The sequence below is a fragment of the Amycolatopsis sp. cmx-4-83 genome (assembly GCF_046548815.1).
Classification (GTDB): Bacteria; Actinomycetota; Actinomycetes; order Mycobacteriales; family Pseudonocardiaceae; genus Amycolatopsis; species Amycolatopsis pretoriensis_A.
In genome coordinates this window covers 1-54763 of the sequence record NZ_JAEBEF010000007.1, presented here as the reverse complement: position 1 = coordinate 54763, position 54763 = coordinate 1, and the positions used below count along the sequence as shown (strand labels likewise).

The window sequence follows — 54763 nt, the reverse complement described above, 5'->3', positions numbered from 1 at the left end:
GCGTGCTCCGCCAGGCCCAGCAGCTGTTCCGGGGGCATGCCGCGGCTCAGGACCCGCAGCAGCAGGTCCGCCAGGACGTGGCCAGGGTCCGCTTCCAGCGCGTTCTCCAGTGCCATGCCCGCGAAGGTGCCGTCGCCGCGCAGGTAGGCCGTGTAGCCCAGGAGCGCCGCCGGTTGCGCGCGTTCCGGGGCCGGGAGCTCGCGGACCAGCGTGAGCCACAGGCGCTCCGCTTCCCGCGCCGTCGAGCTCTCGGGCGGCACGGCCATGCCGAGGCACTCGTCGCGGATCTCCGGGATCGTCAGTGCGTTCGCCAGCAGGACGGCTTCCTCGTCGCTCGGCGGACCTTCGCCCCGGCGCAGGCGGTCGAACGCGGCCCGGATCTCCGACGCCGCGTCGAAGCCGCCGGGCTCGGGCAGCCGGGCCAGCAGGTCGGCGCGGCGGGCGATCGTCTCCGGGCACCGCGGGTCGAGCAGCGCCGCCATCTCGGCGCGGCTGTCGAACACCACCTGGCCACGCTCGGTGGCCGCGGCCGCGACCACCGTCGCGCGGGGGTCCGGGAGCCGGCCGCCGCAGAGCTCGTCCTCCTCGTAACAGGCCCACCGTGCGTTCGTGGTGATGCCCGTCGTCCACATCGCGTGCAGGATCGGGAGGCCGTACTCGCCCAGCGCTTTCGCCAGGTGTTCGACGAGACCCGCGTGCGGCGGCGGGCTGCCGGATCTTCGCCGGCCGCCGACGATCGCCACGGTCACGCCCGTGTGGCAGCCCGCCGCGAGCAGCGGTGCGAGCGCCTGGGCCTGGCGGGCGCGGTCTTCCCGGCGCGGGATGCCGGCGCGCAGGATCAGGCCGGCGCGGTCGCCCTCGGGGGCGCGGTGGCCGAGCAGGACGACGGACCTCGCGGGGCGGAAGCCGATCAGGTACGGGAGCGCGGCCAGCAGCAGCGCGGGGTCTCGGAGGTCGACCGGCAACCGGCCGGCCGTGGTGGCGGTCATGCCTCCACCGTGGGGCAGGACGGGGCCGCTTGGGGCGCCGGCGGCAAATCTGTGGATGGCCGGGGCCGATGTGGACGGATCGGGCCCGGGGACGGACGGATGGAGCGTTCCTGTCGGTGGGGCGGGCTATGCTGCCCGGCCCCACCGACCGGCACGGGTCACCCGCAGTGCTCGAAGCCGCTTTCGTAGGTGTTGCTGCCGACCGAACCGCCCCACTTCACGCAGGTGGAGCCGGCCGTCTTCTTCACCGGCCCCGCGTAGTAGGTGAAGCTGCCGGAGTCGGTCGTCCGGGCTGAGCCCTGGACCTCGAGGAACGCCGAGACCGGGCTGGCCGTGCCGAGCGACGTCGCCTTCAGCGTCGTCACGCAGTTCGCCTTGGTGGAGGCGTTGTACAGCAGGTACGCCGTGCCCGAGGAGTTCGCCAGACCCTGCTTGTCGATGACCGAAAAGCCCGAGCCGCAGACCTCTTCGGCGGAGTACGGGTTGCCGCCGCAGCCGTTCTTGCTCGTGAAGTCGGTGTGCCCGTAGTACGGCACGGCGACGCCGTTCAGCTTCGCCTTCTGCACCACGCCGTCGAGCCGCTCCTCGAAGTGCAGGTGCGGCCCGGTGACCCCGCCGGTCGCGCCCGCCTTGCCGATCTCCTTGCCGCCGGCGACCGACTGCCCGACCGAGACCTCCTGGGCCGACAGGTGCGCGTACCGGGTCCGCCAGCCGCCGCCGTGGTCCAGCTCGATCCACTTGCCGTAGCTGGTGCTGCCCTCGTCCGCCACGCGCGTCACCGTGCCGCCGACCGACGCGAGCACCGGCATGCCGGTGATGCCCGACTTCTGGAAGTCGACGGAGTACGCCGGGCTGTGGCCGCTGAACGTCGCGGCGGTCACGGTGACCCCGCACTTGAACGGCACCTGGAAGTTCGGCGCGGCCGAGGCGGTCACCTGGCCGGCGAGGGTGAGGCCGAGCGCGGGCAGCGCCGCGGCGGCGGCGAGCACGGCGAGCCGTCGCAACCTGGACATGGGGGAACCTCCTGACGAACGGGACGTTTGACCGCACCAAGGGAAGCCCGCGTCGGTACATTTTCCGTACAAGCACCCGCGGAGGACACCCGGCATGACGCCCCGACGAGTCACGTTCCCTTCGGCGCAGGGCTGGCTGCGCTGGGCACTCATCGCGGTGCCGATGGTCACCGCGATGCCCCGCGCGGACGCACTCGCCTGGGTGCTGATCGGGATCACCCTCGCCTTGTCGATCCCGATGCCGTGGGTCCAGGACCTCGGCGCCCGGACGCCGTCAGCGGTCCTCGCGCTCGCCGTGATCGCGTCCGCGGGCGCGCTCTGGGTGGTCCTGCCGGGCAGCTGGGCGTCGGTCGCGCTGTTCGGCACGACGTTCTTCGTGGTGCTGCGGCAGGCCCCGGTGCCGATCGTGCTGGCGGTCGCGCTGAACGCCGGGCTGATCACCACGGTCTGGGTGCTCCGCCAGGACCAATGGGAAAGCGCCTTGTCGACGTACGCGGTCCTCGCCGTGATCGTGCTGATGGGGCTGAACCGGCGCACCCGGCTGGCCCGCATCGAGCAGACCGAGCTGGCACTGGCCCGCGCGCAGACGGCCAACGAGGAGCACGCCCGCGCGGCCGCGCTGGCCGAACGCGCCCGCATCGCCCGCGAGCTGCACGACGTCCTCGCGCACTCGCTGGCCGGGCTCTCGCTCAACCTGCAGGGTGCGCGGCTGATGCTGCTGCGCGACGGGGCGAGCCCGGACGCCGTCGTGCAGCTCGAACGGGCCCAGCAGCTGGCGGCGGACGGGCTCGCCGAAGCGCGGCAGGCCGTGGCCGCGCTGCGCGAGGACGCCGTGCCGGTGGAACGCGCGATCGCGGACCTGCTGGCCGCGTACCGGCTGGACAGCGGGGCGCGCGCGGACCTCGAGGTCGGCGGTGAGCCGCGCGAGCTCGACCCGGCGGTCGGCACCGCGCTGGTGCGCGCGGTGCAGGAGGCGCTGGCCAACACCCGCAAGCACGCGGCGCACGCCGACGTCGAGGTCACGCTGGACTACGCGACCGGTTCGGTGCGGCTGACGGTGGCCGACCGGCAGGGCAGGCGGCCGCCGGCCGCGCCCGCGGCAGGCTACGGTTTGCGCGGGATGAGCGAACGGGTCGCGCTGCTCGACGGGCACGTCGAGAGCGGGCCGAGGGAGGACGGATGGCGGATTCACCTGACGGTGCCGGCGTGACGCTGCGCGTCGTGCTGGCCGACGACCAGGCCGTGGTCCGGGAAGGCCTGGTCACGCTGCTCGGGCTGCTGCCCGGCGTCGAGGTGGTCGGCGCCGCCGCCGACGGGCTCGCCGCGCTCGACCTGGTCGCCGAGCACCACCCCGACGTTGTACTGGTCGACCTGCGGATGCCGCGCTGCGACGGGGTGGAGACGACCGAACGGATCCGCGCCGAGCACCCCGGGACCGAGGTCGTCGTGCTGACCACGTACGCCGACGACGAGTCACTGCTGGCCGCGTTGCGCGCCGGCGCCCGCGGGTTCCTCACCAAGGACGCCGACGCCGAGGCCATCGCCAGGGCCCTGCGTTCGGCGGCCGCCGGGCAGTCCACAGTGGACGGCGAGCTGCAGCGACGGCTCGTCGAAGCCGCCACTCGCGGCGCACCCCAGCGCGTCAAGGCGGTCGAAGGCCTGACCGCGCGCGAGATCGAGGTGCTGCGGCTGATCGCGGCCGGGCTGTCGAACACCGAGATCGCGCGCACCCTGGTGGTGAGCGAAGCGACCGTGAAGACCCACGTGAACCACTTGTTCGCCAAGGCGGGCCTGCGCGACCGCGCGCAGGCCGTCGCCTTCGCCTACCGGGCCGGGATCGCCGGCTGACTCACTTCGCGGGCGGGATGTTCGCGTTGTGGTGGAACACGTTGCGCGGGTCGTACCGCGCCTTGATCCGGGCGAGCCGCGCGTACTTCGCCGGCCCGTACGACGTCCGGACGCGGTCCTCTTCGTACTCGGCCATGAAGTTGACGTAGCCGGCCGGGTTGGACGAGTGCGGTACCAGTGCCGTCCAGAACTCGCGCACCCACGCGCGGTCCACGGCGAACGGCCCCGGTTCGGCCGCGAGCGAGTCGATGTTGATCAGGATGCTTTCCCGGCGCGGGCCGCCGAAGGCCGTCGCGTCGGCCGCGACCTCGGTGAAGGCCCCGCGCATCGAGAAGATCGGCATGATGGACATCGGCGACGCCTTGCGCGGCAGGAAGTCCGCGATCACCTCGATGACCTCGTCGGTGAACCCGTCGGCGTAGGTGGCCTTTTCGTAGCCGAGGATGCCCCACGGCGCGGCGTCGTCGAGCATCCGCTGCAGCTCGACGTACGGGATCGGCGAGACGAACTCGAACAGCGGCGCCGGCCCCGACCGCGCGGCCCTGACCGCCTCGGCGTGCTGCGCCTCCCCCGCGAACCCGGCGATCAGCAGGGCGTAGCCGGGCCGGAAGTGGTGGGCCTCGGGCACGAACGGCGCGGGCGGCGCGTTGAGCCCGGCGACGAGCGCGCCCATTTCCCCGGGCAGCGTCTCGAGCACCGCCCGGGCCTGCCGCAGTGCGGCCGTGCCGTCCTCGAGCCCCCAGAAGAACAGCCCCAGGTGGACGATCGGGCCGACCGGGTGCAGCCGGAACTCGAACTCGGTGACGACGCCGAAGTTGCCGCCACCCCCGCGCAGTGCCCAGAACAGGTCCGGGTGCTCGTCGGCGGACGCGCGCAGGACCTCGCCGTCGGCGGTGACGACCTCCGCCGAGAGCAAGTTGTCGCAGGAGAGCCCGTGCTTGCCGGTGAGCCAGCCGAAACCGCCGCCGAGGGTGAGGCCGCCGACACCGGTGTGGCTGATCGTGCCACCGGGCACCGCGAGCGCGTGCTCCTGCGTCGCGGCGTCGAGCTGCGCCCACGTCGCCCCGCCGCCGACGCGGGCGGTCCGGGCGGCCGGGTCGACGGTGATCGCGTCGAGCGAGCTCAGGTCGAGGCAGAGGCCGCCGTCCACGACCGCGGCTCCCCCGTAGTTGTGCCCGCCGCCGCGCACCGAGACGTCGAGCGCCGCTTCGCCCGCGTACGCGAGCGCCGCCGCCACGTCCGCGGCCCCGGCGGGGCGCACCACGACCGCGGGCCGGCGGTCGATCTCGCCGTTCCAGACCGAACGGGCGACGTCGTAGCCGGGTTCACCGTCGGTGAGCACCGTGCCGGACAGGCGGGCGCGCAAGCTCTCCAGGGTGGGGTCGGCGGTCGAGGTCATGGCGGCTCCTCTCGCAGGTGCCCTTGAGTCGCCTGACCTGCGATGATCGTTACATTGAGTGATCACCGGGGCGGCGGAGGAGGCGCTGGGTGAACCCGGCTTCGGCCAGCCGGCCGGACGCCCGCTCGACGCCGGCCGGGACGTGCTGCGGAATCGCGAAGCCCCGCACGGCGTACTCGGTGACCCGCTGGGTCTCGCCGACGAGCATGCTGATCACGCGCTCGACGTCCTCTTCCCCGCTCACGTGGTCCTCGAACGAAGCCGCCTTCGACGCACACACGAAGTCGACGCCCGGCCAGAGCCGCTTCGCCGTCGCGTAGGCCCGGCGCTGCTGGTACGGCCGCGTCACCAGCGTCACCGACCGGATCTCCCGCCCGGCCAGCAGCCGGCGGGTGAACGCGATGTTGTCGCCGGTGTTGCGGGCCTCGGGCTCCACCAGGATCACGTCGTCCGGGACGCCGAGTTCCCGCGCGATGTCGCGGTAGTGCACCGCTTCACCGCGCGGGAAGCGCTCGATCGTCGTCGGCGCGTTCGCCCCGGTGAACACGACCAGCGGGAACCGGCCGGCGTGGAACAGTTCCGCCGTGTGCACGGCGACGCCGGGGTCCCGGCTGCCGAGCCCGACGCCGACGTCGGAGCGGCGCGGCTCGTGCCGCAGGTCGTGGTACTCCCACAGCGTCGCGACGTCGGCGCGGAGGTGCTCCGGCAGCATCAGCCGAACGCGGCTCGCAGCGCCGGCTTGCCGCCCGTCACCGGGAGCGTCACCGACGTCCTCGTCAGGTCGAGCGCCAGCCCCGCGCCCGGCTTCGGCCGCAGCGTGTAGTCGTGGTCGCTGGAGGCGAGCAGGAACTCGAGCCGGTGGCCGGCGGCGAGGACGTAGTCCTTCGGCATCAGCTCGACGCCGATCCGGTAGGTCTGCCCGGGCGTGATCGGCTCGGTGCGGGACGGCGACGTGCGGTTCTGCGGGTCGGTCCAGCCGCGGCTGATCACGTGCGACGTGCCGTCGGGGGCGCGGTCGAGCAGGATCGCGGAGACGTTCGCCGCGGGCCGGTCGAAGGCCAGCGCGAGGTCGGCGCGGGCGGTGCCGGAGAGGCGTACGGACTGCTTCGCCGCCGAAGTCGCGTACAGCAGGCGGTTCCCGGACGAAGCCGCGCCGGCCAGCTGCTCGATCGTCTTCGAGGAGTCGTCGGCGAGGGTTTCGACGGCCGCTTTGCCCGGCACCGGGTTGCGCGTGTCGATGGCGCCCTTCGACCGGCCGCCCGGCCAGGGGTAGACGCGGACGTCGGCGGTGCCCGGCGCCGGCCAGTCGGCTTCGTCGGTCCACGAGAGGTCTTCGCGCTGGATGGTCGCCTTCGGCTCGTCCTGGATGCCGTTGCCGACGCCGTAGAGGTAGTGCGACATCCACTTGTTGAGCGTGGCGAGCCAGACGTCGCGCCGCAGCGAGTACGGGTCGGCGTGGCCGGACTGGTGCAGCCAGATCTTGTGCTCGACGCCGTGCGCCTTGAGCGCTTCGTACCACTCGGCGACCTGGTCGGTCTTGACGTTCCAGTCGTTGAGGCCGTGCACCGCGAGCACCGACGCGTGCACTCGTCCGACGTCGTCGCGGTAGTTGCGGACGTCCCAGAACGGCGTGTAGTCGCCGGTCACGCGGTCCTGGTCGCGGGTCAGCGCGTCGATCACCGGGCGGCAGACCTGCCGGTCGGCGCGGGTGTGGACGTACTCGGCGAGCACGTCGGCGTCCTCGCCCTGGTAGCCGCCGGCCGCCACGACGGCGCCGTCGTTGCGGTAGTACTGGTACCAGCTGGAGATCGCGGCGATCGGGACGATCGTCTCCAGGCCCTCGACGCCGGTGCTCGCGACGGCGTTGGGCAGCGTCCCGTTGTAGGACACGCCCATCATGCCGGTCTTGCCGGTGCTCCAGCCCGCGTTCGCCGCGGCGCCGTTCGCGTCCTTCGCTTCCGCGCGGCCGTTGAGCCAGTCGACGACCGAGCGCGCGCCGATCGTCTCGTTGACGTCGCCGGTGGTCGGGCAGCCGGTCGAGAGGCCGCTGCCGAGCGATTCGCCGTAGACGACGGCGAAGCCGCGCGCGGTGAAGTAGTCCTGGTAGCGCCAGGTGATCGGGGTGGCGGGGCCGACCCCGTGCGCGGCGACGCGCGGGCCTTCCGGACCGCGGGCGTACCCCGGCGCGTACAGCTCGACGTCGACGTTGTGGTTCGCGACGTCATTGCCGCCGGCGTAGTACGGGCTGGCCTGGTAGACGACGGGGACCTTCATCCCCTGCTGCGTGGCGCGCGGCCGGACGACCTGGGCGTGCACGAGGTCGTCGGCGCCGTCGTGGTCGCTGTCGACCGGCGCGGTCACCCAGACGTCTTCACGCACGACGTCGGCCGGGTTGAACACCGGTTGCGCCTGGCCGCCGGAGAACACCGGCGCGGGTGGATCGGCGGCTTCCGCGGCGACCGCGGTCAGCGGCAGTGCGAGGACGGCGGCGAGCACGACTGCGGCTTTCACACAAACCCCCAAGCCGGGCGAAGCGGACGAGGTCCGACACTTCCGTCCCGGCCTCCGGGGTGTCAAGAGACTAACGTCGGAGGCATGCCGACCGTGGAAGCTCCGATCGCCGCCGTGACCGTCTACCCGCAGCAGGCCCGCATCACCCGCCGGGGGAAAGCGGCGCTGGACGGCGGGCCGCGCCTGACGTTCGCGGGCCTGCCCCTGGCCCTCGACCCGGCTTCGGTGCGCGTCACCGGTACGGGCCCGGCGCTGATCACCGGGGTGGACGTGCGGACCGAGCGGCACGCTTCGCCGGCCGACGCGGCGTTGCGCGCGCTCGTCGAGCAGCGGCGCGCGGACCAGGCGACGCTCGACGGCGTCGTGGACGACGAAGCGGCCGAAGCGATGAAGGTGGATCTGCTGACTTCGCTGGCGAAGCGGAGCGGAGGCAGCTTCGCGAAGGCGCTGGCGGCCGGGACGGCGGAGCCCGCGCGGGTGGGTGAGGTGACGGACGCGCTGAGCTCGCGGCTGGCCGCGGCGCTGAAGTCCCGCCGGGTGCTGTCGGATCGGATCACCCGCCTGCGCGAGGACCTCGAGGCGCTGGACCGGCGGATCGGCGAGCACAGCGCACAGTCCGAAGAGGACAGTACTTCGGTGGTGGTGGAGCTGGAGATCTCGGATCCGGCCGGGTCGGCGGAGCTGGAACTGTCCTATGTGGTCCCCGGGGCGAGCTGGGAGCCGGGGTACGACATCCGGGTGCGCGGGACCGACGTGACCGTGGTGTCGTACGGGCTGGTCAGCCAGTACACGGGCGAGGACTGGCCGGAGTGCGAACTCGCTTTGTCGACCGCGCGGCCCGCGGTTTCGGTGGTGGTGCCGGAGCTTTCGCCGTGGTACCTGGACCGGGTGCACCCGGTGCCGGCGGCTCCGGCCGCGGCGTACGGGGGTTCGGGCGGCGGGATTCCGGAGGGCGCGCGGATGGCCCGGTTCGCGATGGCTGCTCCCGCGATGGCACCGAAGCTGGCTTCGGTCGAGCAGGGGACGACGGCGGTGACGTACCGGCCTTCACGTCCGGTGGCGGTGCCTTCGGGGGCCCAGGGGCATCGGACGACGTTGGCTCAGCTTTCGCTCACGGCGGTGCTGGGTTACGTGACCGCGCCGGTGCTCGCCGAGGAGGCTTACCTGCGGGCTGTCGTGGTCAATTCGTCTTCGCTTGCCCTGCGGCCCGGACGTGCTTCGGTGTTCCACGAGGCGGAGTTCGTGGGGACGACTGTGCTGGAGGCTTGGGCTCCTGGGGAGGAGCTGGAGCTGGCGTTGGGGGTCGACGACCGGATCCGGGTGGAGCGGGAGCTGGTGCGGCGTTCCGCCTCGAAGGCGGTCATCGGCGGGCAGAAGCGGCGTGAGGTGGAGTACCGGATTTCGGTGGCGAACCACGGGCCCCGGGAGGCCGTGGTGACGGTGCTGGACCAGGCACCGGTTTCCCGGGACGACGCGGTGACGGTGAAGGACGTGAAGACTTCGCCGGAGCCGGTGGAGACTTCGGCGCTGGGCGAGTTCACGTGGAAGCTGACGCTGGCGGCTGGGGAGACTGGTGAGGTGAAGCTGGCTTACCGGGTGGATGTGGCGAAGGGGGTGGAGTTGTCGGGGTGGCGGGAGTGACTTCCGACTGAAAGGCTCAACGCCCGGAACCGGAGCTGCGTCGAACCGTCGATGCGGTGCGGTTGTGGGCGAGCCGCTCGATTCGTTCTGCGGCGCCGAAGGGGTCCTCGTGTTCCCAGACCCGGACCACGAGCCAGCCCAAGTCGGCCAGCTCGGCGTCGGTGTCACGATCGCGGCGCGCGATCCCGCGCAGCTTCAGACGCCACCAGTTCCTGTTCGCCCTCGGCAAGTGCCCGTGGTCCGGGCACGAGTGCCAGAAGCACCCGTCCAAGAAGATCGCAATGCGAGCACCGCGAAGCAGGACGTCTATGCGCCTTCGACGATTCCCACCCGGAGCCGATCTGCCCACCAGGAAGCGCAAGCCCCGTTTGTGCAGAGCACTGCGCAACGCAAGCTCCGGCCGGGTACCCGAACGTCGAGTTCGGCGCATCACACGCGCGGTCGCCCATGAGGAGGCCGGTGGTGCGGGCCCGGGATCCAGGTGTTGGTACACCGCGTGAGCCTCGCACCGACCACCGACAAAACCGCACGACCGCGTCAGCCGGGGCCGGAAGGGAAACCGGGTGAAACCCGGCTGAGCGCAGCCGGTCACCCGGTCTCCCCCCTCTCAGCGGCGTTCACCTCACCCGAAACGTCAGCCCTGGGCGATGTAGTTCTGTAGCTGTTCCTGGCTCTGCTCCAGCTGCTCCATCCGGTTCTTCACCACGTCCCCGATGGACACGATCCCCGCCAGGCGGCCGTCCGCCAGGACCGGTACGTGGCGGATGCGGCGTTCCGTCATCAGGACCGACAGCTGGTCCACCGAGTCGTCCGGGGAGCAGCTCGCCACCAGCTTCGTCATGATCTCCGACACCTGGCCCTCCAGCAGGGCCGGGCCTCGCTCGTTCAGGCGGCGGACCACGTCGCGCTCCGAGACGATGCCCGCGATCGAGCCGTCGGGGGCGACGACCACCATCGCGCCGACGTTGTGTTCGGCCAGGGCGGTCAGCAGTGTGGTCACCGTGGTTTCCGGGGTGACCGTCGCGACCGCGGTCCCCTTCGTGCGCAGCAGATCCGCAATCCGCATGGCGATCCTTCCCGTCGGTGAGCTGGATCACCACAGGGTAGGTGCCACCGGCACCGGGCGAAAGTCCGGCAAACGGGGCGTGTTCGTGGTATTCGAACCGATTCAGCCGAGGCGTTCGGCCAGGCCGTCCAGTGCCGAGCGGATTCCGGCCGCGTAATCGTCGTCGCAGAGGGCGTCGAGGCGGGCCCGGGCCAGGGCCAGCTGCTCGCGGGCGGCCGCGAGGTCACCCAGTTTGCGGTAGTCCTCGCCCAGGTTGAGGTGCAGTGACGGGTAGAACCCGCGCACCGCCAGGGACGCGTGGTACTCCTGGGCCCGCGAGTCGGTCAGGGAATCCGCCGCCGCCAGCGCGCGCAGGTCCCACTCGAGCTCCTCGGCCGGGTCGTCGCAGACGTCGGCCATGTGGTGGGCCAGTGCGACGCGGTGCAGCGGGTCGCCGTCCGGGCCGATCGAGTCCCACAACCCCGTGAACGTCGCGTACGCGCCGGCGCGGTCGCCGCCGATGTGCTGCCGCAGACCGGCGTCGATCGCCACCATCACGTCGTCGGTCATGCCGCTCCCCCGTCCGCCAGTGCCCGCAGCCGGGCCAGTCCCGGCTCGATCCGCTCGGCCGCGACCGCACCGTAACCGAACACCAGCCCGTGCCGCCGCTCCCCCACCCCGAAGTCCCCCAACGAGTACAGCCGTACGCCGTGCCGTCGGGCCGCGCGGACCAGCGGACCGCAATCCGACGGCGCCACCGCGCTCAGGTGCAGGCCCGCCGACGACGGCAACGGCGTCAGGAAGTCCGCGAACGATGCCAGTGACCGGGACAGCAGCTCGTGCCGCTCGCGGTACACCTTCCGCATCCGCCGGACGTGCCGGGCGAAGCCGCCCTCGGCCATGAACGCCGCCAGCGCCGCCTGTTCGACGTTCGGCGCGTGCCAGTCGGTCAGGTACCGGGCCTTGACCAACGCGGGCACGAGCGACGGCGGCGCGATGAGGAAACCCAGCCGCAGCGCGGGCGAAAGCACCTTCGAGAACGACCCGACGTAGACGACCCGGCCACGGGAATCGAGGCTGTGCAACGGTTCCAGCGGCCGCCCGGTGTAGCGGAACTCGGTGTCGTAGTCGTCCTCGACGAGCACCGCGTCGTTCCGCTCGGCCCAGTCGAGCAGCTCGAGCCGCCGGTCCAGCGACATCGACAGCCCCAGCGGGTACTGGTGCGACGGCGTCACGTACACCAGCCGCGTCCCGGCCGGGATCGCGCCGACGACGATGCCGGACGCGTCCACCGGGACCGGCGCGACCCGGATCCCGCGCGCGGCGAGCACCAGCCGCGGCGGCGGGTAACCGGGGTCCTCGACGGCGGCGAGGTCACCGGTGCGCAGCAGCACGCGCGCGACCAGGTCGGTCGTCTGCTGCGCGCCCGCGGTGACGACGACCTGCGCCGCGTTCGCCCGCACGTCCCGCGACACCGCCACGTGCCGTGCGATCTCGGTGCGCAGCGACGCCAGCCCCTGCGGGTCGCCGTAGGTCATCAGGTCGGCCTGGCCGGCGCGCAGCCGCTGCGTGACCAGGCGGCGCCAGGTGTCGAACGGGAACCGGGTCAGGTCGGGGACGCCGGGCCGGAAGTCGAACTCCGGCGCCGGGGCGAACGGCGCCGGGGGCGGCGGGACGGCGTCCCACTCCGGCAGCGGCCGCACGCCGGACACCGGTGAGGGCTCCGGGCGCGCCGCCGCGGACGCCGTGACGAACGTGCCGGCGCCGACGCGGCCGGCCAGGAAGCCCTCGGCGGTGAGCCGGTCGTAGGCCGCGCTGACCGTCGTCCGGGACACCGCCAGCCGCTGGGCGAGCTCGCGGGTCGGCGGCAGCGCCTCCCCCGGCCGGATCCGGCCGGCCAGGATCGCCGCGCGGAGCTGCCGGTAGATCGCGTCGCGGTGCCCGCGCGTGCCGGTCAGGTCGATGTGGATCTCCACCGGCACCAGTCTAGATTGGCCCACCACAGGTGCCACGGATTTGGCACTGTCCGTGGTCCGCTGGCCCGCCTAGCGTGCGAGGCATGGATCTCCGCGAACTCGACCGCCGCGCCCTGCTCGTCCTCGACAAGATCGTCGCGACCGTGACGCCCGCCGACCTCGCCCGCCCCACGCCGTGCGCGGGCTGGACGCTGGCCGACCTGCTCCGCCACCAGGTCAGCGAGAACCACGCCTTCGCGACGGCCGCCCGTGAAGGCTCGGCGCCGGACTGGGACGCCGGCGAGCTCGGCGACGACGCCCAAGGCGCGTACGCGGCCTCCGTCGACGACTTCCTCGACGCCTTCGCCGACGACGCCGTGCTCGAGCGGCAGCTCACGATCAACCACTTCGGCACGTTCCCCGGCCCGGTCGCCGCGCACATGCACCTGGTCGACACCGTCGCGCACGGCTGGGACCTGGCCCGCGCGCTCGGCCTGCCCTACGAACCGGACGCCGAAGCCGTGCACCTCGCCCTCGAGCTGGCCGAGCGGATCCCCGACGAAGGCCGCGAGAAGAACAACTCGTTCGCCCGCAGCGTCGAGATCCCCGCCGGCGCGAGCGAGCTCGACCGGTTCCTGGCCCTGCTCGGCCGCGATCCCTCGTGGACGGTCAGCTGACCTCGGCGACCGGGGCGCTCCAGGTGTCGCACGCCTTCGTCGTCTTGCCGTCGTAGCCCGCCTTCGCCCAGGAAAGCTGGTGCTTGCGGGAGCCATGGGTGTCACTGTCGTTGGCCCGGCCGTAGTCGGCGACGGCGGCGTTCGCCAGCGACCGGCTGATCGAGCCGGTACCGGCGACGGCTGCCAGGAAGAGCGCGCCGAAGCAGTTGGCCTGCAGCTCGATCCGGCGCACGACCTCCTTGTCGGCCGCGCTGTCCTCGTTCGGCGACGTCATCTTGTCCGCCGCCGCCGACAGGATGCCGCTCTCGCGCTGCACGTGGTGGCCGTATTCGTGGGCGATGGTCGCGATGTGCCGGGCCTTGTTGAGCCCGGCGTCCGCCAGCATCCAGTCGGTCGGCGCGTAGATGGTGGTGTCGCCGCCGCAGTAGTAGGCGACGGCTTCGTTCTCGGTCGGCGCGTCGCCGCACGCGCTGTGCTCGGGCAGCTTCACCGAGACCGTGACGATCAGCCTCGGCTCGTTCGCCTTCTCCAGGGCCGGGCGCCAGGACTCCGCCAGGCAGTCGGCAAGCCTGCCGTAGTACGCCTCGAGCTGGTCGGCGGACCGGCCGAGGTCGGGCAGCGCGCACGTCGCCGGCCCGGGCGTGATGCCGTCAGCCAGCAGCGGGTTGCGGGCCAGCTCCGGCACGGACTTCACCGTCGAGCCGGTGCCGCCGAAGGCCCGGCCGGTGTCGGCACCCTGCGCGGCGAAGGCACGCCCGTCCACCCGCCTCGGGACGGTGGCCGCGACCAGGGAGATCGTCAGCACGACGATCAGGACTCCGGCGACGGCACCCCAGAGCCGGTTGTGCGGCGGGGCGATGGGGACGGGAGGCGCGGCGGCCCAGTTCGGGGCCCACGGGTTCGGCTCCGGCACCCACGCGGGCTCGGACGGCCGGACCGTCCCCGGCGGTGACGGCTCGGCGTCGTTCACGATCTCCCCCTGCTCGGTGGCACCAGCATACGGACCACCCGGGAGGCGGGGATCACGAAACGAAAACGCCACCCGGTGGCCGCCAGGGCCGCCCTCGGGCAAGACTGGGGGCATGAGTGTCGAGGACCCTTACCTGTGGTTGGAAGACGTGACCGGCGACGACGCGCTGGACTGGGTGCGCGCCCGCAACGGTGAGGCGCTGGCCGAGCTGACCACCGGAGCGCGTTTCGCCGAGGTGCGCGACGAGCTGCGCGAAGTGCTCGACGCCGACGACCGGATCCCGTACGTGCGCCGCCGCGGCGAGTTCCTCTACAACTTCTGGCAGGACGCGAGCCACCCGCGCGGCCTGTGGCGGCGCACGACGCTGGCGTCCTACCGGCAGGCCGAGCCCGAGTGGGAGCTGCTGCTCGACGTCGACGCGCTGGCCGAGGCCGAGGGCGAGAACTGGGTCTGGCAGGGCGCCACCGTGCTGCGGCCGGGCTACCGGCGCGGCCTGGTCGAGCTGTCCCGCGGCGGCGCGGACGCCACCGTCGTGCGCGAGTTCGACCTCGACGCGCACGAGTTCGTCGAGGACGGCTTCACCGTCCCCGAGGCCAAGACGCGGATCGGCTGGATCGACGAGGACCGCGTCTACCTGGGAACGGACTTCGGCCCGGGCACGCTGACCAGCTCCGGCTACCCGCGGCTGGCGAAGGAGTGGCGGCGCGGCACGCCGCTCGAAGCCGCGACCCTGGTCTACGAGGGCAAGCCCGACGACGTCTCGATCGGCGCGTCCCACGACCCGACCGAGGGCTTCGAGCGCGACTTCGTCAGCCGCGCGATCGACTTCTACCGCTCGGAGCTGTACCTGCGGACGGGCGGCGCGCTCGTCAAGATCGACGTCCCCGACGACGCGAGCGCGTCCGTGCACCGCGAATGGCTGCTGGTCCGGCCGCGCACGGCGTGGACGGTCGAGGGCACCGAGCACCCGGCCGGCTCGCTGATCGGCATCCGCTTCGACGACTTCATGGCCGGCGACCGGACCTTCGCCACGCTGTTCCTGCCGGACGAGCACACGTCGCTCGACTACTGGGCCTGGACGCGCAACCACCTGCTGCTGGGCACGCTGCGCGACGTCCGCACCGAGCTGCGCACGCTCACCCCGGGACCGGACGGCTGGACCGAGGAGCCCCTGTCCGGTGGGCCCGAGTTCGGCAGCGCGGACATCTTCGACACCGATCCCGACGTCAGCGACGAGTATCTGATCAACTCCAGTGGCTTCCTGCAGCCGTCGACGCTGAGCTACGGCCACGTCGGCGAAGAGGTCGAAGTGCTGAAGCAGGCTCCGGCGTTCTTCGACGCTTCGGGCATGAGCGTGGCGCAGTACTTCGCGACGTCGGAGGACGGCACGAAGATCCCGTACTTCGTCGTCCGGCCGTCCGGCGCCGAGGGTGGCCCGACCCTGCTGACCGGTTACGGCGGCTTCGAGGTGTCGCTGACGCCGTCCTACAGCGGGATGATCGGCCGCGGCTGGCTTTCGCGCGGCGGCACGTACGTCGTCGCGAACATCCGCGGCGGCGGCGAGTACGGGCCCGGCTGGCACACGCAGGCGATCAAGGCCGAGCGCCACCGCGTCTACGAGGACTTCGCCGCGGTGGCCGCGGACCTGGTCGAGCGCGGCATCACGACGCCGGCGAAGCTGGGGATCCAGGGCGGCAGCAACGGCGGGCTGCTGATGGGCGTGATGCTGACGCGCTACCCGGAGCGGTTCGGCGCGATCGTCAGCCAGGTGCCGCTGCTGGACATGCGCCGCTACCACCTGCTGCTGGCCGGCGCGTCCTGGATGGCCGAGTACGGCGACCCGGACGACGCCGCGGAATGGGAGTACATCTCGCAGTACTCGCCGTACCAGAACGTCCACAGTGGACGTTCGTACCCGCCTTCGCTGTTCGTGACGTCGACGCGCGACGACCGCGTGCACCCCGCCCACGCCCGCAAGATGGTGGCGCGGATGCGTGAGCAGGGGCACGACGTCCGGTATCACGAAAACATCGAGGGCGGCCACGGTGCCGCGGCGGACAACGAGCAGCTGGCGTTCAAGTGGGCGCTGGTGTTCGAGTTCCTGTGGGAGCAGCTCACGAAGTGACGCGCGCGAGCACGACGCCGCCGACGACGAGGGCCAGCGCGGCCACCCGGCCGACGCTCAGCGGATCCTTGTTGACGACAACGCCGAGCACGATCGCCCCGACGGCACCGATCCCGGTGAACACGGCGTAGGCCGTGCCCACCGGGACGGTGTCCATCGCGCGGGAGAGCAGGTAGACGGCGGCCGCGCCGAGCACGAAGCACAGCAGCGTCGGCCACGGCCGGGTGAAGTTCTCCGTCGGTTTGATGCTCTGCGACCAGGCGATCTCGACGAACCCGGCGAAGACGAGCGTCACCCAGCCCATCAGAGCGCCCTGAACGCGGCTTCGCGCGAAGCGACGCGCTCGTCTTCACGCGCGGCCAGGTGCGGGTCGACGAGGGCGTTGGTGAGCTCGGCGTGCACGAAGCGGACGTCGTCGACGTCGTAGTGCCCGGCGATGAAGTCCCGCAGGTAGCGCTCGTGGTGGTCGAAGGGGGCCCGCGGGGTGCCGGGCGCGTACGTCCCGCCGCGGGCGCCGGCGATGACGAACGCCGTGCCCTTGAGGGACATCCGCGGGAACGTCACCTGGTCGATCCAGGTCTTGAGGGCGGCCGGGATCGAGAAGTTGTACATCGGCGCGCCGATCAGCACGACGTCGGCTTCGAGCAGTTCGGCCAGGAGCGGCTCGACGACCGCCCAGGCCGTGCGCTGTTCCGGCGTCTCGACGGCTTCGGCGTACCGGGCCGGGTCGGTGATGCCGCGGGTCAGGAGCGCGTCGCAGATCTCCGTCCAGGCTTCGCCGATCACCGGCACCGGGTCGGCGGCGAGGTCGCGGTAGGTCCGGGTGCCGTCCCAGGCTTCGGCGTAGCGGGCGGAGAGCTCGCGGGAGAACGACCGGCGGCGGGCGCTGGAGTCGAGGTGCAGCAGGTGGGTCACGGTTCCTCCTCAAGTGGACGCCTTGTCCACTTCCGCTCAACTGGACACCCCGTCCGGTTATTCCCTAGGCTCGCGGACATGCCCGAACGCGCCGACGCAGCCCGCAACCGCGCCAAGATCCTGGCCGCGGCCGAGCAGCTGTTCACCGCCCGCGGCGCGGCCGAGGTGACGATGGAGGACATCGCGCGCGCGGCCGGCGTCGGCCGCGGAACGCTGTACCGCCGCTACCCGGACCGCGCGTCGATCGCGGTGGCGCTGCTGGACGAGCACGAGCGCCGCCTGCAGGAGTCCTTGTTGCGCGGCGAGCCCCCGCTGGGCCCGGGCGCTCCCCCGGCGGAGCGCTTGGCGGCGTTCTACGAGGCGATGGTGGAGTTGCTGGAGCGGCACGCGCACCTGGTGCTGGGCGCGGAGGTCGGCCACTCGCGGTTCACGACGGGCGCGTACGGGTTCTGGCGCACGCACGTACGGGTCCTGGCGGAGGCGGCGGGGGTCGCGGATCCGGAGGTGCTGGCGGACGTCCTCCTGGCGCCGCTGGCACCGGAACTGTTCCTGCACCAGACGTCGCGGGGCGTGTCGCCGACGCGGATCACGCTCGCGCTGCGGAAGCTGGCCGGGTTACTGGAGCCTCGCGAGGGCGGCGTCGAAGGCGGCTAGGACGTCGACGGTGAACTCCCGCCGCCCGACGCCGAGCTGCCGCAAGGCGCGGCCGTGGTCGGCCGCGACGGTGATCGTGACGCCGAGCAGCAGGACCCGCCAGGCTCCGAACACGAGGGCACGCACGGCTTTCGGGAACTCGCCGCGCAGCCGGTGGCAGTGGAAGGGCACGTGCCGCTCTTCGTCGGCGAGGATCCGGGCGGCGACTTCGGTGAGGAGCGGATCGCCGCCGCCGTCACGCAGGGCGCGGTAGTACCGCAGCGCGACGACTTCGGCGATGAGCAGCACCATGAGTTCCAGCCGCAGCCCGAGCGCCCGCCGCAACCGGACGAACACGGTGTCGGACCAGTGCGCCCCGATGGTCGGCACCCCGGCGGCGGCCAGCAGCTCGGCGAGCATCCGCGCGTGGTTCTGCTCCTCGGCGACGAAGAGCTTCACGGCGGCGAGGTAGTCGCCGCTGCCGGCTTTCGCGATGAGGTTGGCCCCGTCGCCGGCTTCGCCGACCTGGAACCGCTGGATGCTCTTCGCGACGTCGGGATGCAGGCGCGCACCCCGCGCCCAGTGCGGATCTTCGCGCTGTTCACGGCGTTCGGCTTCGATTTCGAAGTCCTGGAGCCATTGTTCGCAAGTCATCGCGTCGATGATGCCGCGCGCGTAAACTGCTCGGCATTCGACTTACGAGGTGGGGGCTCCGATGTCGATCGAAGACGGCTACACGGTCGAACCGGCCGCGCTGGGGGAAATCGCCGCCGCCGCGGGGCGGGTCGCGCATGACACCGCGCAAGCGGGTGACGCCGTCGCGGACGCTTCCCCGCTGAGACTGCCCGAGGGGGACTGGGCGGTCGGCGACGAGGTCCGCGCGATGATCGCGCCCTGGGGAGGCTCCTTGCACGCGCTCGCCGAGAACATCCGCGATCTCGGCCGGAACATCGACAAAGCGTCGAAACTCTACGCCGGCGCGGAAAAGACGCACAGCGAGAAGCTGCGAGCGATCTTGGGCTAGGGGGGCCATGCGAGCGGATTACCGGGCACTCAAGGATTTCCCGATCGGCCGGCTCAACCAGTGCGCGGAAGGCTGGCGCTCGCTCGCCGACGCCCTGAGCGGCCAGGTCGCCGACTTCGACCGGACGGTGGTGCGGCCCGTCGACGATCCGGCGTGGAGGGGCAGCGGAGGCGACGCCGCGCGCGCCGCCGTGCACCAGGCCGGCGACCGCCTGGGTGCCACGCAGAAGTACGTCGACGCCAACGCCGTGCTGCTCGAGGCGGCGCACCACGGGATCTGGCAGGCGGGGCTCCCCGAGCCGGAGATGTGGGCGACCGTGCACGACGACGGCGGCGTTTCGTTCGACCACGAGCCGGACCTGTTCCCGTGGGACCGCCCGCCGATCGTGCGGATGATGAACGCACAGGGCACCGTCCACAAGCTGCTCCACCTGGCCGACGTCGTCGACCGGAAGACGGCGTCGCTGCTGTGGCACCCGCCGTCGCCTTCGGTGGAGCGCATCCCGTCGGTCGCCGACGCGGACGAGCACCTGCGGCAGGCCAAGATCGCCGCGCAGGAGGTCGTCGACGAGGCCAACCGCTTCCAGCCGGTCGAGGAGGCCCACACCGACACGGCCGAGCAGCCGCGGGGCGACCTGACCGCCACGAAGGACGACGAAGGCCTGCGGGTCGTGCTGGCCGACGCCGCCGGGATCCTGAGCGTCACGGGCCGGCCGCACGGCGGCGACCACCTCCGCCACTGGCTGCGGAGCTCCGGGACCACGAAGTACGTCAGCCCGGCGGAAATCCGTCGCGATCTCCCGCTGTTCGAAGCGATCGTCCAGAACGCCCTGCGCTCGGCGCCGGACGAGGGCTACTTCGACACCGGCTGGCAGAACACCGACGTCCAGGACGACGGCAGCGGCGCCACGCAGAGCGAAGACTGGTGGTACGCGATGAACGACTTCCGCTACCGCGTCCTGGGCCGCGCGACCCGGGCCGACGGACGGCGGCGCACGCACTACACGATCGGGGTGCTCAAGCCGTACGTCTTCGGGCCGCCCCGCGGGCCGATCAAGGTCCCGTACGTGGACATCGAGTTCGACCAAGCGGAGATCGAGCGCTTGCACCACGTCGGGCTGGCGCGCAACTTCATCATCCAGGGCCTGTCCCACGGAGTGGAGTAGCCGGCACGCCGATCAGCACCGCCGGGGTCCAGAAGAAGACCTTCGGGTCGCCGAGGCCGGACGCCGTGAGCCAGCGGGCCGCCTCGACGGCGGCGGCTTCATCCTCGATCAGGCCGTCGCGGGCACGAATGCCGGTGGCGCGGCGGACGTCGTCGATCAGACCGCCGAGGCAGCCCCAGGAGTGGCAGAGACCGCAGTCGAAGCCCACCGGCTCGAAGCCCAGCAGCTTTCCGTCGCCGAGGTGGTGCGGCGGTTCGGCGCGGGCCAGGCGGTCCGGCAGGCCGCCCGCGCCGGCGGCCGCGAACTCCGCGAGCAGCACCGGTACGTCCTTCGCCGGGAAGCCGATCTCGTAGACCGCGTGGCCGGTGCGAGCGGCCGCGGCGGCGTCGGGGAACCAGTCGTCCCAGTCCGGCTCGGCGGGGACCAGGTCGGCCAGGCAGGCGCTCACCGAGACGGTGCTCGATCGGGGAAGCGCCGCGTAGCCGGCCAGGACGTACTCCACCCGTCCAGTATTCGCGCGGGGTCAACGCGTTTGCCCGCCGGGCCGAGCCGGGTGACGGGACGCGCGCGTCCCGTCACCCGGGCGGTCAGCTACAACCCGAAGTCGCGCCGCAGCCTTCGCAGGCGTAGCACGAGCCTGCCGGGCGCATCTTCGTTCCGCACGTCATGCACAGCGGGGCGTCCGCGGCCTTGCCGAGGCGGAGCTCCATCAGCTCCGTCGTCGTCTGGGCTTCGCGGTGGGGGTGGTCCGTTTCCTCCGCGTGCGGCTCCGGCGAGGAGTCCACTGTGGACTGCAGGGCCTCGAGGTCGACGTTCGACGGCGTGCCGTAGTTCGCCTCGACCTCCGCCGAACGCTCGTCCGCCGACAGGATGCCCAGCTGCGTGCGCTTTTCGTGCGGCAGGTAGTCCAGGGCCAGGCGGCGGAAGAGGTAGTCCATCACGCTCGTCGCGATGCGGATGTCCGGGTCGTCGGTCATGCCGGCCGGTTCGAAGCGCAGGTTGGAGAACTTCGAGACGTAGAACTCGAGCGGGATGCCGTGCTGGAGGCCGACCGAAATGGACATCGAGAACGCGTCCATCACGCCCGCCAGGGTCGAACCCTGCTTGCCCAGCTTGACGAAGATCTCGCCGAGGCCGTCGTCCGGGTACGAACCCGCCGTCAGGTAGCCCTCCGCGCCGCCGACCGTGAACGACACCGTCTGGCTCGGGCGCTTCTTCGGCAGGCGCTTGCGGACCGGGCGGTACTCGACGACCTTCTCCGGCTCCGCCACGGCCTTGTCCTTCTTGGCCGTCGACAGCGGCTGGCCGACCTTGCAGTTGTCGCGGTAGATCGCGAGGGCCTTGAGGCCGAGCTTCCAGCCCTGGAAGTAGATCTCCTCGACCTCTTCGACCGTCGCCGACTCCGGCATGTTGACCGTCTTCGAGATGGCGCCCGACAGGAACGGCTGCACCGCGGCCATCATCCGGACGTGGCCCATCGGCGCGATCGAGCGCTCGCCGACCGCGCAGTCGAACACCTCGTAGTGCTCGGGACGCAGGCCCGGCGCGTCGACGACGTGGCCGTTCTGCGCGACGAACTCGACGATCGCCTCGACCTGCTCGGCCTGGTAACCCAGCGCTTCGAGCGCGCGCGGCACCGTCTGGTTGACGATCTGCATCGAGCCGCCGCCGACGAGCTTCTTGAACTTGACCAGCGAGAAGTCCGGCTCGATGCCGGTCGTGTCGCAGTCCATCATGAAGCCGATGGTGCCGGTGGGCGCGAGCACGGACGCCTGCGCGTTGCGCCAGCCGTGCTTCGTGCCGATGTCGATGCCCTTCTTCCACTCCTGCGTCGCCAGCGCGCGGACCGCGGCGTCGTTCGAGTGGTAGGTGCGGACGAGCTCGTTCGCCGCCGCGTGCTTGCGCATCACGCGCTGGTGCGATTCGGCGTTGCGCGCGTAGCCCTCGTACGCGCCGACCGCCTGGGCCATTTCGGCCGAGCGGCGGTAGGAAACACCCGTCATCAGCGACGTGATCGACGCCGCGAGCGCGCGGCCGCCGTCGGAGTCGTACGCGTGGCCCAGCGCCATCAGCAGCGCGCCGAGGTTCGCGTAGCCGATGCCGAGCTGGCGGAACTTCCGCGTGGTGTCGGCGATCGGCTCGGTCGGGAAGTCCGCGAAGCAGATCGAGACGTCCATCGCGGTGATGACGAACTCGACCGCGCGGGCGAACAGCGGCGCGTCGAACGTGCCTTCGGGCGTGACGAACTTGAGCAGGTTCAGCGACGCGAGGTTGCAGCTCGAGTTGTCGAGGTGCATGTACTCGCTGCACGGGTTCGACGCGGTGATCCGGCCCGACTCCGGGCAGGTGTGCCAGTCGTTGATCGTGCCGTCGTACTGGATGCCGGGGTCGGCGCACTCCCACGCGGCCTGCGCGACACCGCGGAACAGCTTCTTCGCGTCGGTCCGGTCGATCACCTCGCCGGTGAGCCGGGCGCGCAGGCCGAAGTCGGTGCCGTTCTCGACCGCCTGCATGAACTCGTCGGACACGCGGACCGAGTTGTTCGCGTTCTGGTACTGCACCGAGGAGATGTCCGCGCCGGAGAGGTCCATGTCGAACCCGGCGTCGCGGAGGACCTTGATCTTCTCCTCTTCGCGAGCCTTCGTCCGGACGAACTCTTCGATGTCCGGGTGGTCGATGTCGAGCACGACCATCTTCGCCGCGCGCCGGGTGGCGCCGCCGGACTTGATGGTGCCCGCGGACGCGTCGGCGCCGCGCATGAACGAGACCGGGCCCGACGCGGTGCCGCCGGAGGTGAGCAGTTCCTTCGAGGACCGGATGCGGGAGAGGTTCAGGCCCGCGCCGGAGCCGCCCTTGAAGATCAGGCCTTCTTCGCGGTACCAGTTGAGGATCGACTCCATCGTGTCGTCGACGGCGAGGATGAAACAGTTGTGGACACGGAGGTTTCCGGAAAGGTACTCGCCGGATTCCGTCTGGATGTCGTAGACCGGCAGCTCGCCACGGGTTTCGATCGCGGCGATCTCCAGCCGCTTCCGCTCGTGGGCGGCCAGGCCCGGCTTTTCGAACGACGCCTCCAGCTTCGCGGTCTTCACCGGATCGACGAAGCCGATCTCGTCCGCGAAGATCCGCCGGTCACCGGCGTTCTGGATCCGGATGCCCCAGAGGTCGTGCCGATCCGGCCGGCTCTCCTTCTTACGGCCCACCCGGGCGAAGATGCCGAACCGGGCCAGCAGCTGCTGGAGACCACGGACGAGTTCTTCGCCGATCATGTCCAGCGCGACCAAAGTGGACCGCTCCCGCGCGGATACGTAGCCCTCCGCCTGGAAGATGCTCCGCAGGTACGCGGCCACGACCGGAAGCGGCGCCGTGTACAGGAACTCCGGCACCGCCATGTCGACGCCGCGAGCACGCAAGCCCCAGGCCTCGACGAAGTTCTCGAGGACGTTGCCGTAGAGCCGGGTTCGGCGGCAGTCGAGTGTCTCGTCCTGGGTTTCGACGGCACGTTCGTGGCGGTGGACGTCCGGGAAGACGCGGTCGAGCGCGTTGCGCACCCAGCTCAGCTCGGCGTCGTTCACGGTCATCGCTTCGATGGTGAGCGAGCGGTTCGTGCCTTCGTACTGCCCGACGAAACCGTCCGACTGCAACCAGCCCGCCAGCGCGGCTTCGGCGATGTCGGTTTCCCTGATCTCCTCTTCACCGAAAGCGGCGCGGCGGTGCCATTCGAGCTGGTCCCCGACCCGCAGCTCGCCGGCGGGCACGAACTTCCCGCCGCCCGCACTCGCACGCCACACGAGGTGATCGGCCGTGACGTCCAGGACGTGCCCCGACTTCGTCGTGACTCGCAGGACTTCCTTGATCCCGTTCGCCTTGGTGGCGACGACCTTGGTCAGCCCGTGCGCGTCGTAGACCTTGGCACCCACGGCGTCCAGCTCGACGAAGCGGCCGATCGGTACCGCGCCGCCGGGGGTGCTCACCAGGGCGTCGTACGGCTGACACGCGCTGACCTGCTGCTTCGACGCCGTGCCGACGTTGAACCAGACCGGGGAGTTGAAGCTGAAGACCTGGTGCAGCAGCATCCAGGTGAGCTCGTGCTCGAAGATTTCGAGGTCCTGCGGCGAGGTGAAGTAGCCGTGGTCGAGCGCGGCCTTGACGTAGGTCTTCACGACCCGGTCGATCAGCTGCTTGAGGCTGCGCTCGCGCTGCGGGCTGCCGACGGCGCCGCGGAAGTACTTGCTGGTGACGATGTTGGTGGCGTTGACCGACCAGAAGTCGGGGAACTCCACGCCGCGCTGCTCGAAGTTGACCGAGCCGTCGCGCCAGTTCGTCATCACGACGTCGCGCTGTTCCCAGGTCACCTGGTCGTAGGGGTGCTGCCCTTCGGTGGTGAAGACGCGCTTCACGCTCAGCCCGCCGGCTGCCTTGCTCTTCTTGCCGGCGGCCGCGCCGGTCCCGGTTCCCACGGTTTCGGTCATCGGTCGAACCCTCACTCCCGCAGCGGGACGGCTCAATCGCCGTCTTCGCGCTGATCGCTCTCCTCCGGAGCAGCAGAACCCGCCATGGCCTCACGCAGATCGGCGATCTCCTTCTCGAAGTCCTCGACGGACGAGAAGGAGCGGTAGACGCTGGCGAACCGGAGGTAGGCGACCCCGTCGAGCTCACGCAGCGGGCCCAGGATGGCCAGGCCGACCTCGTGACTCGGGATCTCCGCCAGACCGGCAGAGCGGATCGACTCCTCCACGCGCTGCGCGAGCTGCTGCAGCGCGTCGTCGTCGACCGGCCTGCCCTGGCAGGCGCGGCGGACGCCGCTCACCACCTTGTCCCGGCTGAACTGTTCGGTGACCCCGGACCGCTTGACGACGGCGAGCACCATCGTCTCCGACGTCGTGAACCGCCGTCCGCACGACGCGCACGAGCGCCGCCTGCGGATCGCCTGGCCTTCATCCACCTCTCGGGAGTCGACGACCCGGGAGTCCGCATGCCGGCAGAACGGGCACCTCATCCGCCGATCACCTTCCCCTCATCGCCGCCCGCCCCGGTCGACGTCCCCCGGCCACCACGCGTGGCCGTGCCGCGACCGCCCGGTACCCCTGCACCTGGTGATCGACTTGTGGACATCCGGTGGGTGAAAGACGGCCAGCTGTGGACAACTGCTGCCCAGTCTACCCCAACCTGTGGACCAACTACAGCGGTGTAACTACTACATATAGCGGGCGACAGTAGAACTCGGCGCGAGCTCGCGCAAGCTGCGGCGGCGTGTCGGACCCGGCCGGGTGAGACCTCCCGCGGGAGGGGGTGCGAACGCCGTCCCGGCGGCTCCCGTCGCGAATGGACCGGAGCGGCCCGAGCCGGATTCGCCGACGCGGCAAGCCGTCGCGGCAGCCCTCCGTCGGACCGGCCGGTGATTTCACCGGGCCGAGTGAATCTTGGCCGGCGCCGTCGAACGTGCCCACCCAGGCCGGTAACGCCGTTTCGCGGCGAGCCGGACTCGGCATCCCCGGAGAAGGGAGGCGGCTCAGGGTGCGTCGGCGACCGGGACCGTGAGGGGCAGCCCGGGCACGAGGACGGCTTGGTCCAGGCGGTTGAGCTCCTTGATCCGGGCGACGACGGCACCCGGCTCGCTTTCCGGCGCGAAGCGCGCGGCCAGCGAAGACAGCGTGTCGCCCTGCTCGACCGACACCGTCGCGGTCCGCGCGGGCACCGGAGCACCCGGGGTGCCGCCGCCCAGCAGGCCGAGACCGGCGACCACCAGGCAGCTCGCGACGCCGAGCGCGGCGAGCCACGGCCACCGCACCGGCACCCGGCGGGGCGCCGCGCAGGGCGAGCCGGCCGGGCGGCGGCCCGCCACGACCCGGGCGCGGGTCGGCGGGCGCTGCACTTCGCCGCGGCGGCCGCGCAGCACGTGCACGGGGCGGGGCTGCGCCGGGACCGGAGTCGCCGGGCGCATCGGCCCGCGTTCGGCCAGAATGGACATCCGAACCTCCTCGAAACCCTGGTGTCCGCCTGTTTCCGCGGGCCGGGGCCGGTCGGCGGATCAAGGTCGAACAGGCGTTCTATCGAACGCCCGTGCGAAGGTCTACCACCTACCACCGACAAAATCGAGCGGACACGGCGTGTCGATCGAACAGATGTTTGAAATCGCCGTGCCCGGGGGCTAACGTCGGTGACCAGGGCATCTGCCGGGCAGGTGCCGCCCGGCGAGGCTGCCCGCACCCGGCGGGCGGCGGCCGGCGCGCAGATACGTGCAGCGAACGTCTGGGAGGCGACGCAGTGGCGAAGGAGAACAAGGCGGGCAGGACCAGTGGGTCCCCCGGTGGCTCGGGCAAGGTGCACGCCATGCCCGAGGTGTACGACGTGGACGAGACCCTCACCGTCCGCCAGCAGCAGGTCCTCGACGTGATCCGCTCGTGGGTGAGCCGCTTCGGCTACCCGCCGAGCGTCCGTGAAATCGGTGAAGCGGTCGGGCTGACGTCGACGTCGTCGGTCTCCCACCAGCTGCGCGCCCTGCAGCGCAAGGGTTACCTGCGCCGGGACGCGAACCGCCCGCGCGCGGTCGGGGTGCTCTCGGCGACCGACGACAACCCCATGGGCATCGAGATGGACCAGCAGCCGGTCATGCCGAAGGCGGCGTACGTGCCGCTGGTCGGCCGGATCGCCGCCGGTGGCCCGGTGCTGGCCGAGCAGGCCATCGAGGACGTCTTCCCGCTGCCGCGGGAGATCGTCGGCGAGGGCGAGCTGTTCCTGCTCAAGGTCACGGGCGACTCGATGATCGACGCGGCCATCACCGACGGCGACTGGGTCGTGGTCCGGCAGCAGCCGGACGCGGACAACGGCGAGATCGTCGCGGCGATGATCGACGGCGAGGCCACGGTCAAGACGTTCAAGCGCAAGAACGGCCACATCTGGCTGATGCCGCACAACGAGGCGTACGAGCCGATCCCCGGCGACGACGCGACGGTGCTCGGCAAGGTCGTGGCCGTGCTCCGCAGGCTTTGAAAAAGGTGCTCCCGGGCTTTCGCACGGCCCGGGAGGTTCACCGGATCGGATGATCTTCGGCCGTGGGGAGCCGGAGGTCAGCGGCGAGAACGGCGACGCAGTCTGCTGAAGCCGAACCAGCCGACACCGACCACCGCCAGCGTGATCCCGGCAGCGGGCAGGACGGGGAGCCCGGCCCCGTCCCCCGAGCCGGACGAAGCGCCGGCGCCGGTCGAGGTCGTCCCCTCCGCCGGTGCGCCGGACTGCGCGGCCAGAGCCGCCGCGCCCCGCACCGTGCGGAGGGGCTGGCCCACCCCTTCGCTGCCGGAGATCAACGTGCCGTCGGGGTCGAACGCGATCGCTTCGCCCTGCTTCTCCCCCGGCAACGGGATCCGGACGGGGTTGCGCTGCAACGCGGCCAGGAGGTCGCCGTCCGGAACCGGGTAGACGTAGGCGTCGGTGTACGTCCGCAGCGCGACGACACTGCCGTCCGCCATCGAAGCGGCGCCGGTGACCAGCACCGAACCGATCGACCCGACCGGCCCGCCCTGGGTGTCCGTCGTCTCGATCTTCAGCGAGCCGACCTTCTCCAGGTTCGTCGGGCCCGGGCTGGCCAGCGGCCCGGAAGGCCGGTAGACGCGGGCCTCGCCCAGGACGTCCTTGGTGATCAGGTACGGCGTCCCCGACTTGTCCATCAGCAGCGCTTCGGTGTCGTGCTGGCCGTCGGGGTAGGTGAGGCGGTGCAGCGTGACCTTGCCGGCCGGGCTCATTTCCAGCAGGGCGACCGTCAGCCGCCCCTTCAGGTTGTCGCCGGTGTCCGACAGCCACAGCGTCCCGTCGGGCGTGCGGGCCAGGTCCTCGACGTCGAACGGGTCGGTCTTGTCGCTGAGGACCTTCTGCACCTTGCAGTCGCGCCCGAGCACGAACACCTGGGCCTTGGTGCCGCCGTCGTTGATCGCGTAGAGCTTCGAGCCGTCGGAAACCAGGCCGGACAGCTCGCCGATCCGCGAGTCCTTCATCGTGCACAGCGGCTCCGGAGCCGGAGCCGCCCAAGCCGGGACGGGCCCGCTCAGCAAAGCCAGCGAAACCGCCGCGAAAGCGACCACCCAGCGCACCCAGCCACCTCCGTAGTGTGCGACCCCAGTGGATCGCACACTACGGAGACGTCTCAGGCCCTGGTCGAGTTGGTCTCGAACTCGCGCAAAGCCGCGGCGAGGTCCGGGCGGACCCGCACCAGCAGGCGCGTGCCGTCCTCGGCGTGTTCCTCTTCGAGGACTTCGCCGTCCGCGTGCGCCCGCGCGACCAGCTCGCCGCGCGTGTAGGGCACGAGGACCTCGACGGTGACCTCCGGCCGCGGCAGGCGGTCGGCGAGCACTTCGACGAGCTCCGGGATCCCCGCCCCGGTCCGCGCCGAGACCTGGACCGAGCCGGCCAGCGCGTGCCGCAGCCGGGCGAGGCTGACCTCGTCGGACGCGTCGATCTTGTTGATCACCAGCAGCTCCGGCGGGAGCGGCTCCTTGCGCTTGCGGGTGATCTCGCCGAGCACCTCGCGCACGGCGCTGACCTGCTCCTCCGGTGCCGGGTCGGCCCCGTCCACCACGTGCAGCAGCAGGTCCGCGTCCGCGGCCTCCTCCAGCGTCGAGCGGAACGCGTCGACCAGCTGGTGCGGCAGGTGCCGCACGAACCCGACGGTGTCGGTCAGCGTGTAGCCGCGCCCGTCCGTGGTCTGCGCGCGCCGCGTGGTCGGGTCGAGGGTGGCGAACAGCGCGTCCTCCACCAGCACCCCGGCCCCGGTCAGCGCGTTGAGCAGGCTCGACTTGCCGGCGTTGGTGTAGCCGACGATCGCCACGCTGGGGACCTCGTTGGCCAGCCGCCGCCCGCGCTTGGTCTCGCGGATGGTGTCCATCGCGGCGATCTCGCGGCGCAGCTTCGCCACGCGCTTGTTGATCCGCCGCCGGTCGGTCTCGAGCTTGGTCTCACCGGGACCGCGCAGGCCCACGCCGCCGTTCGCGCCACCGGCGCGGCCACCGGCCTGCCGGGACAGCGACGCACCCCACCCGCGCAGCCGCGGGATCAGGTACTGCAGCTGGGCCAGCTCGACCTGCGCCTTGCCCTCCTTGGACCGGGCGTGCTGGGCGAAGATGTCGAGGATCAGGGCGGTCCGGTCGATGACCTTGACCTTGACCTTCTCCTCGAGCTGCCGCAGCTGGCCCGGCGAGAGCTCGCCGTCGCAGATCACGGTGTCGGCGCCGGTGGAGCCGACGATGTCCCGCAGCTCCTTGACCTTGCCCGAGCCGATGTAGGTGGCCGGGTCCGGCTTCGGCCGCCGCTGGATGAGGCCTTCGAGGACCTCCGAGCCCGCCGTCTCGGCCAGGCGCGCCAGCTCGGCCAGCGACGCCTCGGACTGCAGGGCCGTGCCCTCGGTCCACACGCCGACCAGCACGACGCGTTCGAGCCGCAGTTGCCGGTACTCGACCTCGGTGACGTCCTCGAGCTCCGTGGACAGTCCCCTGACCCGGCGCAGCGACGCCCGGTCCTCGAGCTCCATCTCACCCGTCGACGGGTCGCCGTCGTACAGGTCGTCGTCGTGGTCTTCGGTGTGTGTCAGATCTGTCATCGTGCCTCCATGTTCCCACGTTTCGCCGCGGGAACCGAACTTTTACGTGCTGGGATAGGTGGCGAGGTAGACCGCGGTGCGCTCGGCGCCGGGACGGCGGGGGCGCGCGCGGAACTCCTCGAGCAGGGCGTTGAGCCGGGTTTCCAGCTCCGCCCGCTCCTCGGGGGCCACCTGGACGACCAGGCGCGTCTGGTGCACGCCCTCGAATCCGGTGTCGGCGATCTCGGCCAGATAGGCCTCGAGTACCGCCTGCTCCACGTCCTTGTCACCGCATGAGTCGAGTGTCCACGAAAGGCCCGTCGAAAGATACGGGATTTCCCGGGCGCCGCGGGTCCCGCGGCGCGGGGGCTGCGCGGCGAGGAAGCCGGTGTCGACGAGCCTGCGCACGTGGTGCAGCGTCGTCGCCGGGTCCCGGCCCAGCCGCTGCGCCAGCTCCTTGTTCGTCAGCGCCTCCGAGAAGGTCAACCGGATGATGCGCAGCCGTATTCCGGAGGCTAGCGCGGCGGCCTCGGCTTCGGTGGCGGTACGTCGTTTCTCGGGTGGCACCGGCACAGCCTAGAGCGAACAGTGATTGACACTTTCCAATCACTCGCGGCACACTCGTCGCCATGCGCAGGGGGTCACTGTTCTTCCACGCCGATTTCCGGCGGCTCTGGGCCGGCGACACGGCCAGCCAGTTCGGCACCGCGGTCGGCTACACGGCGGTTCCGTTGCTCGCGGCGGTGACGCTGGCCGCGACACCGTTCGAGATGGGCCTGCTCACCGCGGCCGAGACGGTCGCGTTCCTGCTGATCGGGCTGCCCGCCGGGGTCTGGGTGGACCGGCTGCGCCGCCGCCGGGTCATGCTCACGGCCGACTTCGTCCGCTTCGCGCTGCTGCTGAGCGTGCCGCTGGCCTGGTGGGCGGGCGTGCTGACGCTCACGCAGCTGGTCGTCGTCATGCTGGTCGTCGGCGTGGCGACGGTGTTCTTCGACGTCGCCTACCAGTCGTACCTGCCCTCACTCGTGGGGCGGGAGCACCTCCTCGAAGGCAACGCGAAGCTGCAGGCGGTCCAGTCGGTCGCGCAGGTCGCCGGGCCGAGCGGCGCGGGCGTGCTGGTCCAGCTGATCAGCGCGGCCGGCACGGTGCTCGTCACCGCCTTCGGCTACCTGACGTCGGCGCTGTGCCTGCTGCGGATCCGCGCGGCCGAGCCGGCGCCGGAACCCACCGGGCACACGCGCCTGGGGCAGCAGATCGCGGAAGGGCTGCGGTTCGTCTTCTCCGACAAGCCGTTGCGGTCGAGCGTGGCGTGCACGGCGACGGCGAACCTCTTCGGCGGCGCGTTCGTGGCGGTCCAGGTGCTGTTCTTCACGCGTACCGTCGGGCTGTCCCCCGCGCTGGTCGGCGTGATGCTCGCCGTCGGCGGCGCGGGCGGCATCCTCGGGGCGGTCTTCTCCGGCGCGCTGACCCGCCGGATCGGGCACGCCCGCACGATCTGGCTGGTCCCGCTGCTGTCCTGGCCCGCGCACCTGCTGCTCCCCTGGACCGGCGCGGACTGGCGGCTCGTGCTCGCCGCGTTCGGCGAGGTCGTCTACGGGTTCGGGGTGATCGTCTACAACGTCGCGCAGGTTTCCTACCGCCAGGCGATCTGCCCGGACCGGCTGATGGGCCGGATGAACGCGAGCGTCCGGTTCCTCGTCTGGGGCACGCTGCCGCTCGGCGGTCTGCTGGGCGGCGCGCTCGGCGAAGGTCTCGGGCTGCGCGGGGCGATCTGGGTCGCGGCGGCCGGGGAGGCGGCCGCCGCGCTGTGGGTCGTCTGCTCGCCGCTGCGGACGATGCGCGACCTGCCGACCGCGGCGAAAAGCGGTTCTCCCGCCGCCTAGAGTTGCTTCATGAGCAACCCACACGAGCGCCCGCGAGTCCCGGACAAGGTCGGTGTCGACGGTCTGGAGGCCAAGTGGGTACCCGTATGGGAGTCCACCGGCGCCTACCGCTTCGACCGCACGAAGACCCGCGAAGAGGTCTACTCGATCGACACTCCCCCGCCGACGGTCAGCGGGTCCCTGCACATCGGGCACGTCTTCTCCTACACCCACACCGACGTGCTGGCGCGGTTCAAGCGGATGCGCGGGCTCGAGGTGTTCTACCCGATGGGGTGGGACGACAACGGCCTGCCGACCGAACGCCGGGTGCAGAACCACTTCGGCGTCCGCTGCGAGCCGTCGCTGCCCTACGACCCGGACTTCCGGCCGCCGGAGAAGCCGGGCAAGAACGTCGTGGCCGTGTCGCGGCGGAACTTCGTCGAGCTGTGCGAAACGCTGACCGAGACCGACGAGAAGGTGTTCGAGCAGCTGTGGCGGCAGCTCGGGCTGTCGGTCGACTGGACGATGACCTACCAGACGATCGGGCACGACTCGCGGTTGATCTCGCAGCGCGCGTTCCTGCGCAACCTCGAGCGCGGCGAGGCCTACCAGGCCGAAGCGCCGACGCTCTGGGACGTGTCGTTCCGCACCGCCGTCGCGCAGGCCGAGCTGGAGGACCGCGAACGCCCGGGCGCCTTCCACGACCTCGCGTTCGACGGGCCGGACGGCGACGTCGTGATCGCGACGACCCGGCCGGAGCTGCTGCCCGCGTGCGTCGCGCTGGTGGCACACCCGGACGACGAGCGGTTCAAGCCGCTGTTCGGGAAGTCCGTGCGGACGCCGGTGTTCGGCGTCGAGGTGCCCGTGGTGGCGCACCACCTCGCGGATCCCGGGAAGGGCCGCGGCATCGCGATGGTGTGCACGTTCGGCGACACCACGGACGTCACGTGGTGGCGCGAGCTGCGGCTGGCGACGCGGGTGGTGCTGGGCCGCGACGGCCGGTTCCTGCCCGACGCGCCCGCCGGCGTGCCCGCGGAGGCGTACGCGCCGCTGGTCGGCAAGACCGTCCACACGGGACGCGAGATCCTGGTCGGCCTGCTGCGCGAAGCCGGCGCCCTGCGCGGTGAGCCGCGGCCGATCACGCATGCGGTGAAGTTCTACGAAAAGGGCGACAAGCCGCTGGAAATCGTCGCGAGCCGGCAGTGGTACCTGCGCAACGGCGGCAACGACCCGGCGTTCCGGGAGAAGATGCTGGCCCGGGGCGAGGAACTGAACTGGGTGCCGAAGCACATGCGCGTCCGGTACTCGTCGTGGGTGGAGAACCTCGCCGGCGACTGGCTGGTCAGCCGCCAGCGGTTCTTCGGCGTGCCGATCCCGCTGTGGTACCGGCTCGACGCGCACGGCGAACCGGACTACGACGCCCGCCTGCTGCCCGAAGACCTGCCGGTCGACCCGAGCAGCGACGTCCCACCGGGCTTCACCGCCGAACAACGCGGCGTGCCCGGCGGGTTCGTCGCCGACGCCGACGTGATGGACACGTGGGCGACGTCGTCGCTGACGCCGCAGATCGTCGGCCGGTGGACCCTCGACGACGACTTGTTCGCCCGGGTGTTCCCGATGGACCTGCGGCCGCAGGCGCACGAGATCATCCGCACCTGGCTGTTTTCGACGGCGGTGCGCGCGGAGCTGGAGCACGGCGTGCTGCCGTGGCGGGAGACGTCGATCGCGGGCTGGGTGCTCGACCCCGACCGCAAGAAGATGTCGAAGTCCATCGGCAACGTGATCACGCCGGTGGACCTGCTGGAGCGCTTCGGCTCCGACGCGGTCCGCTACTGGGCGGCGAGCGCGCGCCCGGGCGTCGACACGGCGGTGGACGAAGGGCAGATGAAGGTCGGCCGCCGCCTGGCGACGAAGCTGCTCAACGCGAGCCGGTTCGTGCTGGGCCTGGGCGTGCCGTCCGCTTCCGCGGTGGTGGGGGAACCCCTCGACCGTGCGCTGCTGGCGTCGCTGGACGCCGTCGTGTCCTCGGCGACCGCGGCGTTGGAGGCGCTGGACTACGCGCGGGCGCTGCAGGTGACGGAGACGTTCTTCTGGACGTTCTGCGACGACTACGTCGAGCTGGTGAAGGGCCGCGCGTACGGCGACCTCGGCCCGGCGGCGGCTTCGTCGGCGCAGGCGGCGCTGGTGACGGCGTTGTCGGCGGTGCTGCGGCTGTTCGCGCCGTTCCTGCCGTTCGCGACCGAAGAAGTCTGGTCGTGGTGGCAGGAGGGCTCGGTGCACCGGGCCGGGTGGCCCACGGCGTCGTCGTCCGGCGGCGACCCGGAGCTGCTTTCCCTGGCCGGCGCGGTGATCGCGGCGGTCCGGCGGGCGAAGACGGACGCGAAGGTGTCGATGCGGACCGCCGTCGAGACGCTGACGGTCACCGGCCCGGCCGAGCTGCTGGCGCGGTTCGCGGACATCCAGGCGGACATCCGCGTCGCGGGCGCGATCACTTCGGTGGAGACGCGCGAAGGCGAGTTCGCGGTGGAAGCGAAGATCTGAGGCGAGGGGCCGCCGTCACGAACCGGCGGCGGCCCACCAGCCTTCGTCGATCTCGCCGCGGGCCACGATCTCCGCCGGGCCCGACAACGTCGACGCGCCCCGCGACACCGTGACCTCCACCCGGCCGCCCGGGATGTCCACAGTGGACGAGCCGGTGTCCGTGCCCGCCAGGTGGAACGCGGCCGCCACCGCGGCGACCGTGCCGGTGCCGCACGCCCGGGTCTCCCCCACCCCGCGTTCGTGGACGCGCATCCGCAGCGCGCCCTCGCCGAGGCGGTTGACGAACTCGAGGTTCACGCCGTGCGGGAAGACGTCGTGGTCGAAGTCGGGCTGGTCGCGCAGGTCGAGGCCGGCGACGTCGTCGTCGAGCACCGACACCAGGTGCGGGTTGCCGACGTTCACCGCGACGCCCGAGAACGGGCGGCCGGCCACCACCGTGACCGACGTGCCGGTGATCGTCGCCGGGCCCATCTGCACCGTCACCGACCGGTCCGGGTGCACCACCAGCGGGCGGTCGCCCGCACGGGTGCCGATGACGAACTCGCCCTCGGTCGCCAGGCCCGCTTCGACGAGGTAGCGGGCGAACACGCGCGTGCCGTTGCCGCACATCTCCGCGATCGACCCGTCGGCGTTGCGGTAGTCCATGAACCACTCGCCCGCGGACGGCTCGTCGAGCGCGGCGGCGCGGACGACGCGCAGCACGCCGTCGGCCCCGAGGCCGCGGCGGCGGTCGCACAGCGCGGCGACCCTGGCCGCGGTCAGCTCGAGGCGGCCCGCCGGATCGGGGAGCAGCACGAAGTCGTTCTGCGTGCCGTGCCCCTTGAGGAACTCGATTCCGCCCATAGGGGCAAGATTACCGGCCCAGGGTATCCAGGACGCGCGCGGCCAGCCCCGGATCGGCGCCGCCGAACCAGTGGATCCGCTGGTCGCGCCGGAACCAGGAACGTTGCTTCCGGACGAAGCGCCGCGTCGCCTGCGCGGTCGCCGCGGCGGCCGCTTCGAAGTCGCCGCCGCCGTCCAGCTCGGCGAGCACCTGCTGGTAGCCGAGCGCCCGCGACGCCGTCTTGCCTTCGCGCAATCCCCGCTTCTCGAGTTCGCGCACCTCGTCGACGAGCCCGGCCGCGAACATGCGCCGGACGCGTTCGTCGACGCGCTCGTCGAGCTCCGCGGGCTCCCGGTCGACGCCGACCACGACCGTGCCGTAGCGGGCGGGCCCGGGCTTGGGGAGGTTCGCCGAGAACGGCTCGCCGGTGATCTCGATGACTTCGAGGGCACGCACGATCCGCCGGGTGTTCGTCGGCAGGATCGCCGCCGCCGCGGCCGGATCGCGTTCACCCAGCCGGGTGTACAACGCGGGCGTGCCGAGTTGCACGGCCTCCTCGTCCAGCCGGGCCCGGACCGCCGGGTCGGTACCGGGGAACCGCAGGTCGTCGAGCACCGCCTGGACGTACAGGCCGGACCCGCCGGTCAGCACCGGCACCCGGCCGGCGGCCAGGAGCCGCTCGATCTCGGCGCGCGCGTGGCGCTGGTAGGCCGCGACCGACGCCGTCTCGGTCACGTCCAGCACGTCGAGCAGGTGGTGCGGCACGCCGCGGCGCTCGGCTTCGGTGGCTTTCGCGGTACCGATGTCCATGCCGCGGTAGAGCTGCAACGCGTCGGCGTTGACGACTTCGCCGCCGAGTTCGAGGGCCAGCTCCACGGCCAGCGCGGTCTTGCCGGTGGCTGTCGGCCCGACCACGGCGACCGGGGCGACGAGGCTGTTCACGGCGGCTGACGATACCGGCGGGCCGACACGGAGCGTCCACCGGAAGTAGGATCACGAGCTTCGAGTGGCTCATCCAGTACCACGGTGCGCGCTGAGCTGCTTGAATGCCGCGTGGGGGCCGTAGCATCCGAGCACGGCCCGTGACGACCGCATTACCCGGCCCCGCTTCCGCGGCGGGGCGCCCGCGCCAGCGGGCGTACAGGCGATAAGGAGCCTGCGATGGCCCAGGAGAACACTTCCACCGGTACCCCGGCCCCGCACCCGGTGCCGCACGCGCTGCACGCCGGGCACGCCGCCCCGCCCGTGCCGCCCGCCGAGCCCACCCCGTCCACCTGGGGCCGGATCGACGAAGAGGGAACCGTCTACGTCATCACCGCCGAGGGCGAACGCGCGGTCGGCGTCTGGCAGGCCGGCAGCCCCGACGAGGGTCTCGTGCACTACGCCCGCCGCTTCGACGACCTGCGCACCGAGGTCGAGCTGCTGGAGACGCGGCTGGCCTCCGGGGCCGGCGACCCGAAGCACGCGCTGTCGAGCGCCACCCAGATCCGGGACGGGCTGGCCGAGTCCGCCGTGGTGGGTGACCTGGCCGCGCTCGCCGCACGCCTCGAGTACGTCATCGCGCACGCCGAGAAGGCGCTGGCCAGCGCGAAGGCGGAGCGTGAAGAGGCCCGTGCCGCCGCGGTCGCGCGCAAGCAGGAGCTGGCCGAGGAGGCCGAGAAGATCGCCGCCGACTCCACCCAGTGGAAGGCGGCGGGCGACCGGCTGCGCTCGATCCTGGACGAGTGGAAGACGGTCAAGGGCGTCGACCGGAAGACCGACGACGAGCTGTGGAAGCGGTTCTCGAAGGCCCGGGAGGGGTTCAACCGCCGTCGCGGGTCGCACTTCGCGGAGCTCGACAAGCAGCGCGCGTCGGCCAAGCAGCGCAAGGAAGAGCTCATCGCCGAGGCCGAGGCCATCAGCGAGTCCGAGGACTGGGGCGACACCGCGGGCCGCTACAAGGACCTGATGACCGAGTGGAAGGCCGCCGGCCGGGCCCCGAAGGACAGCGACGAGGCGCTGTGGCAGCGCTTCCGCGCGGCGCAGGACAAGTTCTTCGCCCGCCGCTCCGCGGTGTTCTCCGAGCGCGACGCCGAGTTCACCCAGAACGCGGCCCGCAAGGAAGAACTCCTGATCGAGGCCGAGAAGATCGACGCGGCGGCCAACCTGGAGGCGGCGAAGGGCGCGCTGCGCAAGATCCAGGAGCAGTGGGACGAGATCGGCAAGGTCCCGCGCGAACGCATCCGCGAGCTCGACGGCCGGCTGAAGGCGGTCCAGGACGCGGTGAAGTCGGCGGAGGACAACCGCTGGCGCCGCACGGACCCCGAGGCCCAGGCCCGCGCGGCGCAGTTTCGCGAGCGCGTCGAGCAGTTCGAATCGCAGGCCGCCAAGGCCCGCGCGGCGGGCGACGAGCGCCGGGCGAAGAAGGCCGACGAGCAGGCCGCGCAGTGGCGCGAGTGGTTGGAAGCCGCGGAGGCGGCGGTCGCGGACCGCTGAGGCCGAGTTCGTGAAGGCCGCCTTGAGGAACTCGGGGTTCTGCAAGGCGGCCTCTCGAACTTGGGGTCAGCCGCGGTGGGACCGGATCGCTGCCGCTCGCGGTTCCCAGCGCCCGCGCAAGGCCTGGTCTCGAGCGCGGCCGTCTCGGGTGGCTGGCTCAGCAGCGGTCTTCGAAGCGAGTTCGGACCGCCGCCGAGCAGGCGCCGACCGCCGCGGCCTGGGTTCCGTGGGCGGACGGTTAACGCGTCACCCGAAGCGGTGTGACGGGCTGCACGGCCGGGGGTCACCGGGCGCTTTCCCGGCCCCGCGGTGCTGCACTTCGATCATGAGCAAGCCATCGAACTTCGTGTCCGCACTGGTCGTCGCCTGCACCGTCGCGCTCGCCGCCCCGGCCGTCGCGCTGGCGGCCGCCGGGCCCGTGCCCGCCGCGGTGCAGGGGAAGAAGCACAAGGCCAAGGTCGAGGCCCAGGCCGACAAGAAGAGCGTCAAGGTCGGCGAGACGGCGAAGATCAAGGGCTCGTTCGCCGACCTCGGCGGGCAGGAGAGCATCGCCGGCGGTGAGCCGGTGATCGTCCAGCAGCTGCGGGCCGGCGTCTGGGTCGACCTCAGCACCGGCACCTGCCGGCCGAACGGGAACTTCGTGTTCAGCCTGAGCTTCAGCGTCCGCGCCAGCCTGACGCTGCGCGTCTACCACCCGGAAACCGAGCTCTACGTCAGCGCGGTCTCCAGCGTGATCGGCCTCGTGGTGCGCTAGGAGCGCGAGAACGCCGTGCGCATCCACTGCACGGCGAGGCAGATCATCGCGATCCAGGCGATGATCAGGCCGAAGCCGGGTCCGCCGCCCGCGGCGCCGCTGGCGTGCGACGACTGCTGCGACCAGATGGCCAGCAGCCCGTCCACCGAAGCGAACCAGCCGCCGGCGGCGCACACCCAGGCCAGCCACCAGCGGCGCGTCACCAGCGCCAGCGCGGACGCGAGGATGCCGACGCCGGTCGACGTCGCCGCGAACAGCTGCGGGATGCCGCCGCCCTCGCCGGCCAGCACCTGCCAGCCCGCGTGGTCGCCGACCCACGGCAGGATCAGGCAGATCAGCAGCACGAACGAGAACACGGCGATGGTGAACCCGCGCCGGCCCAGCTCCACCGTCCGGGACGCGTGCACGCCCGCTTCGTCGATCTCGGCGGCCAGTTCGGCCAGGTCACCGTTGCCCTGGGGCTCGGTCACAGCGCACACCCACTCACCGGTTCGGGCTGGGCCGCCGGAGCTCCGAAGCCCGGCAGGCCCAGCGTGACACCGCTCGTCTTCGGCCGCAGCCCGGCCTCCGCGTTGTCGCCGGCGCGCGTCCGCCGGTGGGACAGCAGATCGCCGTCGGCGACCAGGTGGTGCGGCGCGCCGTAGGTGACGACCGCCTCGACGACGTCACCCGGCCGCACCGCGCGGTCGACGTGGTCACCGGCCGGCGTGAAGTGCACGAGCCGCCCGTCGCGGGCGCGCCCGCTCATCCGGTGCGTCTCGGCGTCCTTGCGCCCCTCGCCCGCGGCGACGAGCAGCTCGACCCGGCGGCCGACGATCTTCTTGTTCTCTTCCCAGGAGATCGCGTTCTGCAGCTCGACCAGCCGCTCGTAGCGCTCCTGGACGACGGCCTTGGGCAGCTGGTCCGGCATCGTCGCGGCCGGCGTCCCGGGGCGGATCGAGTACTGGAAGGTGAAGGCGCTGGAGAACCGCGCCTGCTCGACGACGTCCAGCGTCGCCTGGAAGTCCGCTTCGGTCTCCCCGGGGAAGCCGACGATGATGTCGGTGGTGATCGCGGCGTCCGGCATGGCCGCGCGGACCTCGTCGAGGATCTTCAGGAAGCGCGCCGAGCGGTAGGACCGCTTCATCTCGCGCAGGACCCGGTCCGACCCGGACTGCAGCGGCATGTGCAGCTGGTGGCAGACGTTCGGGGTCTCGGCCATGGCGTCGATCACGTCCGAGGTGAACGCGGCCGGGTGCGGCGAGGTGAACCGCACGCGCTCGAGCCCGCCGATCCCCTCGGCGGCGCGCAGCAGCTTCCCGAAGGCGAGCCGGTCGCCGAACTCGACACCGTAGGAGTTGACGTTCTGCCCGAGCAGCGTGACTTCGAGCACGCCTTCGGCAACGAGCGCCTCGACCTCGGCGAGGATCTCGCCGGGCCGCCGGTCGCGTTCCTTCCCGCGCAGGGCCGGGACGATGCAGAAGGTGCAGGTGTTGTTGCACCCGACCGAAACGGACACCCAGCTCGCGTACGACGACTCGCGGCGCGCGGGCAGCGTGGAGGGGAAGGTCTCGAGCGATTCGAGGATCTCGACCTCGGCCTCGGCGTTGTGCCGGGCGCGTTCGAGCAGGGTCGGCAGCGACCCGATGTTGTGCGTCCCGAAGACGACGTCCACCCAGGGAGCGCGCTTGACGATCTCCCCGCGGTCCTTCTGCGCGAGACACCCCCCGACGGCGATCTGCAGGTCGGGGTTGGCGACCTTGTCGGGACGCAGGTGCCCGAGGGTGCCGTAGAGCTTGTTGTCCGCGTTCTCCCGGACGGCGCAGGTGTTGAACACGATGAGGTCGGGCTTGCCCCCGTGGTCGACGGGGACGTACCCGGCGTCTTCGAGCTGCCCGGCGAGCCGCTCGGAGTCGTGCACGTTCATCTGGCAGCCGAAGGTGCGGATCTGGTACGCCCTGGGTGCCTGTGTCTCGGTCATCGGCTTCCAGGGTAGACCCGCCCCCACCTGCGCCTCGGCGTCCCCTCCCGGGCCGGGCACGCGGGCCGGGTGCGGTGGGCCCGGGCCGGGCCGGGCCCACCGGTGGCGTCAGCAGTGCCCGACCGCCGGCTGCTGGGAAACGACGCCGGAGCTGAGGTAGCCCACCTGCGAGTAGTAGGTGGCCTTGAACCAGCGGTTCGACCCGAAGCCGTTGTCCCCGCCGTCGAGCCAGCAGTTGATGTCCACCCACTGGTTGTAGATCGTCACCTTGATGCCGGCGCCGAGGTTCGGGTCCTGCCGCAGGTTGCCCTGGGTCACGTACCCGCGGGCCGCCTGGACGGAGTCTCCGCGCGCCGGTGCCGCCGACGCGGTCGCCACGCCACCCGCGGCAGCCGTCGCCGCGATCGCCGTCACGGCCAGTGCTCTGGTCACGATGTTCATCGTTCCTCCTCGTATTCCACGGTCGAGGATTCACGCTAGAACGGAAAACCCGCGAAACGCGCTTCGTTGCGGACATCAATCGCCGTGCAACGCGACATCAGGCAATTCCGTGGACACTTCTTGTCCCATTATTGTCTACGCGGCCGCGACGAACACCGTGCTACCAAGTAATGGTGGTCTCTTTCGGGCAAAGCGAGAGCAACCGCCGGCTGGACTGGTTGTTGCGCACCAGCCGTGGGCCGCTCGGCCTGCGGGAGTTCGCGGCCGCGCTCGGTGGGGGAATCGCGCCGAGCACCCTGAGCCGCTGGGAGCGGGGAAGCGCCGGCATCGGCCATTTCGCCGTCCGCGGCTACGCGAACGCCTTGGACCGACCGGAATTGGTGACGATCGCCGACAACATGGCCCGCTACTACGGAAACCGGCTGGGACCGGGCCGGCTCTCGCGCGCCCACCGCTCGACCCCGCATCGGTGTCCACCCGGCTCGACCGGCTGATCGAGCGGGCGACCGGCGACGACCTGTTTTCCGGGCGGGACTGGGACGCACTGACCGATCTCCTGTCCCGGGGCCTCGTGGTGGTGAGTCCCCGTTCGACGTGGGCGCGGCTGGCGGAACGGCTGCTCGCGGAGATGGCCATCGCCGACGGGGCGCACTGGCTGTGGCGTGCGGAAGCACTGCACCGCCTCCTGGCTCACCCGGTCGGCGGGGAGATCGCCGTGGCCACCGCGGCGGCCGCGGCAGCCGATCGGGCGACCCAGAGCCTCATCGGCACGATCTCCGTTCTCGACGCCACTTCGTCCGGTCCCGCGGCCTCGGTCGTCATGCGGCAGCTGACGAACCCGACTTCACACCGGTCCTTCTCGGGCGCGCTCCTGTCCTGCCACCGCAAGGTCCGGCTGGGGCACTTCACCCGCGGCCAGCTCGTGCACATCGGTGGTGTCCTGGCCGACTTGCGCGACCAGCCGCTCGCCGCGGCGATCGCCGCCTGCCTGCCCGCGCAGCTGCGCAAGCGGTTCGGCCTGATCACGAAGACCGACCGGGACGGTGCCCGCGACCACCGGACCTTGATCGAGACGGTCACCGCTTCCGTCGGCGGCACCGTCCACCCGGCCGACCAGGACGTGCTGAACGACCTTTTGGCCGAAGCCCTCGGTGCCGACGTCTTCGACGAACGCATGCACGCGCTGTTCCTCCTCCACGCCGGCCCCTACCGGCTGCCGATCGCAAGGGAGTTGGGGCGCGTCATGGCCGGGCGCCATCGCGAGCCGGAGTCGGCGATCGTGGCGGAAGCCCTGCGCAAGCTGGGTGGCCGGCGCGAACGTGCCCTTGTCGAACAACTGGTGCTCGCCGCCGGGACCCGAGCGGACGTACGCGAGGCGGCGGCGTTCGCCCTCGGTCACATCGGCGGGGAAAGCGACGAGAACTTCTGGCGCGCCGCACTCGCGATCACCCGCCGGTGGCGGCCGGGCAGCACCACGACGTCCACGATCGACCGCCTCGTCTACGCCGCCGGCCGCACCGAAAAGAGCAACTTCCTCCACCGGGTCCTGGCCACCGCGGACCTGCCGCGAGTCGCGCGCGTCTCGGCACGCTGGTGGCTGGAGATACCGTCGCACATCCGGCTCAGTGTCACGGTCTGATCCGGGAGAGCTGCTTCCCTACGCTTCCGCCTGAGCCAGCAGGGCGACCATGCTGTGCGGCGCGTCCGCGCCGAACATGACTTCGTAGATGTCCTCGTCCGCGGCTTCGGCGGCCGCGCGCTCGAACATGCGCTGCTCGTACGCCACCAGCGCGCTCTCGACGTCATCCCGGTGCGAGGCAAGGGCTTCCCCGAGTTCGGCGCCGTCCAGCATGGCCAGGTTGGCGCCTTCGCCGTTCGGGGGCATGAGGTGCGCCGCGTCGCCGAGCAGGGTCACCCCCGGCACGCGGTCCCAGCGGTGCCCGGCGGGGAGCGTGTGGAGGCGGCGGAGCACCGGCGGGGTGTCGCTCGCGGTGATCAGGGCGGTGAGCTCCGGGGCCCAGCCGTCGAACTCGGCGGCGGCCCGCGCGGTCACCTCGGCGGGGTCGAGGCCGGCGAGCCAGTCCTCGGGCTTGCGCAGCTGCGCGTACGTGTGCAGGGTTCCGCCGCTTTCCCGGTGGGCGAGGATGCCGTGGCCCGGCGCGAGCGCGAACAGCGATCCGGCGCCGACCGCTTCCGCCGCGGCCGGGTGGCGGGTGTCGCCGTCGAGGAGAAACGTCTCGACGACCGAGACGCCGACGTACTCGGGTGTGGCGCCGGAGAGCAGCGGGCGCACCCGCGACCACGCGCCGTCCGCGCCGACCAGCAGGTTCGTGCGCATGCTGGTGCCGTCCGCGAAGTCCACTTCGTGGCGGCCGTCGCCGAGCGCCCGCACGGCGACGGCCTTGTGGCCCCACCGGACGACGCCGGGCGGCAGCGCGTCGAGCAGCAGCTGCCGCAGTTCGCCGCGCTGCACCTCGGGCCGCTCGCCCGTGCCGTCGTCCGGCCGGTCGAGCAGCACGGTCCCCGCCCGGTCGAGGACCCGGTAGGACTCCCGGCCGGGTAGGACGAGCTCGCGGAACCCCTCGGTCAGGCCGGCTGCCTCCAGCGCGGGCCGGCCGTTCCACGGGTGGATGTCGAGCATCCCGCCCTGGCGGCGCGCGGCCGGCGAGGGCTCGGCTTCGTGGACGGCGACCGGGATGCCGTGCCGGTGCAGGACGCGGGCCAGCACGAGGCCGCCCAGGCCTGCTCCGATGATCGTGACTTCTTCGCTCATGGCGCTCCTTCGATTGGATCGTCGATCCGAACCAAGCTAGCACGACTTTGGAGCGCCGATCCAAACGTGCGATGATGAGCCCATGGCGAAGCGGCGCACGGACGGCCTGTCCCGGGAAGTGATCGTCGAGGCGGCGACCGGCCTCCTCGACGAAGGCGGCGAGGCCGCGCTGACCTTCCGGGCGCTCACCGGGCGGCTGAGCACCGGCTACGGGGCGATCTACCACCACATCGCGAACAAGAGCGACCTGCTCGCGGCGGCCACCGACGACGTCATCGCCGGGGTCGTGACCGGCGTCGTCGTCGGCGCGGAGCCGCGGGAAGCCCTGCGCACGGTCGCGCTGGGCCTGTTCGACGCGATCGACGCCCACCCGTGGGTCGGCGCCCAGCTGTCCCGCGAGCCGTGGCGCCCCGCGCTCCTCGAGGTCTACGAGCGCATCGGCGGGCTGCTCGACGCGCTCGACGTCCCCGGGGAAGCGCTGTTCGACGCCGCGGGCGCGCTGGTGAACTACGTGCTCGGGGTGGCGAGCCAGAACGCGGCGAACGCCCGGCTCCTCGCCGGCGACGTCGACCGCTCGGCGTTCCTGTCCGGCGTCGCCGCCCAGTGGGCCGCGCTCGACCCGGCCCGGTACCCGTTCGTGCACAAGGCGGCGGCCCGGCTGGGCGAGCACGACGACCGCGAGCAGTTCCTCGCCGGCGTCGACATCTTCCTGGCCGGCATCGCGACCCTCGGCTAGGAGCCGCGTCCGAGGTCCGTCGACCGCGCCGCTAGACGGACTCCAGCTCGGGCTCGGGCGCCGCGGCCCGCGGGCGGGCCAGGAGGCCGACGAGCGCGACGACCAGACCCGCCACGGTGAACCCGGTCACCACGACCAGTGCCGGCACCCATCCGCGCAGCAGTGCGGCGGTCGAGGATGCGCCGTCGCCGGCCGCGGTCAGCACCGCGGTCACGACCGCGAGGCCGATCGCGCCGCCGACCTGCAGCGAGGTGTTGACCAGGCCGCCGGCCAGGCCCTGCTCGCCGTCCGGGATGCCGGCCGTGGCCTGGATGTTGAACGACGGGAAGGCCAGCGCGAAGCCGAGCCCGAGCAGGATCATGCTGGGCAGCACCGAGCCGACGTAGCCCGAGTGCTCGTCGACGCGCAGGAACAGCGCGTAGGAGAGCACGTGCGCGACCACCCCGGCGAAGATCGCGCGGGCCGTCCCGACGCGCTCGATCAGCGGGTCGACGCGCGGGCAGCCGAACGCCACGATCATCGCCGCCGGCAGGAAGCCCAGCGCCGTCTGCAGCGGCGACCAGCCGAGCACGCGCTGGAAGTAGAGCATCACGACGAACTGGACGCTGATGAAGGAGGCGAAGAACAGCGCGGCGCCCAGATTGGCGCGGGCGAGCGGGCCGGAGCGGAGGATGCCCAGCCGCAGCAAGGGGTTGCGGGTGCGCTTCTCGATGAGCACGAACGCCACCAGCAGCGCGACGGCGACCACGAACGTGATCAGCGTGCGGGGCGCGACCCAGCCGGTTTCGGGCGCCTCGACCACGCCATACACGAGCAGCAGCGAGCCGCCGACCCCGGTGAGCGCGCCGGGCAGGTCGTAGCCGCCCGACGGCTCGGTGCGGTACGCGGGGATCAGCTTCCACGCCACGACCACCACCGCCGCGGCGAGCGGCGCGGGCAGCAGGAACGTCCAGCGCCAGCCGAGTTCGGTCAGCAGCCCGGAGAAGACCAGCCCGGCGGAGTACCCGCTGGCCCCGAACACGGCGAAGATGCTGATCGCCTTGTTGCGCGCGGGCCCTTCCCGGAACGTCGTGGTCACGATGGACAGGGCCGCGGGCACGGTGAACGCGGCGGCCGCCCCCTTGACGAAACGGCTCACGATCAGCAGCGTCCCGTCGTCGACGAGCCCGCCGAACAGCGAAGCCAGCGCGAACAGCGAAACGGCGGCGAGGAAGACCCGGCGCCGCCCGAGCAGGTCGGCGGTGCGGCCGCCGAGCAGCAGCAGCCCGCCGAAGCCCAGCACGTACCCGCTGACGACCCATTGCAGCGCGTTCGTGGACAACCCGAACTCGGCCTGGATGGCGGGCAGCGCGACCCCGACCATCGACCCGTCGAGGGCGTCGAGCGCCGTGACGATCGAGACGGTGAGGAGAACTCCCCACAGCCGCGCGTCCCACCGGGTCGAAGCGGTGGACAGGTACGTGGCAGAACTCATGGGTCCGACGTTAGGTTCGCACGTTCCCGGAGCTCGTCTCATGGACTGCGGTGCGCGGCCCGCGGCAACGGGCCGGCCGGTGCTGCGAGCCTCGCCCGGACGAAGTGACGGAGGTCCTCAGCCGTACGCCCCCTTGTCGTCACGGCGGGCACCGGACGTTCCCCGGCTGAGACGAACAGCGGAAAAAGCGCCGGTACCAGGCCGGCGCCGGCGATGAGGTCCCGCGGCAACGGGACCGGTGCGGCTTCGAGCCTCGCCTGGACGGTGCGACGGAGGTCCTCGGCCATTCGCCCCCTTGTCGTCGCGGCCGCCGCCGGACGTTCCCCGGCTGAGACGAACAGCGGAAAAAGACGACCCTTGATCGAATCTCGTTCCGATCACGGCGATTTCCGGAAAATATGACAGACCGTTGCCGGCGGCTACGCGGTGGGCCAGGATCTCGGTAATTCGGTCGCACCGAGGATCTTGGGCCCGGACGGCAATCCGGCACCCCGGCGGCGGCTGCCTCGCCTGGACGACGTGATCGAGGAGGATTTCCGGTGCCCCCTTTCGTGAGTACCCCCGTGCCCGCGTACCGGCCGCGGCCGGGGCGGAGAAAATCGGCGTTGCCCGCCGAGGCCGGACCCGCCGTGAAAGCACTGAAGAAGTGGCTGCGCGGTTTCGTCGGTGAAACGTCGCTGGAAGAAGTTGCGGCGGCGGCGAGCTACTCCGTGAGCGCCGTGTCCGGCGCGCTCGGCGGCGCCGAACTGCCCCGCCTGCGGCTCGTGCGCGGCATCGCCGCCGGTGTGGGCGCTCCCGTGCACGAGGCCCACCGGGTCTGGTGGGCCGCCGCGCTCGAGGAGTTCGCGAAGCACAACCCGGACCTGCCCGGCGACGCGCTCGCCGGGCTCGCGCTCGACCTGCGGCGGGCCATGCTCCGGCACGACCTCGGCAAGGTCGACGTGCTGCGCCGGATGGCCCGGCTGTGCGAGGCCGACGGCGACGTCACCAAGGCGATGTCGCGCGCCACCCTCTGCCGGCTGCTGAGCGGCACCACGCTGCCGCGGACCGACCAGATGACCGTCTTCCTGCGCGCACTGGGCCTGCGCGACAGCGAGGTCGAGCAGCTGACCGGCCGCTACGAAGAACTCAGCGCGGCCCGGCGGAAGGCGGCCCGGTGAGCGGCAACGTCGTCCGGCTGATCGAGAAGATCGTCACCAGCACGCCGAACACCCTCCGGACCGTGCTGGTGATCCTGCTGGTGATCGGGGCCGTGGTGGGCGGGCTGTGGTTGCTGCGGGCCGACTTCACCGCCGGGCCGATCAGCATCACCGGCCGCGAGACCACGGCGCCGTGCGCGAACCCGGGAGGGCCGGTTGCCTGCGGACGCTGACCCGGGTGCACACGTCACGATCGACGGCGAAAGCACGTCGGCGGAACAGGTGCTGGCATACATCCGGCCGATCGTCGTGCGTTACTGCCACGCCCGGATGGGCCGCGGGAAGCACTCGCTGGTTTCACCCGACGACGTCGCCCAGGAGGTGTGCCTCGCGGTACTCACCGCGCTGCCGTCCTACCGGGACAGCGGTCGTCCGTTCCTGGCGTTCGTCTACGGCATCGCGGCGCACAAGGTGGCCGACGCGCATCGGGCGGCCGCGCGGGACCGGTCGGAGCCGGTCCCCGACCTGCCCGAACGTCCGGCGAGCGGCGCCGAGCCCGAGATCACCGCCTTGAGCAACGAGCTCAACGGACGCCTGGGCCGCCTGCTGGCGTTGTTGCCGCGTCAGCAGCGGGAGATCGTCGTCCTGCGGGTGGTGGTCGGGCTCTCGGCGGAGGAGACCGGCGCCGCCGTCGGCGTGTCCCCCGGCTCGGTCCGGGTGGCCCAGCACCGAGCGCTGACCAAGCTGCGCACGCTGGTCGAAGGGATGACCGACTGACGGCGGGCGCCGGGGTCTGGCACGATCGACGGGTGACCGGGACCCGGCGGCTGCGCGGACTCGTGATGGCGGCCGTCCTCCTCCTGGTCCTCTCCGGCTGCTCCGGCGAGTTCGCCGACGTGCGGCTGCGGATCGCCGCCGGCAACCCGGGCGGGGTCTACGACAGGCTCGCCCAGCCCCTCGCCACCGCGTGGCAGAGCGGGCTCGACATCGAGCGGCCGCAGGTGCTGCAGACCCAGGGGTCGCCGGACAACGTCGCGCGGGTGCTGAGCGGGCAGGCCGACGTCGCCTTCGTGGCCGCCGACGTCGCCGCCGACCAGTACCGGACCAACCGGGGGCTCGCCGCCCTCGCCCGGATCCACGACGACTACCTGCACGTCGTCGTGCGGTCCGACTCCGACATCCGGTCGGTGGCGCAGCTGCGCGGGCGCCGGATCGCGATCGGCTCGCCCGCCTCCGGGGTCGAGTACATCGCCGGGAAGCTGCTCGCCGCGGCCGATCTGACCGGTGCGGTCAGCACGATCACCCGCGGCCTCGACGACTCCGTCGCGGCGCTGCTCAACGGCGACGTCGACGCGTTCTTCTGGTCCGGTGGGCTGCCGACCCCGAAGCTGGCGGACAACAAGAGCCGGCTGCGGCTGGTCGACATCGCCGACCAGATGCCGAAGATGCAGGCGCTCAGCGAGGTCTACGGCACCGCCACCATCCCGGCGAGCACCTACGACCAGCTCCAGCCGGTGACCACGCTCGTGGTGCCGAACTTCCTCGTGGTGCCGACGTCGATGCGCGAAGACGTCGCCGAAGCACTGGTCAGCGGCCTGTTCGCGGCCCGGCAGCAGCTCGCCGTCGCCAACCCGGCGGCGCTGTCGATCGACGTCCACCCGGGCATCGAGACCCAGCCGATCCCGCTGCACCCGGGCGCGCTGCGCTACTACCGGGCGAAGAAGACCTAAGCCGCCGGGAACGTCATCGAGATCCGGAGGCCGCCGCCTTCGGGCAGGTCCAGGACCAGTTCACCGTCGGAGTGGGCGACGATCTCGCTGACGATCGCCAGGCCCAGCCCCGAGCCGGGCACGTTCTGGTGGGCCGGGCTGCGCCAGAAGCGGTCCAGCGCGCGGTCGAGCTCGTCGGGCCGCAGGCCCGGGCCGTGGTCGCGGACCGACAGGCGCACGCGGTCGTCGTCGCGCTCGACGGTGACCTGGATCTCGGTGCCCGCCGCGGTGAACTTCAGCGCGTTGTCGAGCAGCGCGTCCAGGATCGTCTCGGCGCCGCGCGGCGGCATGCGCACGCACACGCCGTCGCCGGGGGTGTCCACGACCAGCCGCACGTCCCTGGCCTCGCCGACCACCGACCAGTCGGCGACCCGCTCGGCGACGGCCTCGTCCAGCACGACCGGGTCCAGCTCGCCGCCGGAGGCCTCGGCGCGGGCCATCGACAGCAGCCCGTCGAGGATCTGGTGCAGCCGGCCCGCGTCGACCCGCGCGGCCTCGAGGTCGGCCGCGGCCGGCTCGTCGTCGACGTGGCCTTCGAGGTTGCCGAGCCGGATCTTCAACGCGGTCAGCGGGTTGCGCAACTGGTGGGACGCGTCCGCGACGAACGCGCGCTGCGCGGCCAGCGCCCCCGACACGCTCTCGGCCATCCGGTCGAAGGAACGGCCGAGCTGCCGCAGCTCCGGCGGCCCGCCGCTCTCCCCCACCGGCTCGGCCTCGCGCCCGCTGACCACGGACGCGACCAGCGCGCCGGTCGCGTCGTCGAGCCGGTGCACCGGCCGCAGGATCCACCGGACCACCGGGATCGCCACGGCCAGCGCCAGCGTGAACGCGAGGATCCCGCCCGCGGCGAGCAGCAGCCACCACCACAGCACGTCGGCCCGCTCGGCGCCGGTGTCGGACACGGTCACGACCGCGCCGCGCACCTCGCCGTCGGCGAGCACGGGTTCGGCCAGCACCAACGGGGTCGCGTCCCACGGCATCAGCACGCCGCCGGGCTGAGAACGGCGGCCGGCCAGCGCCTCGTGGACCGGGTCGCTGATCCGCGGGGCGCGCATGTCGAGCCGTGCGGCGTTCGGGCCCAGCGAGCTGCCCACCGGCTTGCCGTCCTGGTCGAAGACGAGCACCTGGACGCCGTACACCTCGGTGTAGCGGCGCAGGTCGGGGTCGAGCAGCGACGGCTTGTTGTCCAGCAGCGGCCGCTGCGCCAGCGACGCGAACCGCGCGGTGTCGGTCAGCCGGTCGAGGAAGAGGTCCTGCTGCGCGCCGGCGGCGATCGTGGTGGCCAGCGGGATGCCCAGGCCGAACACCAGCAACGCGACCAGCGTCAGCACGATGCCCTGCAGCCGGACGCGCACGCCGTCAGCTCCGCGAGACCTGGCCGCCGAGCCGGTAGCCGACCCCGCGGACCGTCTCGATCAGCGCCGGGCGGCCCAGCTTCGTCCGCAGCGTGGCGACGTGGACGTCGAGCGAGCGGCTCTCCGCGGGACCGCGGTGGCCCCACACCTCGGTGAGCACGTGCTCGCGCGAGCAGACCGCGCCACGCGCGCCCGCGACCAGCGCGAGCACCTGGAACTCCTTGCGGGACAACGCGACCGCGCGCCCGTCGACCAGCACCTCGTGCCGGGACAGGTCGACGCTGACGTCCCCGACCCGGATCACCACCGGCTCGGCCGTCGTGTGCTCGCCGCGGCGGCGGCGCACCGCCTCGACCCGGGCGAGCAGCTCCTCGACGTCGTAGGGCTTGACCAGGTAGTCGTCGGCGCCCGCGCGCAGGCCCTTGATCCGGTCGTCGACCTCGCCGCGCGCCGACACGACGATGATCGCGACGTCGCTGACCGCGCGGATCTGGTGGCACAGCGTGACGCCGTCGATGTCCGGCAGGCCGAGGTCGAGCAGGATGACGTCGACCTCGTTCACCCGCTCGAGCACACCCGCGCCGGTGGCCAGCCGGGCGATCGCCAGGCCGCGGCGGGTCAGCGCCGGGATCAGCGCCCCCGCGACCCGGTCGTCGTCCTCCACCAGCAGCACCCGCACCCGTCCACCCTCCCTGGTGACCTGCTTCACCGCGCCGGTAGCGACGAACTCTAGGACGTCGGCGCGCCGGGTGCCGAATCGGACATCGATACCCACTTGAAACCCTAAGAATGGGTCAAGCCGCCTTGCGAGCAGGTGGAGCAACGGTAGGTTCTCGCCATCGCGTGGTGACCCACGCCGCATTCGACCGATCCTGGAGGCCAGATGACCGCGGAGGTGGCGGCGCCGATGATCAAGGCGTCCGCCGTGAACAAGTACTTCGGCGACCTGCACGTGCTCAGGGAGATCACGCTCGAGGTGCCCCGCGGCCAGGTCGTCGTGGTGCTGGGCCCCTCGGGGTCGGGCAAGTCGACCCTCTGCCGGGCCATCAACCGGCTGGAGCCGATCAACTCGGGCGAGATCGCCGTCGACGGCGTCCCGCTGCCCGCCGAAGGCAAGGCGCTCGCCGCCCTGCGCGCCGACGTCGGCATGGTGTTCCAGTCGTTCAACCTGTTCGCGCACAAGACCATCGTCGAGAACGTGATGCTCGCGCCGGTGAAGGTCCGCAAGACCTCGCAGGCCGAAGCGCGCAAGACGGCGATGGAACTGCTGGAGCGCGTCGGCATCGCCAACCAGGCCGACAAGTACCCGGCGCAGCTCTCGGGCGGCCAGCAGCAGCGCGTCGCCATCGCGCGGGCGCTGGCGATGCGGCCCAAGGTCATGCTGTTCGACGAGCCGACCTCGGCGCTGGACCCGGAAATGGTCCAGGAAGTCCTCGACGTCATGACGGGCCTGGCCAAGGACGGCATGACGATGCTCGTCGTGACCCACGAAATGGGCTTCGCCCGCCGGGCAGCCGATCGGGTGATCTTCATGGCCGACGGCGAGATCGTCGAGGACACGACGCCCGAGGAGTTCTTCACCGCACCCAAGAGCGAGCGCGCGAAGGACTTCCTCGGCAAGATCCTGACCCACTGAGAGAACGTTCCGCGGCGCCGTCGCGCCGCGGGTGACGACACACAGGAGAGATTCACATGAGGATCCGCACCCTCGCGGTGGGAGTGCTCGTCGGTGGCCTGACGCTGACCACCCTGACCGCCTGCGGCAAGGAAGGCACGCCGAGCACCCCGGGTGCCGGCGACCAGAGCGGTTCGAGCGCCGCCGCGCTGCCGACGTACCCGGTCGCTTCCGGCGTCGACCTGGCCGGCTCCCCGGTGTTCGCGAAGATGAAGTCGGCCGGCGCGCTGACCGTCGGCGCCAAGGACGACCAGCCCGGCCTGGGCCAGAAGGACCCGACGACCGGCAAGTTCGGCGGCTTCGACATCGAGATCGCGAAGCTCGTCTCGGCCGGCCTCGGCTTCGACCCGGAGAAGATCACCTTCCGCACGGTCGACTCCGGCGCCCGTGAGCAGACGATCGCGAACGGCGACGTGAACTACTACGTCGGCACGTACTCGATCACCGACAAGCGCAAGGCGCTCGTCTCCTTCGCCGGCCCGTACTTCGTCGCCGGCCAGGACCTGCTGGTGCGCAAGGACGACTCGTCGATCACCGGCAAGGACACCCTCAAGGGCAAGAAGGTCTGCTCGGTCACCGGCTCGACCCCGATCCAGAAGGTCCGCTCGGAGAACCTGACCGAGCCGGGCAACATCGTCGAGTTCCAGAAGTACTCGCAGTGCGTCGAGAAGCTGCTGTCGAAGGACGTCGACGCGGTCACGACCGACGACGCGATCCTCAAGGGCTACGCGTCCCAGGACCCGGACAACCTGAAGGTCGTCGGCCAGACGTTCTCCACCGAGAAGTACGGCATCGGCCTCAACAAGGACGACAAGGTCCTGCGCGACAAGGTCAACGAGATCCTGCAGAAGGCGCTGGACGACGGCACCTGGCAGAAGATCTACGACGCCACCCTCGGCAAGTCGGGCTCGGCCGCCAAGAAGCCGACCCTCGAGAAGTACTGACGTGACACCGAGGCCGGTGGACCGGGGTTCCCGGTCCACCGGCCTTCCCACATCCACCACCTGACCACCGCCTGAAACGGACGCGGGGAAGGCTCATGGACGTCCTCTTCAACAACCTGGACCTGTTCGGTCCGTTCTTCCTCCGCACGATCGAGCTGTTCGTGCTCTCGGCCGTCGGCAGCCTGGTCCTCGGCACGGTCCTGGCCATGCTGCGGGTGAGCCCGGTGCCCGTCTTCCGCGCCGTCGGCACGACGTACGTGACGATCGCCCGGAACACCCCGCTGACGCTGGTGTTCGCGTTCTTCGTGTTCGCCTACCCGCTGCTGGACATCGTCAAGGTCGACTACTTCCCGGCCGCGGTGATCGCGCTGACCGTGTACACGTCGGCGTTCATCTGCGAGGTCGTGCGCTCGGGCATCAACACCGTGCCGGTCGGCCAGGCCGAGGCGGGCCGCGCGCTGGGGCTGACGTTCGGCCAGATCCTCGGCCAGGTCGTGCTGCCGCAGGCGCTGCGGTCGGTCGTGCCGCCGCTGATCAGCACCCTGATCGCGCTGCTGAAGAACACCACGATCGCCGCCGGTTTCTCCGTCGCGGAGGCCGGCGCGATCCGCTCGTACCTGTCCGAACGCGGCGAGAACCAGCTGGTCGGCCTGCTGTGGGTCGCACTCGGCTTCATCATCCTGGTCGCCGTGCTGTCGTTCGTCCAACGCAGCCTGGAGAAGCGCTGGAGCGTGGCCCGATGAGCAATGTCCTCTTCGACGTCCCTGGGCCGAAGGCCCGGCTCCGCTACCGGACCTACGCGGTCGTCGGCGTCGTCGCGGTGGTCGGGTTCATCGCCTACATCGGGTGGCGCTTCTACGACAGCGGCCAGTTCACCGCCCGCAAGTGGGAGTGGCTGCAGTACGCGCAGGTGCAGCGCGACCTCGCCAACGCGGTGCTCCAGACCCTCGAGGCGTTCGCGTCCGCGGCCGTGCTGGCCCTGATCTTCGGCGCGATCTTCGCGGCGGGCCGGCTGTCGGACCACGCGTGGATCCGCGGGATCGCCGGGTTCGTCGTCGAGTTCTTCCGCGCCATCCCGGCCCTGATCCTGATGTTCCTGTTCTACTTCGGCCTGCCGACCATCGGCGTCCCGATGACGCCGTTCCTCGGCGTGGTGCTCGGCCTGACGCTGTACAACGGCTCGGTGCTGGCGGAGGTCTTCCGGGCGGGCATCCAGTCGCTGCCGAAGGGGCAGAGCGAAGCCGCGTACGCGCTGGGCATGCGCAAGACGCAGGTGATGTTCCTGGTCCTGCTGCCGCAGGCGATCCGGGCGATGCTGCCGACGATCATCAGCCAGCTCGTCGTGCTGCTGAAGGACACCGCGCTCGGCTTCATCATCACGTTCCAGGAGCTGCTGTACTACGCGCGGTACATCGGTTCGCAGGGCACGTTCGGGCGGCCGATCGTGCCGTCCACGATCGTGGCGACCGTCATCTACGTCGTGATGTGCCTGCTGCTGACCGCGCTGGCGACGTACCTGGAGCGGCGCAACCGCCGCAACAAGAAGGTCGCCGCCGGGACCGGCGGCAAGCTCGAGCAGGTCGCGCTCGGTTCGGCCGCCGGCACTGCCGGCGGCTGAGTCCCCCCGCTCACCGAAAGGCCCCCGGCGTACCCGTCGGGGGCCTTTCGGTGTCCGCCGATCTCCCCTAGCGTCGGGCCATGGGTGTCGCACTGGTGACCGGAAGCTCCCGAGGCCTGGGCCGCACGATCGCCCGGCGGCTGGCCCGCGACGGGTTCGCCGTGGCGCTGAACGGCCTGCACGACGATCCCGACCTCAAGGCCGCCGCGGAGGCGGTCCTCGCCGAAGGCGGCCGGGCCGCGGCCTTCGCCGCCGACGTGACCGACCGGCGCGCGGTGGGCGAGCTGGTCGACGCGGCGACGGCGTTGCTGGGCCCGATCAGCGTCCTGGTCGTCAACGCGACCGGCCCGCAGCCGGACGTCCTGCTGTCCGATGTGGACTGGGCCGGGCACCTGGGCCACCTGGACTTCTTCGTGCGCTCGCCGGTGCTGCTGGGCCACGCGGTGCTCCCGGGCATGCGCGCCCGCGGGTACGGCCGGATCGTCCACATCGATTCGGAGGTGGCGGACCGCCCGCCACCGGGCCGTTCGGCGTACGCGACAGCCAAGGCGGCCCAGGCCGGCCTGGCCCGGGCGTGGGCCCGCGAGCTGGCCCCGGACGGCATCACGGTCAATTCGGTGGCCCCGGGCTTCGTCCCGGTGGAGCGCCACGCGGACGTCCCGGAAGCCGAGCGCGCGGCCTACCTGGCCGGGGTGCCGATGGGCCGCCTGGGCACCCCCGACGACGTGGCCGCGGCGGTGAGCTTCTTCGCGTCGGAGGGAGCGGGCTTCATCACGGGCCAGCGGCTGCTGGTGGACGGCGGCCGCGCCCTCGGCTAGCTGTATTGCCCTGTGAGGTTGGGGACGCGGCTGGCGGGGGGTTTGCCGGCGAGTGCGGTGTGGCCGCGGTGGTGATTGTAGGTGTGTAGCCAGCCTGGGAGGGCTTCGCGGCGCTGGGTTTCGGTCTG

General features: G+C 71.7%; 54 protein-coding genes and 1 pseudogene (1 of these 55 cut by a window edge). 25 read left to right on the top strand and 30 right to left on the bottom strand.

Annotation, left to right across the window (positions count from 1 at the left end; all coding sequences use genetic code 11):
- Both ACLJQM_RS21855 and ACLJQM_RS21850 read right to left on the bottom strand, forming a co-directional pair.
- Nucleotides 1-989, bottom strand: partial view of a DUF4192 domain-containing protein gene (locus ACLJQM_RS21855; protein WP_410632597.1) — the 5' portion only. It extends 67 nt beyond the left edge of the window; 989 of the gene's 1056 nt are visible here — the first part of the coding sequence; the start codon lies at nt 987-989; the stop codon falls past the left edge of the window.
- 158 nt (nt 990-1147) lie between these two features.
- Nucleotides 1148-2002: a M23 family metallopeptidase gene (locus ACLJQM_RS21850; protein WP_410632596.1), complete on the bottom strand. Its 855-nt coding sequence runs from the start codon at nt 2000-2002 to the stop codon at nt 1148-1150.
- 94 nt (nt 2003-2096) lie between these two features.
- Between ACLJQM_RS21850 and ACLJQM_RS21845 the strand changes: the two genes are divergently transcribed.
- Together ACLJQM_RS21845 and ACLJQM_RS21840 are read left to right on the top strand one after the other, a co-directional pair.
- Nucleotides 2097-3212: a sensor histidine kinase gene (locus ACLJQM_RS21845; protein WP_410632595.1), complete on the top strand. Its 1116-nt coding sequence runs from the start codon at nt 2097-2099 to the stop codon at nt 3210-3212.
- Nucleotides 3209-3850: a response regulator gene (locus ACLJQM_RS21840; protein WP_247025223.1), complete on the top strand. Its 642-nt coding sequence runs from the start codon at nt 3209-3211 to the stop codon at nt 3848-3850. Before ACLJQM_RS21845 ends, ACLJQM_RS21840 begins: the two co-directional genes overlap by 4 nt.
- A gap of 1 nt (nt 3851) precedes the next feature.
- Here the strand turns inward: ACLJQM_RS21840 and ACLJQM_RS21835 are convergent, their stop codons facing one another.
- The 3 genes from ACLJQM_RS21835 to ACLJQM_RS21825 are packed head-to-tail and all read right to left on the bottom strand — an operon-like array spanning nt 3852 to nt 7760.
- Complete coding sequence (locus ACLJQM_RS21835; RefSeq protein ID WP_410632594.1) at nt 3852-5249, bottom strand: FAD-binding oxidoreductase; 1398 nt, start codon at nt 5247-5249, stop codon at nt 3852-3854.
- Nucleotides 5250-5298: 49 nt separating this feature from the next.
- Entirely contained in the window at nt 5299-5961 is a 663-nt protein-coding gene (locus ACLJQM_RS21830) for a YdcF family protein (protein ID WP_410632593.1), read from the bottom strand.
- Nucleotides 5961-7760 (bottom strand): Xaa-Pro dipeptidyl-peptidase, encoded by a 1800-nt coding sequence (locus ACLJQM_RS21825; RefSeq protein ID WP_410632592.1) that lies wholly within the window; start codon nt 7758-7760, stop codon nt 5961-5963. Before ACLJQM_RS21825 ends, ACLJQM_RS21830 begins: the two co-directional genes overlap by 1 nt.
- Before the next feature lie 84 nt (nt 7761-7844).
- Here ACLJQM_RS21825 and ACLJQM_RS21820 point away from each other — a divergent pair, with 84 nt between their 5' ends.
- Entirely contained in the window at nt 7845-9401 is a 1557-nt protein-coding gene (locus ACLJQM_RS21820; RefSeq protein ID WP_410632591.1) for a DUF4139 domain-containing protein, read from the top strand.
- Nucleotides 9402-9417: 16 nt separating this feature from the next.
- Here ACLJQM_RS21820 and ACLJQM_RS21815 read toward each other — a convergent pair whose 3' ends face one another.
- The 4 genes from ACLJQM_RS21815 to ACLJQM_RS21800 form a co-directional block, all read right to left on the bottom strand.
- Nucleotides 9418-9831, bottom strand: a complete 414-nt coding sequence (locus ACLJQM_RS21815) for a very short patch repair endonuclease (protein ID WP_410632885.1) — start codon at nt 9829-9831, stop codon at nt 9418-9420.
- Between the two features lie 204 nt (nt 9832-10035).
- Nucleotides 10036-10467 (bottom strand): CBS domain-containing protein, encoded by a 432-nt coding sequence (locus ACLJQM_RS21810; protein ID WP_410632589.1) that lies wholly within the window; start codon nt 10465-10467, stop codon nt 10036-10038.
- Between the two features lie 102 nt (nt 10468-10569).
- Nucleotides 10570-11016 (bottom strand): hypothetical protein, encoded by a 447-nt coding sequence (locus tag ACLJQM_RS21805; protein WP_410632588.1) that lies wholly within the window; start codon nt 11014-11016, stop codon nt 10570-10572.
- On the bottom strand, nt 11013-12422 hold the full coding sequence (locus ACLJQM_RS21800; RefSeq protein WP_410632587.1) for a PLP-dependent aminotransferase family protein: 1410 nt from the start codon (nt 12420-12422) through the stop codon (nt 11013-11015). Before ACLJQM_RS21800 ends, ACLJQM_RS21805 begins: the two co-directional genes overlap by 4 nt.
- Before the next feature lie 83 nt (nt 12423-12505).
- On the opposite strand from ACLJQM_RS21800, the gene ACLJQM_RS21795 reads away from it, so the two are divergent.
- Nucleotides 12506-13078 carry a TIGR03086 family metal-binding protein gene (locus tag ACLJQM_RS21795; protein WP_410632586.1) on the top strand — a complete coding sequence of 191 codons (573 nt, stop codon included), beginning with the start codon at nt 12506-12508 and terminating at the stop codon, nt 13076-13078.
- Here ACLJQM_RS21795 and ACLJQM_RS21790 read toward each other — a convergent pair.
- Entirely contained in the window at nt 13071-14048 is a 978-nt protein-coding gene (locus tag ACLJQM_RS21790) for a neutral zinc metallopeptidase (RefSeq protein ID WP_410632585.1), read from the bottom strand. The two genes, ACLJQM_RS21795 and ACLJQM_RS21790, sit on opposite strands and share 8 nt — an antisense overlap.
- Before the next feature lie 112 nt (nt 14049-14160).
- On the opposite strand from ACLJQM_RS21790, the gene ACLJQM_RS21785 reads away from it, so the two are divergent.
- On the top strand, nt 14161-16173 hold the full coding sequence (locus ACLJQM_RS21785; protein WP_410632584.1) for a prolyl oligopeptidase family serine peptidase: 2013 nt from the start codon (nt 14161-14163) through the stop codon (nt 16171-16173).
- On the opposite strand, the gene ACLJQM_RS21780 is transcribed toward ACLJQM_RS21785, so the two are convergent.
- Both ACLJQM_RS21780 and ACLJQM_RS21775 read right to left on the bottom strand, forming a co-directional pair.
- Nucleotides 16163-16477: a DMT family transporter gene (locus tag ACLJQM_RS21780; protein ID WP_360766647.1), complete on the bottom strand. Its 315-nt coding sequence runs from the start codon at nt 16475-16477 to the stop codon at nt 16163-16165. The genes ACLJQM_RS21785 and ACLJQM_RS21780 overlap by 11 nt on opposite strands.
- On the bottom strand, nt 16477-17088 hold the full coding sequence (locus tag ACLJQM_RS21775; protein ID WP_410632582.1) for an FMN-dependent NADH-azoreductase: 612 nt from the start codon (nt 17086-17088) through the stop codon (nt 16477-16479). The genes ACLJQM_RS21780 and ACLJQM_RS21775 overlap by 1 nt, the downstream gene beginning before the upstream one ends.
- 78 nt (nt 17089-17166) lie before the next feature.
- Between ACLJQM_RS21775 and ACLJQM_RS21770 the strand changes: the two genes are divergently transcribed.
- Nucleotides 17167-17742: a TetR/AcrR family transcriptional regulator gene (locus ACLJQM_RS21770; RefSeq protein ID WP_410632581.1), complete on the top strand. Its 576-nt coding sequence runs from the start codon at nt 17167-17169 to the stop codon at nt 17740-17742.
- Here the strand turns inward: ACLJQM_RS21770 and ACLJQM_RS21765 are convergent.
- On the bottom strand, nt 17704-18375 hold the full coding sequence (locus ACLJQM_RS21765; protein ID WP_410632580.1) for a ferritin-like domain-containing protein: 672 nt from the start codon (nt 18373-18375) through the stop codon (nt 17704-17706). The two genes, ACLJQM_RS21770 and ACLJQM_RS21765, sit on opposite strands and share 39 nt — an antisense overlap.
- A gap of 61 nt (nt 18376-18436) precedes the next feature.
- On the opposite strand from ACLJQM_RS21765, the gene ACLJQM_RS21760 reads away from it, so the two are divergent.
- Complete coding sequence (locus ACLJQM_RS21760; protein ID WP_410632579.1) at nt 18437-18745, top strand: type VII secretion target; 309 nt, start codon at nt 18437-18439, stop codon at nt 18743-18745.
- Between the two features lie 7 nt (nt 18746-18752).
- A complete protein-coding gene (locus ACLJQM_RS21755) occupies nt 18753-19910 on the top strand; it encodes a hypothetical protein (RefSeq protein ID WP_410632578.1) in 1158 nt (385 codons plus the stop codon).
- Here the strand turns inward: ACLJQM_RS21755 and ACLJQM_RS21750 are convergent.
- The 4 genes from ACLJQM_RS21750 to ACLJQM_RS21735 all read right to left on the bottom strand — a co-directional run bounded on the left by ACLJQM_RS21750 (nt 19879) and on the right by ACLJQM_RS21735 (nt 25881).
- Nucleotides 19879-20412: a hypothetical protein gene (locus ACLJQM_RS21750; protein WP_410632577.1), complete on the bottom strand. Its 534-nt coding sequence runs from the start codon at nt 20410-20412 to the stop codon at nt 19879-19881. The two genes, ACLJQM_RS21755 and ACLJQM_RS21750, sit on opposite strands and share 32 nt — an antisense overlap.
- An 85-nt stretch (nt 20413-20497) precedes the next feature.
- Entirely contained in the window at nt 20498-24382 is a 3885-nt protein-coding gene (locus ACLJQM_RS21745; RefSeq protein ID WP_410632576.1) for a vitamin B12-dependent ribonucleotide reductase, read from the bottom strand.
- 32 nt (nt 24383-24414) lie between these two features.
- The gene (gene nrdR / locus ACLJQM_RS21740) at nt 24415-24909 is read right to left on the bottom strand and encodes a transcriptional regulator NrdR (protein WP_086676168.1); all 495 of its coding nucleotides are present in this window, start codon (nt 24907-24909) and stop codon (nt 24415-24417) included.
- 513 nt (nt 24910-25422) lie between these two features.
- On the bottom strand, nt 25423-25881 hold the full coding sequence (locus tag ACLJQM_RS21735; RefSeq protein ID WP_247012222.1) for a LysM peptidoglycan-binding domain-containing protein: 459 nt from the start codon (nt 25879-25881) through the stop codon (nt 25423-25425).
- A gap of 362 nt (nt 25882-26243) precedes the next feature.
- On the opposite strand from ACLJQM_RS21735, the gene lexA reads away from it, so the two are divergent.
- Nucleotides 26244-26903 carry a transcriptional repressor LexA gene (lexA, locus tag ACLJQM_RS21730; RefSeq protein ID WP_169735242.1) on the top strand — a complete coding sequence of 220 codons (660 nt, stop codon included), beginning with the start codon at nt 26244-26246 and terminating at the stop codon, nt 26901-26903.
- A gap of 77 nt (nt 26904-26980) precedes the next feature.
- Here lexA and ACLJQM_RS21725 read toward each other — a convergent pair whose 3' ends face one another.
- From ACLJQM_RS21725 to ACLJQM_RS21715, 3 genes are read right to left on the bottom strand one after another with little or no spacing between them, the layout of a single operon-like run.
- Nucleotides 26981-27997, bottom strand: coding sequence for an esterase-like activity of phytase family protein (locus tag ACLJQM_RS21725; protein ID WP_410632575.1), 1017 nt, complete (start codon nt 27995-27997; stop codon nt 26981-26983).
- Between the two features lie 53 nt (nt 27998-28050).
- Nucleotides 28051-29499 (bottom strand): GTPase HflX, encoded by a 1449-nt coding sequence (gene hflX / locus ACLJQM_RS21720; protein WP_360766617.1) that lies wholly within the window; start codon nt 29497-29499, stop codon nt 28051-28053.
- A gap of 42 nt (nt 29500-29541) precedes the next feature.
- A complete protein-coding gene (locus ACLJQM_RS21715) occupies nt 29542-30045 on the bottom strand; it encodes an ArsR/SmtB family transcription factor (protein WP_247012228.1) in 504 nt (167 codons plus the stop codon).
- A gap of 62 nt (nt 30046-30107) precedes the next feature.
- Here ACLJQM_RS21715 and ACLJQM_RS21710 point away from each other — a divergent pair, with 62 nt between their 5' ends.
- Together ACLJQM_RS21710 and valS are read left to right on the top strand one after the other, a co-directional pair.
- On the top strand, nt 30108-31361 hold the full coding sequence (locus tag ACLJQM_RS21710; RefSeq protein ID WP_410632574.1) for an MFS transporter: 1254 nt from the start codon (nt 30108-30110) through the stop codon (nt 31359-31361).
- Nucleotides 31362-31370: 9 nt separating this feature from the next.
- Complete coding sequence (valS, locus tag ACLJQM_RS21705) at nt 31371-33881, top strand: valine--tRNA ligase (RefSeq protein WP_410632573.1); 2511 nt, start codon at nt 31371-31373, stop codon at nt 33879-33881.
- A gap of 15 nt (nt 33882-33896) precedes the next feature.
- Here valS and dapF read toward each other — a convergent pair whose 3' ends face one another.
- Nucleotides 33897-34724, bottom strand: coding sequence for a diaminopimelate epimerase (dapF, locus tag ACLJQM_RS21700; RefSeq protein ID WP_410632572.1), 828 nt, complete (start codon nt 34722-34724; stop codon nt 33897-33899).
- 10 nt (nt 34725-34734) lie between these two features.
- Nucleotides 34735-35646: a tRNA (adenosine(37)-N6)-dimethylallyltransferase MiaA gene (miaA, locus tag ACLJQM_RS21695; RefSeq protein WP_410632571.1), complete on the bottom strand. Its 912-nt coding sequence runs from the start codon at nt 35644-35646 to the stop codon at nt 34735-34737.
- A 219-nt stretch (nt 35647-35865) separates the two neighbouring features.
- On the opposite strand from miaA, the gene ACLJQM_RS21690 reads away from it, so the two are divergent.
- Entirely contained in the window at nt 35866-37179 is a 1314-nt protein-coding gene (locus tag ACLJQM_RS21690; protein WP_410632570.1) for a DUF349 domain-containing protein, read from the top strand.
- Between the two features lie 325 nt (nt 37180-37504).
- The gene (locus ACLJQM_RS21685; RefSeq protein ID WP_247012239.1) at nt 37505-37933 is read left to right on the top strand and encodes a hypothetical protein; all 429 of its coding nucleotides are present in this window, start codon (nt 37505-37507) and stop codon (nt 37931-37933) included.
- Here the strand turns inward: ACLJQM_RS21685 and ACLJQM_RS21680 are convergent.
- The 3 genes from ACLJQM_RS21680 to ACLJQM_RS21670 all read right to left on the bottom strand — a co-directional run bounded on the left by ACLJQM_RS21680 (nt 37930) and on the right by ACLJQM_RS21670 (nt 40334).
- On the bottom strand, nt 37930-38403 hold the full coding sequence (locus tag ACLJQM_RS21680) for a hypothetical protein (RefSeq protein WP_247012241.1): 474 nt from the start codon (nt 38401-38403) through the stop codon (nt 37930-37932). The two genes, ACLJQM_RS21685 and ACLJQM_RS21680, sit on opposite strands and share 4 nt — an antisense overlap.
- Nucleotides 38400-39893, bottom strand: a complete 1494-nt coding sequence (gene miaB, locus ACLJQM_RS21675) for a tRNA (N6-isopentenyl adenosine(37)-C2)-methylthiotransferase MiaB (RefSeq protein ID WP_410632569.1) — start codon at nt 39891-39893, stop codon at nt 38400-38402. The genes ACLJQM_RS21680 and miaB overlap by 4 nt, the downstream gene beginning before the upstream one ends.
- 108 nt (nt 39894-40001) lie before the next feature.
- Nucleotides 40002-40334, bottom strand: a complete 333-nt coding sequence (locus tag ACLJQM_RS21670; RefSeq protein WP_247012245.1) for a hypothetical protein — start codon at nt 40332-40334, stop codon at nt 40002-40004.
- A gap of 221 nt (nt 40335-40555) precedes the next feature.
- On the opposite strand from ACLJQM_RS21670, the gene ACLJQM_RS21665 reads away from it, so the two are divergent.
- Together ACLJQM_RS21665 and ACLJQM_RS21660 are read left to right on the top strand one after the other, a co-directional pair.
- The gene (locus ACLJQM_RS21665; protein WP_410632568.1) at nt 40556-40828 is read left to right on the top strand and encodes a helix-turn-helix domain-containing protein; all 273 of its coding nucleotides are present in this window, start codon (nt 40556-40558) and stop codon (nt 40826-40828) included.
- On the top strand, nt 40804-41973 hold the full coding sequence (locus ACLJQM_RS21660) for a hypothetical protein (RefSeq protein ID WP_410632567.1): 1170 nt from the start codon (nt 40804-40806) through the stop codon (nt 41971-41973). The genes ACLJQM_RS21665 and ACLJQM_RS21660 overlap by 25 nt, the downstream gene beginning before the upstream one ends.
- 18 nt (nt 41974-41991) lie before the next feature.
- Here ACLJQM_RS21660 and ACLJQM_RS21655 read toward each other — a convergent pair whose 3' ends face one another.
- On the bottom strand, nt 41992-43107 hold the full coding sequence (locus ACLJQM_RS21655) for an FAD-dependent oxidoreductase (protein ID WP_410632566.1): 1116 nt from the start codon (nt 43105-43107) through the stop codon (nt 41992-41994).
- A gap of 82 nt (nt 43108-43189) precedes the next feature.
- Between ACLJQM_RS21655 and ACLJQM_RS21650 the strand changes: the two genes are divergently transcribed.
- The gene (locus tag ACLJQM_RS21650) at nt 43190-43843 is read left to right on the top strand and encodes a TetR/AcrR family transcriptional regulator (protein ID WP_247012251.1); all 654 of its coding nucleotides are present in this window, start codon (nt 43190-43192) and stop codon (nt 43841-43843) included.
- Nucleotides 43844-43874: 31 nt separating this feature from the next.
- Here the strand turns inward: ACLJQM_RS21650 and ACLJQM_RS21645 are convergent, their stop codons facing one another.
- Nucleotides 43875-45317 (bottom strand): MFS transporter, encoded by a 1443-nt coding sequence (locus ACLJQM_RS21645; RefSeq protein WP_410632565.1) that lies wholly within the window; start codon nt 45315-45317, stop codon nt 43875-43877.
- Nucleotides 45318-45946: 629 nt separating this feature from the next.
- Between ACLJQM_RS21645 and ACLJQM_RS21640 the strand changes: the two genes are divergently transcribed.
- From ACLJQM_RS21640 to ACLJQM_RS21625, 4 genes are read left to right on the top strand one after another with little or no spacing between them, the layout of a single operon-like run.
- Nucleotides 45947-46477 (top strand): hypothetical protein, encoded by a 531-nt coding sequence (locus ACLJQM_RS21640; protein WP_410632564.1) that lies wholly within the window; start codon nt 45947-45949, stop codon nt 46475-46477.
- The gene (locus ACLJQM_RS21635) at nt 46474-46689 is read left to right on the top strand and encodes a hypothetical protein (protein WP_410632563.1); all 216 of its coding nucleotides are present in this window, start codon (nt 46474-46476) and stop codon (nt 46687-46689) included. Before ACLJQM_RS21640 ends, ACLJQM_RS21635 begins: the two co-directional genes overlap by 4 nt.
- A complete protein-coding gene (gene shbA / locus ACLJQM_RS21630) occupies nt 46673-47233 on the top strand; it encodes an RNA polymerase sigma factor ShbA (RefSeq protein WP_410632562.1) in 561 nt (186 codons plus the stop codon). Before ACLJQM_RS21635 ends, shbA begins: the two co-directional genes overlap by 17 nt.
- Nucleotides 47234-47265: 32 nt before the next feature.
- On the top strand, nt 47266-48186 hold the full coding sequence (locus tag ACLJQM_RS21625; protein WP_410632561.1) for a TAXI family TRAP transporter solute-binding subunit: 921 nt from the start codon (nt 47266-47268) through the stop codon (nt 48184-48186).
- Here the strand turns inward: ACLJQM_RS21625 and ACLJQM_RS21620 are convergent.
- Nucleotides 48183-49580 (bottom strand): sensor histidine kinase, encoded by a 1398-nt coding sequence (locus ACLJQM_RS21620; RefSeq protein WP_410632560.1) that lies wholly within the window; start codon nt 49578-49580, stop codon nt 48183-48185. The genes ACLJQM_RS21625 and ACLJQM_RS21620 overlap by 4 nt on opposite strands.
- Before the next feature lie 4 nt (nt 49581-49584).
- Nucleotides 49585-50259 carry a response regulator transcription factor gene (locus tag ACLJQM_RS21615; RefSeq protein ID WP_247025225.1) on the bottom strand — a complete coding sequence of 225 codons (675 nt, stop codon included), beginning with the start codon at nt 50257-50259 and terminating at the stop codon, nt 49585-49587.
- A gap of 228 nt (nt 50260-50487) precedes the next feature.
- Between ACLJQM_RS21615 and ACLJQM_RS21610 the strand changes: the two genes are divergently transcribed.
- From ACLJQM_RS21610 to ACLJQM_RS21590, 5 genes are all read left to right on the top strand, one after another.
- Nucleotides 50488-51216 (top strand): amino acid ABC transporter ATP-binding protein, encoded by a 729-nt coding sequence (locus ACLJQM_RS21610; protein ID WP_003054447.1) that lies wholly within the window; start codon nt 50488-50490, stop codon nt 51214-51216.
- Nucleotides 51217-51272: 56 nt separating this feature from the next.
- A complete protein-coding gene (locus ACLJQM_RS21605; RefSeq protein WP_410632559.1) occupies nt 51273-52199 on the top strand; it encodes a glutamate ABC transporter substrate-binding protein in 927 nt (308 codons plus the stop codon).
- Between the two features lie 95 nt (nt 52200-52294).
- Nucleotides 52295-52942, top strand: coding sequence for an amino acid ABC transporter permease (locus ACLJQM_RS21600; protein WP_410632558.1), 648 nt, complete (start codon nt 52295-52297; stop codon nt 52940-52942).
- The gene (locus ACLJQM_RS21595; RefSeq protein ID WP_410632557.1) at nt 52939-53817 is read left to right on the top strand and encodes an amino acid ABC transporter permease; all 879 of its coding nucleotides are present in this window, start codon (nt 52939-52941) and stop codon (nt 53815-53817) included. Before ACLJQM_RS21600 ends, ACLJQM_RS21595 begins: the two co-directional genes overlap by 4 nt.
- 80 nt (nt 53818-53897) lie before the next feature.
- The gene (locus tag ACLJQM_RS21590) at nt 53898-54635 is read left to right on the top strand and encodes an SDR family NAD(P)-dependent oxidoreductase (protein ID WP_360766553.1); all 738 of its coding nucleotides are present in this window, start codon (nt 53898-53900) and stop codon (nt 54633-54635) included.
- On the opposite strand, the pseudogene ACLJQM_RS21585 reads toward ACLJQM_RS21590, so the two are convergent.
- Nucleotides 54632-54763 (bottom strand): annotated as a pseudogene (locus tag ACLJQM_RS21585) (IS481 family transposase); the annotation flags it as partial. The gene ACLJQM_RS21590 and the pseudogene ACLJQM_RS21585 sit on opposite strands and share 4 nt — an antisense overlap.

Bases quoted from the DNA above. Each gene is read 5' to 3' on its own strand.
- ACLJQM_RS21850 (WP_410632596.1), bottom strand. From the start codon at position 2,002: ATGTCCAGGTTGCGACGGCTCGCCGTGCTCGCCGCCGCCGCGGCGCTG.
- ACLJQM_RS21845 (WP_410632595.1), top strand. From the start codon at position 2,097: ATGACGCCCCGACGAGTCACGTTCCCTTCGGCGCAGGGCTGGCTGCGC.
- ACLJQM_RS21835 (WP_410632594.1), bottom strand. From the start codon at position 5,249: ATGACCTCGACCGCCGACCCCACCCTGGAGAGCTTGCGCGCCCGCCTG.
- ACLJQM_RS21830 (WP_410632593.1), bottom strand. From the start codon at position 5,961: ATGCTGCCGGAGCACCTCCGCGCCGACGTCGCGACGCTGTGGGAGTAC.
- ACLJQM_RS21820 (WP_410632591.1), top strand. From the start codon at position 7,845: ATGCCGACCGTGGAAGCTCCGATCGCCGCCGTGACCGTCTACCCGCAG.
- ACLJQM_RS21815 (WP_410632885.1), bottom strand. From the start codon at position 9,831: ATGCGCCGAACTCGACGTTCGGGTACCCGGCCGGAGCTTGCGTTGCGC.
- ACLJQM_RS21810 (WP_410632589.1), bottom strand. From the start codon at position 10,467: ATGCGGATTGCGGATCTGCTGCGCACGAAGGGGACCGCGGTCGCGACG.
- ACLJQM_RS21805 (WP_410632588.1), bottom strand. From the start codon at position 11,016: ATGACCGACGACGTGATGGTGGCGATCGACGCCGGTCTGCGGCAGCAC.
- ACLJQM_RS21795 (WP_410632586.1), top strand. From the start codon at position 12,506: ATGGATCTCCGCGAACTCGACCGCCGCGCCCTGCTCGTCCTCGACAAG.
- ACLJQM_RS21785 (WP_410632584.1), top strand. From the start codon at position 14,161: ATGAGTGTCGAGGACCCTTACCTGTGGTTGGAAGACGTGACCGGCGAC.
- ACLJQM_RS21780 (WP_360766647.1), bottom strand. From the start codon at position 16,477: ATGGGCTGGGTGACGCTCGTCTTCGCCGGGTTCGTCGAGATCGCCTGG.
- ACLJQM_RS21770 (WP_410632581.1), top strand. From the start codon at position 17,167: ATGCCCGAACGCGCCGACGCAGCCCGCAACCGCGCCAAGATCCTGGCC.
- ACLJQM_RS21765 (WP_410632580.1), bottom strand. From the start codon at position 18,375: ATGACTTGCGAACAATGGCTCCAGGACTTCGAAATCGAAGCCGAACGC.
- ACLJQM_RS21760 (WP_410632579.1), top strand. From the start codon at position 18,437: ATGTCGATCGAAGACGGCTACACGGTCGAACCGGCCGCGCTGGGGGAA.
- ACLJQM_RS21755 (WP_410632578.1), top strand. From the start codon at position 18,753: ATGCGAGCGGATTACCGGGCACTCAAGGATTTCCCGATCGGCCGGCTC.
- ACLJQM_RS21745 (WP_410632576.1), bottom strand. From the start codon at position 24,382: ATGACCGAAACCGTGGGAACCGGGACCGGCGCGGCCGCCGGCAAGAAG.
- nrdR (WP_086676168.1), bottom strand. From the start codon at position 24,909: ATGAGGTGCCCGTTCTGCCGGCATGCGGACTCCCGGGTCGTCGACTCC.
- ACLJQM_RS21735 (WP_247012222.1), bottom strand. From the start codon at position 25,881: ATGTCCATTCTGGCCGAACGCGGGCCGATGCGCCCGGCGACTCCGGTC.
- lexA (WP_169735242.1), top strand. From the start codon at position 26,244: ATGCCCGAGGTGTACGACGTGGACGAGACCCTCACCGTCCGCCAGCAG.
- hflX (WP_360766617.1), bottom strand. From the start codon at position 29,499: ATGACAGATCTGACACACACCGAAGACCACGACGACGACCTGTACGAC.
- ACLJQM_RS21710 (WP_410632574.1), top strand. From the start codon at position 30,108: ATGCGCAGGGGGTCACTGTTCTTCCACGCCGATTTCCGGCGGCTCTGG.
- valS (WP_410632573.1), top strand. From the start codon at position 31,371: ATGAGCAACCCACACGAGCGCCCGCGAGTCCCGGACAAGGTCGGTGTC.
- dapF (WP_410632572.1), bottom strand. From the start codon at position 34,724: ATGGGCGGAATCGAGTTCCTCAAGGGGCACGGCACGCAGAACGACTTC.
- ACLJQM_RS21690 (WP_410632570.1), top strand. From the start codon at position 35,866: ATGGCCCAGGAGAACACTTCCACCGGTACCCCGGCCCCGCACCCGGTG.
- ACLJQM_RS21685 (WP_247012239.1), top strand. From the start codon at position 37,505: ATGAGCAAGCCATCGAACTTCGTGTCCGCACTGGTCGTCGCCTGCACC.
- miaB (WP_410632569.1), bottom strand. From the start codon at position 39,893: ATGACCGAGACACAGGCACCCAGGGCGTACCAGATCCGCACCTTCGGC.
- ACLJQM_RS21670 (WP_247012245.1), bottom strand. From the start codon at position 40,334: ATGAACATCGTGACCAGAGCACTGGCCGTGACGGCGATCGCGGCGACG.
- ACLJQM_RS21655 (WP_410632566.1), bottom strand. From the start codon at position 43,107: ATGAGCGAAGAAGTCACGATCATCGGAGCAGGCCTGGGCGGCCTCGTG.
- ACLJQM_RS21650 (WP_247012251.1), top strand. From the start codon at position 43,190: ATGGCGAAGCGGCGCACGGACGGCCTGTCCCGGGAAGTGATCGTCGAG.
- ACLJQM_RS21645 (WP_410632565.1), bottom strand. From the start codon at position 45,317: ATGAGTTCTGCCACGTACCTGTCCACCGCTTCGACCCGGTGGGACGCG.
- ACLJQM_RS21610 (WP_003054447.1), top strand. From the start codon at position 50,488: ATGATCAAGGCGTCCGCCGTGAACAAGTACTTCGGCGACCTGCACGTG.
- ACLJQM_RS21605 (WP_410632559.1), top strand. From the start codon at position 51,273: ATGAGGATCCGCACCCTCGCGGTGGGAGTGCTCGTCGGTGGCCTGACG.
- ACLJQM_RS21600 (WP_410632558.1), top strand. From the start codon at position 52,295: ATGGACGTCCTCTTCAACAACCTGGACCTGTTCGGTCCGTTCTTCCTC.
- ACLJQM_RS21595 (WP_410632557.1), top strand. From the start codon at position 52,939: ATGAGCAATGTCCTCTTCGACGTCCCTGGGCCGAAGGCCCGGCTCCGC.
- ACLJQM_RS21590 (WP_360766553.1), top strand. From the start codon at position 53,898: ATGGGTGTCGCACTGGTGACCGGAAGCTCCCGAGGCCTGGGCCGCACG.